The organism is Streptomyces sp. NPDC001750, assembly GCF_042892615.1.
In the GTDB taxonomy this organism is placed as follows: Bacteria; Actinomycetota; Actinomycetes; order Streptomycetales; family Streptomycetaceae; genus Streptomyces.
The window spans coordinates 55,444-102,421 of sequence record NZ_JBIAUE010000026.1 but is presented as its reverse complement, the minus strand read 5'-3'; the positions used below and the strand labels follow the sequence as shown (position 1 = coordinate 102,421).

The following is a 46,978-nucleotide window of genomic DNA, read 5'->3' as shown; positions in this document are numbered from 1 at the left end:
CCGGCCACAGCGCCTGTTGCTGACAGGCAGGAACGGCCGCAGCCGTTCCCACTCGGCATCACTCAGATCACCCCGCCCCATGCCCACATCAACGACCCAGGCGCAAGGCAGTCACATGATCGACCGGACAAGTCCTAGGTTCTCGCCGGCTCGGGCATCGTTCGATCAAGGTCACGGTGGGACCGGTGCGGCCACCTCGCGCAGGACGGCCGGGAACGCTGCCGTCAGGTGGCCGAGGCGGCCGTGGCACCGCACATGCTCACAGCAGGCCGAACGACCTCAGAACCCGGCGCTGAGGCGGTGTCGGACGAGCGGGCCAGTAGAGATAGCAGACCCCGCCCGTACCACTCCTGACCTTGCCGTTCGCGTCGTAGCGCTTGGTGCGCAGCCAGATGTTCTCCAAATGGGAGGGCGCCGTTTACCACACGGCGCTCTCCCGCACAAACATGCAGGTCAGAGGCGCGGGCCACGTAAGGCAAATCGAGCGAGAAGGCGCCGGTGCTGACCTGGTGCTGACTTCCGCTGGCGTCCGTTCCGGTCCGTTCGGGTGCGTCGTGCTGGATCGGTGCTGACTTTGTGCCCCCTCGTCGCCACGCAGACCTCCACCCGCTTGGTGCGGCCGCCATTCCTCACTACTGTCCTCGCGAGCAGCCGAAGCAAGCGTAAAGGAATGACCTGTGAGTGAACCGATGTGGGACGTCAGGACGCTTGCCACCTATCTCGGGAAGCCGGCTTCTTGGGTGTACGACAACCACATCAAGGAAGAAGTGCCGAGCTTCCGCGTTGGCCAACAGCTTCGTTTCTCTCCAGCAGAGATTCAGCGATGGCTGGAAGAGCGATGCCGAATGGTCGCATGAACGTGAAGCGCAAAGAGACCGCCTGCGGTGGTCTCGCCGTGAACATCATCGAGTGCCGAGTCGAGGCCCTGACCACGCTTTGTGCCTTTCAGTGACGCTGCCAGAGCCTCCTCTGCTTACATGGCGGAAAGCCCTTCGGATCTCCCTGGGTAGACGTGAAAGTCCCTGAAAAGCCCCGGGATGCCCAAGGGACCCGGGCGCTTGACACTTATGAGGGGTCACTCACTCGAGTGAACCAGCACGGCATTCCATTGGCGTCGGATCTGGGTCTGTAGCATGCCGATCAATCGCTCACAGCCCGCCGGCGATCGATGGACAGCCGCTCTGGGCAACGAACCGGAGACGCCCTGGGTGCCCCTCCAACCAGTAGTGGCCATTCTCTCCTGGAGGACAGGCCACTGTCGTATACCCCCACCCTGCAATGGCTTCCCGGCAGGGCCAGGCCTCGCAAGGATGTACTACGGGAGTGCGAGGCAGAGGTAGCCGAAAATGCGTGGGTACATCCCGAGAGTGCTCTGGGGCTTCCTAATTCCGGATCTGACCCGCGCGTTCCGGTGGCGTGTTCAGCTCGACTGCGGATGCATCCCAGAGGTCCTCACCCGCGGAGACGGAACCCCGCCGTACGAGGTGCAGCGGAAGGAACACGTACACGACTCACGGCTGCCTCCTGGGCAGATGATCTGCTGGCACGATGACTCCCCTCCAGCTCCATATCGCATGATCGCCGAGTGGGGCGAGCGGAAGGAGGCGACGCTTCCAGGCGACCCACTGGAACCACCGGATGGCGTTGATCCGAAGGTGTGGGCACTCATCTGGCACGATGAGCCGCACACTTCTGCCTTCTGGAAGGTCGCCCTGACTTGCGGCCACGCGGATGAGGTCGTCGCCCCGAGCCTCGATTGGACCCCTGTCTCGGGGCTCCACCGAGCACCGCCGCACAGAGTGCTGCAGATGTCCGCCGAGTTCGAGGAGGCCTGGCGCACGAACCCGGAACTTCAGACTGAGCGGGAGCGAGAACACACGCAACGGATGCTTGCAGACGGCTGGCCGACGCCGCAGCCGGAGCGGCTGTGCTACTCCTGCCCTCAAGTACGAGTGATCACCGCCTACGAGCGCGTCGGATGGCTTGTCCCCGGCAGAAGAAGGCTGAGAAGTCAGAGGGGAGCACGCCTCCACCGTCGCGGTCCGCCTTGGAGCGAAGGTTGCAACGAGCCGAAGCCACGGCCAAACGGCTCCGCGCTGAGCTGGATCAAATTGAGTAGGTAAACCCAACCTGGGCCCCGTTGCGGTTCGGGAGGCGGTCGCCTTATCCCGAGCCGCCAAAGGGCCCGTCGCATGTGGGACTGCGGTTCGGTGTGTAGGTTGTTCAGCTTTCTTCGAAGCCGCTGTCCTCGAACTTCAACTGGACAGCATTCTCGCGGACGGTTCGTACCTGCTGCTCGGTGAAACCGTCGGCGGTGGTTGCGGTGATCTCGATGCGAACCTCCAGCTGGACGCCGTCGGCCGCTTCAAGGTGTGCCAGGACTTCCTGCTGAATGCTGGCGAAGTCGGCCGCAGGTCGGTTGGGGTTGAGGGTCTTGACGCCCCAGAACCTCTGCGGGACGTTCTTGGCCGTCGGCGTCGAAGGCTGTGAGCTGGCGCCCGGCAGAGGAGTGATGACGCTGGGCTGCGGGGTGCGTTCTTCGCTATTGCTGGTGTCTTCCGCCGGGATCTCCGGGGCACTCGGCGGGGTGGCGACGACCCGCGCACGCTGGGCGACCGCTCGTGCCGGCTGGACGAGAAGCATGTCGTCGCTGACGAACCCGGGCTCGGGCTTGTCACCGTGAATCCACAGGTTTTGGTAGTCGCCGGTGGCCTCGTCGTAGCTATCGGCGAGCGCGAAGGCGTCCTGCTGCCACAGGAGAACGTCCGCAGCGCTGAGCACAGCCTGCTCAAGCACCTGTCGGTTGGGCAGACGCTTCAGGTACGGGTACTGGGTGTACCAGGACCACAGGTCGCCGAACCGCACGTGCCCCTTGCTCCAGGCGTTGGCCAGCGAGCTTTCGAGAGCCATACGTACGAGCGTGGCGCCGAGCACAGGGGTGATCCACCCCTTAGCCTTGAGCGCCGCGGTGACGCGCTCGGCCAGGGAGCCCCCGTCCTTGGCAACACGGGTGAAGGAGATGGTCGGCTTCTGGCCGGGCAGCTCGGTCGGGATCAGCGCGGCGGTGAAGGCGGCACGGACACGGTCGTTGACGGCCGCGTCCAACTGGCGCGCGCGGGTGATGGACTGTTTGCGCTGCTGGGCGCTGAGCTCGAGTTCGTCAGCCTCGTCGGCAATCGACTGCCAGGCCCGGTACTCGCGTACCACTCCGTCGAGTTCAGGGTAGGTTTCACGATCGGCGGCGACCATGACCAGCATGTTGCGCCGCTGCCGCTGCCCGTTGCCGGCCTCCCGCAGGAGACGCTCGGCGAAGTCAGCGGCGGTGGACGCGTCCTTGCCCCAGGTGAACTTCGGGTGCATCACTACGAGCTTAAGAACCTCGGAATCAGGGATGTCCCCCGTGTCGAGAGGCGCAGCGTACGCAGCGCCGAAGGAAGCCTTGGGCCCCTTCGCCACGATCTTGAGACGTTCGACGATCGTGGCGTGCACGTCAGCCTCGCTGTAGCCAGCAGCCCGGTCGGCTGCCACCCGGGAGACGGAAGCAGCAAGGTCGTACCAGGAGCGATCGCCGTCTTCGTAGAAGTACGTGGCACGCTGTCCCAGCAATGCGCGGGCGTCACCGATGTGGTTGATGACGTCGCCGGGTACTGCGGCGCCCAGGCGGAGCTGCTGGATGTCCACGCCCTTGTGCGCCGAGCGCAGCGTCGGAACTGTCGCAATGAAGACCGACCGGGCGACACGCCTGGTGAGTGCTCGCTGGCCGAACGATGGACGCTCGCGGTCGATCTGAACCGGAGTAGCACCCTCGCCGTCGACGTCCTTGTCGACGACCGGCTTCCAGTTGTCATCCAGGTACTTGGTGATCTCACTGAAGACCTGAGTGTCATGCACAGGCACCGCACCGGGCGTAATGAGTGGAGTGGTGTCACCCTCGGCCCACAACGAGTTGATGACCACACTCATCAGACGCAGCACACCGCGGGTGCGCTGGAACTTCGGCAGCGTCGACCAGTCCTCGTAGAGCCGGTCAAACAACTCGGGATGGATCGGGTAGGCCGCCCGGATCCGCTGCTCGTACTCGCCTGTGGTCGTCTCGCGCGGGAAGAACCCGGTGTTCTCCTGGTAGTACTTCACGTATTGCTTGGCGACCGCGGAGATGTCAGCCAATGCCACGGCATCGGGTTCTTCGAACAGGCGCCGGCGCACGATCTCGAAGGACTCAATGTTGTTGGCCGGCCGCCAGTCGTCGGCATTGCGGCCGATGGTGTGCTGCAGGGTCTCCAAAGCGACGTGCCCGTTGGGGCCACCCACCTCCAGCGCCGAGCCGCCGCCTCCGTTGTCCAGGGAGTCGGAAGCCGGGATGGAGACCACGAGCATGACGCCCGGGATGGACTTGGCCATCTCGGTCAGGTGCTGGGCGAAGGTGTGCTGCGTGGCGAACGATCCGCCGGGAAGGTCGTCGCGGCCCACGAGCTGGCGGGCATAGGCCACCCACTCGTCGATCAAGATCAGCACGCTCTTGCCGCCGGCAACGACGTCACGCACGACGGCGTCAAGGGCGTCACCCGGATCGGTCCCAGTCGTATCAGCCATCGCGACACGGTCGTACGCCGCGCGGCCTCCGAGCTGCCAGGCCAGCTCCCCCCAGATCGTGCGCACCTGCGTGCCGTCGTCCTTGACGATCGGCTGGCTCGGAGAGAGTTTCGTACCCACCAACGTGACCCGCTGAACGTGCAGCGCCCTCAGAGGGTCGCCCTCAGCCGCGGGCAGGGAGGCATGCACGACATCCTGTACGGCCTGAGGCAGCGCGTTTGTGGCCAGTCCCTCGGAGAACAGGTGATACAGAGCGAGCATCGAGTGCGTCTTACCGCCACCGAACTGGGTCTGCAGATTTATCACCGGGCTCGCCCCGGCGTCCCCGGAGAGGCGCTTGAGCGCACGGGTCAGCAAGTCAGACAGACCGCTGGTGAGATAGGTACGAGAGAAGAATTCAGCAGGGTTCAGATACTCCGGGGCAGCGGTGTGCCCATGGGCCACGGCGTACAGATCGGCAGCGAACTCTGCGGCGGAGAACTGCCCACGGATCACGTCGGCGTGCGGCCGGATGACCTCACGCCACGGCTTGATCGCAGTACCAGCCTGCATTCCGGCTACCTTGACCGCCTGCGCCTCGCGCATCAGCCGGTTGCGGGTCTGCTTCTCGAAGACCTCCCGCTGGTGCTCCATGCGCATCTTCGCGACCGCATCAGCCTCGTCCCCGGCACCGATCACGGTAAGCAGACGCTCGATCGTGTCCAGTGCGCGGTAGGTGTCGTCCGAGGAAAACTTCTGCCCGTGGTGAGCCGCGTTCGCGGTCTCCCGCAGCTCAGAGGCCAACGCGGACTGCGGGCGCGAAAGGTCCTTCTCGAAGACCTTCCACCTCTCCGTGACAATGCGCAGCAGGAACCGCACATCGTCCCGCGAGTATGCCTTGGCCGTGCCGAACTTAGCCACGTCCTCAGCGGCAATCAGCTCGACCCAGTCCTTGCCGGCCGGAGCCTGTGCGGACATACGCATGTCGACCCACGGCCGCATGCCCTCCAGTAGCTGGTCGAAGCTGCGCAGTACCTTCTCATTGTTCGTCAGCGCCATCAGATCTCCTCCCCAAAGAGCATCTCGGCCACAGCGGCCGGGCGAATCGTGGTCGACGTGGCCGAGACATCGGCCCACGCGCCGCCGAGCCCATTGAACAGGCCGGCGGTCGACGAGTCCTGAGACTCCATCAGCTCGTACAGGCGCGTGGCCAGGCGGTTGACCTCATCCAGCTCCACCCTGCCCTTGACCTCGGCCATCAGCCTGGCGGCCTCTTCACGCCCCTCGGTCGCGTACGCACGTGCCAGGTGGCAGGTGACCTCCCACAGCGACAGCCGGTCGTCATGGGCCGGATGCCACCGGGAGTCGAGGTCCTGCGGCTTGATCAGGGCGACCTTGCCAGCGCCGGAGGTGAGGGTTCCGCCTCGGGCGATCCCGTCAACAGACAAGCCCAACGGCACGGCCAGCGACTCGGCGTCACCGTAGGGGCGCGTGTCCCAGCCGTATGAACGGAACCAGTCCAGGCAGAACCGAGTGCCGGCGTCGAGCTCGGCGTCGTGCTCGTTCTGGAGGGAGTCGAAGGTCTGATTGATCAGTGCTAGCGCGGTCTTCACGGACATCGCGGAACCGTCGTCTTCCAGCACGCGGGAGAAGCGAGAGAACACCGCCATCCCCGGCCCCAGGATCGTCTGCCGTAGGTCCGCCGGAGCGATCGCACCCTCGCGAATCTTAGGAAGGGCAGCTTCCAATTCATCATGTAGAGCGACAAGGAAACCGGTGCGATCGGTCGCAGACGCCCCCTTCTCTCGGGGCCTCAAAGCCAGCACAATAGATGAAGCAAGTGCATTCATACCGACGGACATCATGCGGTTTGGAAGTTCGGATCTCACGGGCCAAGTTGCAGTGATGGTCCAACCAGAGCGAATCATGCCATCAAGGAACGTAGACCACCCTGTGCTCGCGACCCCCTCCTTTTCTAGCTCCGCCTGCTTAAACGCATAGAAGACGGAGATGGGGTATTCATGAGATGCCGACTGGCGCGCACGCGAGAAGACGTGTTCAAACCCCTTCTCGAAAAAGGCCTCCGCTTCCTCCTTCCCGCCATGACGGTATGGATTGGCTACGAGCTCCTCCGCCTTAGGGACGAGCATTGTCCCGAAGAGGTTCGAATGAACACTCCGGAGAGACCTCCGAAGCCAGACGTAGAAGAAGTCGGAAAGATCCGAGTATCCAATGTTATCGTAATACGGGGGGTCCGTTGAGATAAGGAGGTTGTCGTATGTGCGACTAGCGGCATCCGCCTGCCCCGCGGCACCGACGACTCGCGCGGCAGACATGCCGTCAAGGACCTCAGCTTCGGAGGCGAGTACTGCAGTAAATCCGCCGCCGTATTCTTCAAGTGGCGGCGCTTCGGCGAAATCCCAAGTCATCGGGATCGCCTGCCGCTGGAACGACCCACGAAGCCGATTCATCCGAGCTTCCCAAGTGCACATGGTGTTATTACGCGCAGCAAGCTTACTGAGGGCGAAAGCAAGATACGTGGCTACCGCATCCGCATAGGCTTCAACACCTGTGCCACCATCGCTAAGCGGAACCCCACGACTACCCCCAGCCGCAACACCGTCGGAGATAACGCGCTCTCGAGCTTCACCAATGAGATCGCCAAATGTGGTCAGCGCGACAAGTTGCCGATTGGTGAAGAGGTCTGCGAAATCCGTCATCCCATAGATCGGGGCTTTAATGTCGCGGGGATAATGCCCCAGCTCCCCATGCGGAATCTCTTCTGGGCGTTCCACGCTTGCCGCATCAACATGAACAGCATCAGGCTGAACATAGATGCGACGCCGGTCCTTTTCTGCGACTACAGCAACCAGTTGCTGACCAATGCGTTTTGCGCGCCCCTCGGCTCGAATGTACTTGAGTTCGACAGCACTGCCGCACCCTACGCAGTGTGCGCCCTTGCGGCCGACCGTCCCGCTATCCGTATTGTCGGGGGCAATCGCAGGGTCGTGTTCGATCCGGAAATCAACACGTCGACCTCCGGGTGAGGCGTAATCATCGGTCAAGACAGGAACGGCATAGGCCTCCATTCCCTTCTTCTTACCGAGCCACCATGATCCCATCAAGGGCATCCGAATACCGCACGCAGGGTTCGGGCAAATGACGGTACGCGCCCACACCCATGCGATTGCGGTAGCCTTTACCGATCTCCCCGTTGGTTGCCTGTCCGGCCCGATGACGGGAACGGTTGCCTGCGGGTAAAGGTGGCCAATGCGCTCCTGAGCGCGGTCACGCATCCACGCACCGTACCGACGAACGTCCTCCGCCAGGCCTGTGGCACGGGGCCAAGGCCCCAACCGACTCTCGGCAGCCCCCGGGAAGACGGGTGGCCGCCCCGCAAACTTCGGCGGGATCTCGATGAGGGCCTTGTTGATCAGTACAGGTACCGGGTTGAGGTCGCTGGCATGAGCCTCCAAGCCCAGGCGCTGGGCCTCCAGTGGGATCGTTCCGCCGCCCGCGAACGGGTCCAGGATTGCCGGCGGATTCCCTCCCGTGCTCTTGAGGATTTCCTCGCGGGCTTCTCGATACAGGCCCTCGTCGTTGACGTTCTCCCAGGCCACCAGCCGTCGGATGATCCCATGCAGACGCTCGCGCTCCTTCTTCTGCTCCTCCTCTGTGGGGAACAGCTCCGGGTGCGAGGACGGGTCATCGACAAGTTGGGCGAACAACACAGCCCGGGCCGCAGCCAGGGGCCGGCGGGCCCACCACAAGTGCAGCGTGGAGGGATGCCCATGTCGGATCGACTTCTCACGGGCCGACTCGGCGTTGATGTCCTCCAACGGGAGGGAGACCTCGATGAGCTTGCGTCGAGGGACAGAGCCTGTGGGCATTCCGGGCTGCACTACGGTGTTCACCTGCTCACTTTAGATTCCGAGACGCTCGAACTGTGCCTCGGGTGGTGTTCGAGCGGAAGAAACGTGTGGATCTTGTGTGTCAGAGGGGATCGACCCCACGGTCCCACTCCGCTTTCCACTTGCGGCGCAGGTCGTCGACGTACTTGTCCAGGACGAGGTCCGCGAAGGGGTTGAGCACGTAGCGAACCTGGTCGTTCGACCCGTCGGGGGTGTCGGGGTCGACAGCGACGAGAGCGAGCCGATAGTCGGGCTCCGCGTTCTTGGCGTAGCCGACTTCACTAGTGGTGACGGTGAAGTTGTCGGCGCCCAGTACCCGTCCCTTGACCTCGATGAAGATCAGGTGGCCGTCAGACTTAAGGGATCGGATGTCGAACCCCTTGTTGGAGTGCGCCATCTCCTCGGGCTCCCGGCCCAGCCGACGCTCGGCGGCCAGAACCGCGTCCACGGCCCGACGCTCGGTGACGGTGGTGTCCAGGGCGAAGCTGCCGGGTGTGTTCTGTTCGCTGGCGGCTCCTGGGATGACCGTGGCCGGCAGGACGAGCGCAACGCTGATGATCTGTGGCGGACGCACATTGATCTGAGCTTCGAGGTCGAGCTCGGCCTGGCGGCGCTCGAGCCGGGCTTCCAGCGATCGAGCACGGTCACGTGCGGTGGCCGGCGAGATCCGGATCTTCTTGCCCGATGCCTGCGCCTCAGCAAGCTTGATGGACTCGCCGTCCCAATAGTTCATCTGAGCCAGCAGCCGCTGACGTACGAGCTTTCGAGTGCGCTCGACGGCCGGGACGACGCGAGCAACGATCTCGGCTCGGTGCTCGGGTAGGCCGTGCTGGATCGCCCAGTTCTGGGCGATCTTCTCCACGCCATCGGCGAGCCAGACCGAGGACAGCTCAGAGTGGATGGCGAGAGCCAGCGCGGTGCGCTGTTCAAGGTTTAGTTCTGTCGGCAGGGACAGGTCAAGGTACGGGGCCGGACCTGCGGGATGTGCGGTTCCGTCGGACAGCACCGACACATACTCGAACCTCTTGCTAACCGCAGTGCCGCGCCCGTCCGAGAGCTCCTCCAGCAGGGCGAAGACAAGCTGCGGAGTAGTGACGGTCCGGTCCAGGAAAGTGGCTCCGCGGGTGAGGGCTTCGCCGTACCTGTTCAGGATCTCGGTGGTGACCGCGTCCATTAGCGGATGACCCGGGGCTATGAGCTCTGCGTCCGGGCGGCCTGGTACCACGACGGCCGAGGGTTCGAAGGTGATGCGTGCGTAACGCGGGCTGATGGTACGCCGCCCTTCGCGCAGTGCTGCCGGCACCTGGGTGAGCTCGAACCGGTCCTTCTCCCGCTTGGACGCCCGGCCGCCCAAGGCACGCAGGGACTCCATGACGAATGCCTGCACAAAGTGGGGCTGCAGCCGCCGGGCGCGGGCTTCGTCCATCTGGCGCCGCAGCTCGGCGAGCTCTTCCACCCCTATCTCCGGGGTGGCCAAGGCACGTTCCCTGATCAACTCCTGCAGGCCATCCGCTACGGACCTGTCGATGACTTGGTCCAGGTAGGCCCGGACCTCGGGCTGCTCGCCGTAGCGGATGGCTCGCATGAGCAGCTCGCGCAGCGGCTCGTCTGCGAAGGCGTTCTCCCCCAGGACGTCGAAGACCTTGCCACCGTAGGCGCGGCGCTGCTGTTCGATCTTGGTCAGCAGGCGCTGGAAGACCTGGCCCTCCCTGGTCTCTGAGGCCACCAGATTCCACAGCCGACAGACCTCGCGCTGGCCGATTCGGTGGATACGCCCGAAGCGCTGCTCGATCCGATTGGGGTTCCAGGGAAGGTCATAGTTGACCATCAGATGCGCGGCCTGAAGGTTCAGTCCTTCCCCGGCGGCGTCCGTCGCGATCAGGACATGACAGCGCGGGTCGTTGGTGAATTTGGTGCGGATCTCCCGACGTGCTTGTCGCGCGGTGCCACCGTGGATGGTGCGAACAGCATCCTCATCGCCACCGAGGAGGGTAGTGATGCGGCCTGCGAGGTAGTCGAGGGTGTCGCGGTGCTCGGTGAAAACAATGATCTTGCGCGGGGCGTGCTGGGCACCGCTCAGGCCATCTTCACGGGCCTTGAGGACGAGGGAGCGCAGTTCCTGCCATTTGCGGTCCTCACCCGAGGCACGCACCTCCTGGGCGATCTCCTCCAGACGGGCCAGGACTGCGAGCTCGGCGTCCAGCTCGGCTGCGGAGCGCGCGGCAGTAGCGGCGTCCAGGACCTCGTTCTCCAGCTGCTCCAGTTCGGCAGCGCCCAGCTCGTCGGAGTCGAAGTCGTCCGGGTCGAACGACAGCGTCTCGGGCGGCGGAATGAACGGGCCCGTCAAGATCTGCGCACGGTGAGTGCGCAGGCGGGCGACTCGGCGACGAATCGACTGGTAGATCGCTTCAGGGCTGGAAGCGAGGCGTCGCTGCATGACTGTGAGCGCGAAGCCGACCGTGCGCCGCTTGCCGTCGGCCTGCTCGGCCCTGTTCATCTCTGTGCGTACGTACTCAGTGACCTCTTCATACAGGAGCATCTCCTGCGGGGAGAGGGTGTACTCGACCGTCTCAGCCACCCGCTCAGGGAAGAGGGGCTTACCCTCGAAGGTGAGCAGGTCCTCCTTGATCATCCGGCGCATCAGTCCGGTGGTATCTGTGGAGTGCACACCCTGGCGGTACTGGCCGTCGTATCGGTCGGGGTCCAGCAAGGCAAGGAACGTCTGAAAGTTGGCCTCCGACCCGGAATGCGGGGTCGCGGTCATGAGCAGGAAGTGTCGGGTGATCTTGCCGAGCAGCTGGCCCAGTTCGTAGCGACGGGTGCGTTTGAGTTCGTTGCCGAACCAGGACGCGCTCATGCGGTGAGCCTCGTCCACGACGATGAGGTCCCATTCCGACTGCGCGAGCATGGCCTGCCACTCTTCGTTGCGAGCCAGTTGATCCATGCGCGCGATCAGCATCGGGTTGTGGCGGAACGGGTCGCCGTCGCGGTCGGCTTCCGCAAGGTCTCGTGTCAAGATCGCCATCTCGATCCCGAACTTCTCCGCGAGTTCGGTCTGCCACTGCTCGACCAGCCCACCAGGGGCGACGATCAGGCAACGCTGCACGTCACCGCGCAGCAGCAGTTCCTTGAGATACAGGCCAGCCATGATTGTCTTCCCGGCACCCGGATCGTCCGCGAGCAGGAAGCGCAGGGAGCCGGCCTGGGCCAGCATGGAGCCATAAACGGCACGGATTTGGTGAGGCAGCGGGTCGATGTCGCTTGTTTCCACCGCCAGCATCGGGTCCGACAGGCCCGCGTGCTGCATGCGCAGCGCCTCGGCGGCCAGCCGGAACTGTCCGGGGTCGGCGTCGAACGACCACCGCGATTTCGGCGCCTCTGATTGCAGCGACGCGATGTCGCTAGGGAAGAGCACCTGATCGGACAGCTGCCCGAGGTCGTCCCGGATCGTCACTTGCAGGGCGGGGCCGATCTCTGTGACAGCCACGACAGTGACCGTCCCTGAGGACAGCCCGGTCAGGCGAACGCCCGGCTTGACGTCATCGGCGCGCATGGGCCCCTTCTCCATGACCAGGTGCCGAGCGGCCTCGGCGGATCAATCGTAACCAGGGAGGATGCGCTCACACCCCGCAATCCGATCATGACCGTCTCGTCGTTGAACAGACATCGAATTTGAGCCGCATCCTGGCAGCGACAAGGCGCAGAGGCCCCGAGGCCTAGTTTGGCCATGCTGAGACCATCGAGCGTGGTCTGACAACATGAGGCGGAGTAGGCGAGGGGGCACACGCGCCGCTTCGCGGAAGAGGCGACGGAGCTACTCGTCCTCGCCGCTCATCTCGCCGTCGAGGTCCTCGGGCGCGATGGTGCGCCGGTACTGCGGGTGGTCCTTGTCCATCTGGAGGGCCGCGTGGAGGGGGATCGGGTAGCGGGTGCGGTGTTTCCAGGCGAGGGCCTGGTGGCAGAGCCTGGCGGTCACCATCATCAGTTCTCGGCGGTGGTCAGTGTTCACGGTGATCGGGAAGATCTCGGTCGCGGTCATGGCGTAGTAGTTCGCCTTGATCTCGTTCTTACCCTTGTTCCACGGCAGTGCGCCGTAACGGGTCTTCTTCGAGCCCTGCCTGCCGGCACCGTTGCCGTCGAACTGGTGGGTGGTGTTGACCAGCAGCCAGGTGCACTGCTCGCCGAGGTCGGGGTCGATCCGGAAGACCTGTGTGGTGCGTTCCTTCGTCTTGATCTCGCTGTCGTCCTCGTCGGTGATGGTCACCTGCACCGGACGGGGGACCTCCTCGTCGGTGGTGTTGAGGCGAATCACGGCGATCGGCCGGTACCTGGGGGCGATGGTGGAACCCGGGAGCCAGGTGGTGTTGGGCTCGGGCGGCTGGCCCTGGGTCCTGTTGTTCAGGCCCTTCCACAGCCGCCGGCAGGCGACGCCGTCCACAGTCACCGTGTACGGGGTGCTGCCCAGGTAGTCGGCGAGGTCTTCCAGCGCCTGGTCGATGACCTTGGCGGTGCTGGAGTAGCCGGCGAAGTTGTCCATGAATTCCGTCATCTTCCCAGCCGGGTAATCGGCGGCGTGGAAGGCGGCTTCGGCCAGGTGGTACGGCCTCCAAGTGCGGTCGGTGTAGGACCACCCGTGGAGCGTCCACGCACCATCCGGCACGGTAGGTGGCTTGAGGACACTCGCGGAGACAGAGATCCTGGCGTCCCTCTCGCCCGGCCTGCGTGACTGCCTGCGGACATGAACGCCACAGTGCGCTACCCCGTCGGCGGGCAGCTCGCCGACGGGCTTGATCAGAACGCGGGAGATCCGCCGGTCGATGAACCCGAGATTGCGGTAGAGATCCATGAGGCAGGACAGACTCTGGTGGTCCATGCCGGTGGACTTGTCGATGCCGGTCTGGACAGCACTGTCGATGTACTGGACCACCAGACCCATCTTGGCGAGGATCCGGTGTGTCTGGTGCTTCGCGTCTTCGCTGTCCTTCGGCCTCGGCGGAGAGCCCTTCTTCCCGTCGCCGTACTCGGTTTCCGCCCAGACACCGACGATCTCTCCTGACGCCGCCTTCAAGGAGACCAGGTCGGCCGTGTGCGCGGTCCTGCCGGCCGCGGATCCGTGCTGGAGGAAGTCGGGAACGTGGTGGAATACGACGCTGACCCGGGCGCCGTGCAGCGTGACGCTCTTGCCTTCGGCGGGGTTGAGGCTGGCCGGATCGAGTCCGTAGGCGCGAGCGAGTGCGTTGATCATCCGCTGACGGATTTCATCGGTCGCCCACAGGCAGACGATGCGCAGGTGCTCGAGGCCCATGGCGTCCAGGGAGCGGGTGACGTCAAGCGGCTCCATGAGGACTTCGTCCTTCTTGGCCTGCTTGAAGTTGCCGCCCTCAAAGAAGCCATACAAGGGTTGGCAGTTGTCGCCGAGGGTGGTCTGGATGTGGTCGTACAGCCCCCGGTAGTAGTCCATCCCGACACCCGAGCCGACGGGGAAGTAGAAATTCTTGGCCATGATGGGCCGCACTGTGCCCAGTGGCCGCGGGGCAGACCTCTCCTCACCGTTCTCCTGGGCTTGCCGGCGGGCCAGCCTGTCGGCCTGAATCTGCCGGTCGACCTCGTGGAGGACGGAGCGGCCCATGCCGAGTCGGGAGAGAGCTTGCAGGGCGAGCCGGTTGACGTTGCGCAGGCGTCCCCGGCCGTCGAGTTCGACCTCGACCAGGGGCCGGTCCGCGCGGTCTTGCTCGGCAAGGACGGTGCGGGCGAATTCCATGGAACTGCTGATACGGGTCGCCGAGGCGGAGACGAGGATCAGGGGGTCCTTCACGTTGGGCCCGGTCTTCATCCGCAGCCGGACCCGCGGCAGGGAGAACCTGGTTCCGGTCTCATCCGGCCATGGATCGTCCCATGCGACGAGGCTGCCCGCCGTGTCAGGACGAAGCCGGACAGACAGGCCGTCGATCGCCCAGGGTTCGGCCGCGATCCGGCGGGCGAGATCCCAGGCGACTGTCTCGTAGACCCAGCCGGGGGCGTCGGGCTGCCCACTCGGCGAGTGCAGCAGGTAGTCAGCGAGCGCGCGCTGTTCCTGGGGGGTTGAGGCGAACTTCTCCGCGATGCTGACCGGCTGGTTCAGGTCGATGTCATCGACGTCTTCGCCCGTCGCCAGCCCGTACAGCAGGGTGAAAACGTCGCGGATCGTGTCGTCGTCGATGGGGTCGCGGCTGGCCAGGACGGCTCGTTTGGCATCGAGCCAGACGTACCCGCCGGTGAGTGCGCGAAGGGCCGTCGTCGCGACGGAGTGCGGGGCCTGGACCTCGTCCCGCCCGGCCCGTCGGCGGTAGGCATTGTCGAAGACACCCCACAGCTTGACGCCGGCCGGACCGCAGTCGCGGATGTGGACGGTGGTGTCCTTGAGAAGGCTGGGCGTGGCCCGGACGGCGAGGAGGTCGAGACGCTGGGTCGCCTTGGGCGGTCGGGAGGACATGGGGACGAGTTCTCCTTCGGAGGTCATGCGGCGGGGTCGATTCCGGCGTAGGCGAGGAAGGCGGCGAGGGCTTCGCGGTAGATGTCGTTCATACGGCGACGTTCGTCCTCGTCCCAGTTGGTGTGCATCCGCTGGAGGATGCTGGCGAGGTCGGCCTGCCACGAGTCGCGATGGAAGGCGTAGTCCACGAGGTGCAGGGTCATGTCCGTTCCGCCGCGCCGTGCTCGTCCGGCGAGCTGGATCATGTCCACGACCATGCCTGCGACGATCTCCTCCTGAAGGACCTTGTGGGTTGACCCGAAACCGGGCGCGGAGCGCATGATCAGGCTGAGGCGTCTCCATGCCTCGGTGCGTGCTGCTGTGAGAGCGGCGACGGGGTCGTCACTGGGCTCCTTCGGCAGGCTGTTAAGGCCGGCGGCGTTGACCGAGGCGTACATCTCCGGAGGATCGCTCAAGAGCGCCAGCGGGCGGGTACACAGGTAGACGGGGGTGATCGCTGACTTAGTGCCGATGACGATGTTGAGGCCGCGGGCGATACGTGCCATGGGGACGATGAGGATCTTCCCCTTGCTGGGGAAGGTCTCGAACTCCTCGGGCGTCAGCTCGACGATGCCGGCGGGCAGCGGCGGCAGGTCGCTGCGGCGTTCCTTGTCTGGTGGGACGGCGACGCACAGGCCGCCGGTGTAGTTTCCGGAGTTGTAGATGCCCAGGGCGATGTAGCGGCAGTGCAGGTAGGAGTTGACGACCACGGCGGCGTGGGCGCGGTCCTTGTCCTCCTTCTCCAAGCGTTCGAGCTCGGGGTGGATGCGGGTGTCGTACAGGCTCTCGCCGAGCGCTTTGAGGGCGGCGGCCTTGAGGTTCTGGGGGAGCCCGGAGATCTGGATGGGGTTGTTGAGGGAGTCGGTGATGGTGTGCTTCTTCGCACGGATGCTGTCCGGCGCGGCGTCGGTCATCCACCACTTCACCGTGCTGTGGATGTGCTCACGGACGGCCTGCGGGAAGTACGCGGTCGCTGACAGGCCCATGACGGGCCGCTCCACGCCGGCGAGAGCGAGGGAGACGATGCTGCCCAACTGGGCGGTGTAGGTGTGCGGGTCTCCGGTGATGCTCTGGGAGGTGAGCTCGCCGGTCTTGGCCGGGTCGTCCAGGCCGGTGACGCGGTAGCCGAAGAGTGCGCGGCCGAGCATGCCGAACGGGAGGATGTTGGCTCCGATGCCTCGTTCGAGGCGTTCGGCGAGGGCGCGGGCCGAGGCCAGGCCGCTGGAGCGAAGCTGGGCCGTCTTGCCCGTGAGGTCGTTGAGGGTGTCGTCGAGCTCGGACAGCCAAGTGCGGACGATGAGCAGTTCGACGGCTTCGGCGCGGTCGTGCTCGTTCTTGACGATGTCGCTGAGGAGTTCGTCAAGGCGGTGCTGAGCGTGGGTGAGCAGATCGGTACCGCGGTGGCCGAGAAGCTCGCCGAGGACACCGCGGACTTCCTGGTAGTGGTCTTCCAGCTCCACGGTGCTGAGCGGGTCGGCGAGCGGGTCCTGGCCGGGCTTGGGCGGCCTGAGCGCGTTGAGCTTGTCGAACAGTTCCTGCGGGATCTCGTGTTCGCTGGTGATGCCTGATTCGGGGAACAGCAGGTGGATCAGGCGGCGGTCCCGGCCTCCCGAGATGTGCCATCCGGTGCTGTTCATACCCGCCCGGTCACCGACGGGGCCACCGTCGCCCTCGTAGTGCCGCAGGTGAAGCTGGCCTTCGCAGACGGCGGCCAGCAGAAACTCGGTGAGGTAGCGGGCGTAGGTGACTGGCGGGACGAGTTCCTTGACTGTGGCGGGCGGCTGTTTACCCAGCTCGTCGTGGAGCTGCTGGAGCGGGATCTTCTTGTCGAGGCGGGAGTCCAGGACCAGCTCGCTGGAGCACTTCCCGATGGCCGTGGACTGGAACTGATCGATCTCGTCGATGAGGGTGGCATGGCAGCGGCGCAGGAGGAACTCGGCAACGCTCACGCCGTCGGTGGGCCGATCGTCGAGGGTGATGCCGATGGGCATCCGGCCCATCATGAAGTTGTGGTGGTTGGTCACCACCACGGAGGCGGTGCACGCGTTGTGGTGCTGTTGGTACTTCCCGCACACCGGCACGAACGGGCAGCGTCGGGTTCCCTTGGCCGGGGGCAGAGGGTAGAGGCTCATGCACGATTCCGAGCCGGCCGGGTAGGGGTGTGTGGACTCGGTGAAGCGGTTCAGCGAGCAGCCGTAGGAGAGCTGGCTGATCTTCCACCGGATCTTGGCCGACTGCTCGGCGATCGAGCCCTCGATGCGGGAGGCGACCTTCATCGCTCGCTCGTGCAGTCCGTAGGGAGACATCAGGGGCGTACACGTCTCGGGGTGGCCAAGGAATGCGAGGTCCTGGCTGATGTCCCACGCTGTCGCGAGTGTCGCCTCGACGGTGGGCAGGACGATCGCGAGGGTCAGCCTGTTGATGGCGAACCACGAGGCCATGACGCGGACGAGGACGCTCTTCCCGGTACCGGTGGGGGCGTTGAAGATCTCGGTGGCACCGGCGCAGAGGCGGATCATCTCCTTGGGAGAGATCGTGTCCGTGGTGTTGAGCTGGCCAAAGAGCGCCTTGAGGACCTGGTGCAGGTGCCGGCCTTCGGGCTTGAGCCGCTGATCCAGCTGCCTGGCGAGGTCGAGAAGGTCGCTGGTAGCGATCTCGACGTTCGGTGTGTGGGCGGCGGTGTACACCTGCGGCGGGCTCTGGCGCGGGTCGGTTTCGGAGCTGCCCGCGAACGTGGGAAGAACAGCACGGCCCTGGATCTCTCCGATGCCCCCGGCGTAGAGCTTGCGGGTCATCCACACTCCTGCTGAGGCGGGCTGCGCAGGCTTGGGGCGCGGGTGGTCTCTGTGGACCCGTTTCAGGGTGCGGTCCACAAAGCCCAGGAGATCGTCTCCGACCCGGAGTGAGGCAGCTTCCGCCACGGCAAGTTCACCGACTGGGACGAACTGGGGGGCCTGCCCGGCAGGAAGGGTGGCCAGGCGTTTACGGGCGGCCGCCCCGAAGGCCGGAGCGCTGGCGAACTCGCCCGGAGCGTTGACGAGAACGTCGGCGATGCGTTGCTTTTCCTCGTGCGGGAGGCTTGCCCAGGCCGACCATTTGTCGTACTGGCCGGACAGGAGGAACGCGGCGTACCTGAACCTGGCGGTGGGCTGCCCGTGCTCGTCGGGCGGACCGGGGAAGTAGTGGGCGGCGAGCGCCAGCGCACAGAAGACCGCCGCGTCGTCTTTGCGGAGCTTGCTTGTCAGGCCCATCGGACTCCCGCCCTCCTGCAGATCTTCTCGCCCATGTCACCCGCGGTGGACACGTTCAGGCGGAACTCCTCGCACACCCCGCGCAGCAGAGGAAGAGAGGCTTCGCGGTGGTCCGGGACGACAATCCACTCCGCTCCCCCCGCGTCGCCGCCATCAGCCTGGATCTTCTTCGCCAGCAGCTTCTCCGAGGTGAAGTCCTTGATGTCAAGCAGGAAGGACTCCGTCTCGCTGTTGTGGTGCCACACATCCACGTGCAGGTCATAGGCATCCTGGTAGGGCCACACGGTGACGGCGCCGGGACATTCGCCCCCGACACCCAGGTCGGCGGGGCTCATGTAGGGCTCTGGGGCAGCGGCAAAGCCGCGTGAGCGTAGCGCGTCGTACAAGGCGATCTCGACAAGGCCAGGGACGGTGGTGTAACGCCACGGCCCGCGCGTCAGCGCGAGATACCCGGCAGCTGGCAGTGGCTGCGGCACGGGCCCTCGCAGGTCGGGGGCGAGGACGGACGCCGCTCCGGTGGGGGCCGGGGGTGGGGCGCCGGGGATCAGCGACGGCGGCTTCCCAGCATCGGGGATCTTGAAGGTGTAGGAGGCTCCCATCAGTTCCGCGTGCGGCCGGTAAAAGCAGCGGACCCTGCCGGTGACCGACTTGCGGGAACGGTGCTGGGTGACCTTCATCGGCCAGCGGCACACGGGGCAGGCGAACCACCACTGCTCGTAGAGTGCGGCGAAACTGATGGGCCGGTAGAACTGGCCGACGACGCTGGGCAGGTTCAGCCGCCGCACCTCCGTCTCGGTCCCGGCCGGCATCCGAGACAGGTCGGAACGACCCTTGGTGTACGCCTCTTGGGTCCCGCGCTTCCGCAGCCCCGAGTAGACAGTGACCTGGTCCATCTCCTGTTCAAGTTCCGCCAGGGATGTGGACCTGCCATCACGGGTGGCCTTGTGGACGGCTCGCGCGACCTCCCGCTGTTCTTGGTCCAGGTCGTACAGGTCCTCTTCGAACAGGCCGTCGTCATTGATGAGGTGAACACCGGTCATCTCCTCCGGCGGAACCCCGTCGGGGAGGAGACGGGCGAGGTCGCCAGTCAGCATCTGCAGGAAGGCGTCGAAGGGGAGCGGCTGGCCGGGACCACGGGCGGCAAGGACCTCCCCGTGGCCCTCCATCAGAGTGCGCAGACAGCCTTCGGGGGACTGGTCGGTGCTTGTGAGGGCCTTGGCTGACATGGCCGCCGCCCGCATCACCATCTGCCGGATTACGTCATGGCCGATCGACTCGGACATCGAGATGGGCATCACGCGCAGCACGATAGACCTGGGGTACGACAGTCGGGCGGCGATCTGGGGAGTTACAGTGGATCTGGAGCGTTGATCTGGACATCGGGGTACACGGTCTGATAATCGGCACGATATGCGTTGATGTGCTGTCTTCCGGCTTCGGTGATCCGCCACCGGTACTCGAGAACGAATGTCCCGCGCCCTTTCTCGGTGCGAATGGCGAAACAGTCGATGTAGCCCCGGCTCGGTTTACCGTTGGGGCGATAGCCGGTACCGAGGTAGTACTTGGCCTTACCTCCCATCACGTCCTCAGGTAGCCCGTCGGGACCGGCGGCGGCGACCCTTGCTAGATTCCCCCACAGCCACTCCGACAGCAGATGCTTGGGACGGCGCGGCACAGGGGGAATACCGAGCCCGGCACGGGCGCATGCCCGACCTTCACGGGTCAGCTCCACCAGGACGCGGGCGACGAGACCGACCTCCGGAACGTCGATGCGATCTTCAGTGATCCTCAGAAGTCCTCTGCGGGCGAGAGCATGCAGGGTGGCCCCGGCTCCGCCGTCGAGGCGGCCGTCCTCGCGGAGGCGTCTCTGAATCGCGGTGTACTCAGCAAACGGAAGCTCGGCCTTGATCGAAAACGGCAACTTGCGCCATGCGGACGCTGGCCCTGGGCCCTGATAGGTGGACCGGGCCGCCTTGGCACGGCGCTCCGCTTCCTGGTCCTCACGAAAGCAGGCAAGCAAGTAGCTGCGCTGACGGCTATTCAGACCATCCCACATCGCCTCGGCCTTCTTCCGCAGGGTGAATCACACGCAGGTCCATCGTCCGGCGACGATGCCAGTGGCTGGCAGCGCCCAGACGATGTTCCTACGCCTCAGAGCCATGCCGAAATGTGCCGCCTCCGCGACTGCCGTTCGGGCCGCGCGAGGCTGGCGTTAGTGGCACGCCAGCCAGGCTACGGCAGCCCAGTGACAACCCTCGGACAACACGACCTGGCTCTCCGACCGGGGCTCAGCCCGCCGCGGTCGCCTCCTTGCCCGCTCGTCAGTCGTTCCCGTCGGCGTGCGACAGCGCCTTCCATTCTCGGGATGGGAACGTAGCCGCCGTCGGCTGGAATCTTCGCGATGATCTTCCCGAGTTCGGCCAGGGGGTCCTTGCCGAGCAGCGCAGGGTTCGCCTCGAGCATCAACGCGACGTATTCCCCAATGCGCTGAGGCGTGAGCTCGTCCGTCGCCCTCAGCTCCACCGGACCGTCCTCCCCCTCATCCACGACCCGGGCGTTGCGCACCAGCCGTAGCTGCTCATCGCTGTAAAGCCTGGCCAACACAGCCTCAGCGAGCCGCTTCCGCGTCTCCGCGGCGCTCATGGTCGTCCGCTGATCGCCTGAAACAACGACAACTTCCTGCAGGTCCTCCACGACCTCAGCCCGGCGGTCACTCGTGCGGCTTCGTACCACGCTGCCCCACTTCGCTTTCACGGACGGGAGCGCCTGGTCGGTCCACTTTGCCTTCACTGCCGGAAGCGCTTGTTCGTTCCACCACTTCCTGACGTGCGGCGCGGCCTTCTCCGCCAATCTGAGGCCGATCTGGACGAGCACCTCGGCGAGGAACTCTGCGTTCTCTCGACGCTCCTGCGCTCGGACCTCTGACTCGTGCCGGTCAGAGTCGAGCCAACCCTGCGGGTACGTCGCCACCGGATCCGGCTCGTTCTCTTTCAAGAAGATCTCGGCTTGACCCACCTGATTGGTGTCGGGGTCACGTGTCATGCCGCGATGAGCGCCCTCGGTCTTCCTCGACTGCGTGAAACGCGCGCCCTTCCGGACTCTGACAATGGCCTCGTACTCGTCGTACTCGCTGCTGTCCATGCCCCACCTTCGACCTGCGGGATGCCCTGCGTCCGCCGCCCGCCCCTCGGGGAGCGACGCCCCTCGACACTGTACGTCCGGCCGCCGACCGTCCAGCGGATCGCCAAATGTGGCCCGATGAACCGGGTTCGTAGCAGCCGCTGGGTCTGCCGAGGTGATGCGGGCATCCTGCAGCTGGCCGATTCAATCGGTCGAGCTGGAGAGCCCCGAACGTTCAGGGAGGAGCCAGGAGACAACGAACGTTGGCGCGAGCGTACTGGCCCGGAGATCGAGCCGAGCCGCCCTCCCTCTGCTCAAGCGGAATAGCCAGCGCCTCCCGTTGATTGGTCTTCTTGCGGAGATCACGGAGGGGGACGCTGGTGGCCGAGCTGATGTTGTTCCGGCAGGACGCGGACGGGCGGGATGTCGAGCTGTCCGGTTCGACGGTGGCGCTGGAGGTGGAGCTGCAGCGGCGGGTCGAGGCCGGGCTGGAGCAGATGCTCGGTATCCGGTTCGTAGCGTCGGAGTATGCGACCGGTCCGTGGCATCGGGGGCGGATCGACACGCTGGGGCTGGATGAGAACGGCACCCCGGTGGTGATCGAGTTCAAGAGGGGCTCCGACAGCGGGGTGCTGTCGCAGGCCGTCTCGTACCTGTCCTGGCTGCGCTCGGCGCAGCACGAGTTCGAGGCGCTGGTCCGGAAGGTGCTGGGCGCGGAGGCCGCCGAGTCGATCGACTGGCGTCGTCCGCGGATGGTCTGCATCGCGGCCGGCTTCTCCCACCACGACCGGGTGGCCGTGCAGTGGCTGCCCGAGCGGATCGACCTGGTGCGCTACCGGGTCTTCGAGGGTGGTCTGCTGAGTCTGCTGCTCGTCGACTCCTCGCCCGGCTCAGCGAGCGCCGCTTCGTCTCGGCGGAGCCGGGAGCGGGACGCGGTGGTCGACAGCGCGCCGGCGGTCCCGACGACTCCTTCGCCGACGGGTGCCAGCCTCGTGCCCGAGTCCTTGCGGGACCTGTACGCGGAGCTGGACGAGGCGCTCACGGCGTGGGGCGAGGTCGAGGTGGCGCCGCTGCGGCACTACATCGCCTACCGGCGCCTGGTGAACGTGGCGTCGGTGATCTTCCGTCCGAAGCACGAGGCGATCCTGGTCTATCTCAGACTCGACCCGGACTCGGTCGTGCCGGAGGAGGGCTTCACCCGGGACATGCGCGGCATCGGGCATCTCGGGACCGGGGACCTGGAGGTGCGTCTCGCTTCGGCAGCGGATCTGGAGAAGGCAGTGCCGTTGATCCGGCGGGCGTTCGAGGCGGCGTGACGCAACGAGAAGGGCGGCTGGTACATCGGTCATTCGATGCACCAGCCGCCCTTCGGCGTCTGCGGCCCGCCGGCCCCGGGCTCTCTCTGCTCTCATGATCAGGCCTCCGGTCCGGCCAAGTCGAAGTCGTCCTTGGTCAGCTCGGCGCGGAGCCGCTGCTCGGCCACGTCGGCGTAGTGCGAGGACAGCTCGACGCCCACGAAACGACGTCCCTCGCGAAGGGCCGCGACGCCCGTGGAGCCGCTGCCGGTGAACGGGTCGAGGACGGTGCCGCCCTCGGGGCAGACCTGTACGAGCTGTTGCATGATCTCGACGGGCTTCTGGGTGATGTGGACCCGGTCCTTGCGGGGCTGGGAGGCGATGTAGTGGCCGGGCAGGTAGAGGTCGGGGGTGTTGTCGAGGGATCCCTTGACACCCCAGATGATGAACTCGGAGTCCTGCTTCGGCCCGCCCTTGCGGGGCCGGCTGGCGGGCTTGATCCACGGGATGGTGCCGCTCCAGGTCCACCCGGCCATCTGCAGGGCGTCGGACGTTGTCGGTTCCTGGCGCCAGTCTGAGAAGACCATGGCCACCGCGTGCTCGGTCGAGGCCCGGTACGCCTCGGTGAGCAGTTCGGTCAGCCAGGAGCGGTAGGAGCGCTGGTCGCGGTTCTCGCCGGGGAAGTTGGCGAGGTCGTGGGCGCTGTTGCTGGTGACGTACTTGGCGCGCGCGGTACGTCCGGTGCGTTCCGAGCTCGTACGGCCGCCGGAGTTGTACGGCGGGTCGGTGATCACGGCGTTGACGCTTTCGTCCTGAAGGGACTTCAGGACGGTCAGGGCGTCGCCTCGGTGCAGCGTGTAACTCATGGGAAGGGCCTCTCTCGGGGCATGGCGGGGCTGGGGCCCGCGCCGGGCAGCGCTCAACGGCGTTCTTCCGGGGCGGGCTTGTGCTGGAGGTTAGTGGCGATCTCCGGCCGTACCCAACGAGGCGGGCCGTGCTGCGGAACCCGGTCCGGGAGTCGTTTGGTGCGGCCGAAATCCCGGTCTACTGTCTCGCCGTGTCACCGGGCAGGAGCCTCGCTCCACCACCGCTGACCTGTGCTTATCCGTGCTGTCTCGTCCAGTCGAGCGGTATCAGAGGCACGTTGCTCTCCTTCTTCCCGCACACCGTCAGGAGCCCCGGTGTACTGCCTGAGATTACGAGCGCGGCTGGCTGCCGCGCGTGACCTGAGACCGGCGTCCGGGAGCTACCAACTCCCCTGACCCGGGCCCGCCCGAGCGGCGGATGCACATCGGCGCGGTACCGGCGGCTTTGCACGAGAAGCCGGCACCGCGCCTCCTACGAACACCGAGGAGCCGCTGCGATGCAGCATGCCCTGATACATCCGCGCCCCGACCCGACGCCGTCACCCGGCCGGCACCGCCGCCTCGATGAACGGCGGCGGCGATGAAGAAGACCACCAAGGGGCGTCGTCGGCCTCTGCGCCACCGCTCCACTGCTGCTGGCCGTTCCGATTCTCGCCATCGGGGCCGGGACCGCCTCGGCCGCCTGCTCGACCGGCGGGGCACAGGATGTGGATACCGCCGCCGTCGCCGCCCAGGTGAAGGCCATCCTGGACGGCGGCGACAAGGGCTCAGTCTCCGTGCCGGGCCTGGACGACCCGGCCGAGCAGGTGCCCAACGCCAAGACGATCCAGGCCACCGGCGTCGCGATGAACATCCCGGCCCGCGGGCAGGTCGTGGCCCTGGCGACCGCCCTGCAGGAGAGCGGCCTTCGGAACCTGACCTACGGCGACCGCGACTCGCTGGGGCTTTTCCAGCAGCGGCCGTCGATGGGCTGGGGCACCGCGAACGAGATCCTCGACCCGGTGCACGCCTCGACCAAGTTCTACCAGGGGCTCAAGAACGTCTCGGGCTGGCAGTCCCTGTCCGTCACGCAGGCCGCCCAGGCCGTGCAGCGGTCAGGCTTCCCGGAGGCGTACGCCAAGTGGGAGCCCCTGGCCACCGCTCTGCAGAAGGCGATCGAGCCGCTGCTACCGAAAGCCGGTGGCACGTCACCGGACCCTTCGCCGTCCGGCTCGGCCGGCAGTCCTTCGCCCGCTATCGCGGGCGGTTGCAGTGCCGAGGGGGACGGGACCGACTTCGGCACCATCCCACCCGGCGCGCTGCCGGCCGAGTACAAGATCCCCGCCGACGCTCCGCGAGAAGTCCAGACGGCGATCCGGTGGGCGCTCGGGCAGCTCGGCACGCCGTACCAGTGGGGCGGGACCTGCACGAACTCCCACGGCAAGGACGCCATGGGCCGGTGCGACTGCTCCTCCCTGATGCAGCAGGCGTACAAGGCCGCCGGGGTCACCCTGACGCGCACGACGTACACGCAGGTCAAGGAGGGCAAGGCGGTGTCGGCCGACACCCTCCGGCCGGGTGACCTGCTCTTCACCGAGGGGACGGCCTCCGTACCCGAGCACGTCGGGATGGCCATCGGGCAGGGCCTGATCGTGCACGCCCCGCGCACCGGCGACGTGGTCCGCATCACGACCCTCGCCTCCTGGAAGCCGCGGATTCTCGCGGCCCGCCGAGTCGTCTGACCGGCGCTTTTCCCCCTCTCCCCTTTCCTCGCACCGCCGCTTCGCCCCAGCGGGCTTTGGCGTGCGCACAATCGAACTGGAGTTCTCCATGTATCTCGCCGACCAGGTCATTCAGCTCGCCTACGACCCCGGGATCAAGCCGAACGAGGGCGGCCTGCCGGGCCTGTCCGTCCTCAAGCAGGTGATGGGGTCCATCAACCTCTTCGGGCTCATCGCCGTGGTCGGCGCCCTCGCCGTCAGCGCGGGCGTGTGGGCCTGGGGCCACCACTCCGGCGGTCACCAGGCGGAGGCCAACGGCAAGAAGGGCGTGCTGGTGAGCGCCGGCGCGGCCCTTCTGCTCGGCGCGGCGAACGGCGTGGTGGCCTTCTTCAGCACGCTGGGGACGCAGGTCCACTGATGGCACAGCACTCCACCCACCCCGGCGGCGCATCTCGCGTGCGCCGCCAGGCGCTGCTCGGCACCGTCGTCCTGGTGGTGCTCGTCGCCCTCGCCGGCCTGGCCGCGTACCTCACCCGCGACGGCAGGAGCCCCGCCGAAACTCCTGCTCCACCACCGAGTTCACCCACGGTCTCCTCCTCACCTGCGTCGCCACCCGGGCCGCTCACGCCGCACACCCGTCCCCGCACTCTTCCGGTCCCGCCGAAGACCCACGACCCGATCGCGTACGGGAAGGCAGCCGCAGCAGCGCTGTGGTCCTACGACACCCGTGCGTACTCGCAGCCCGCGCTGCGGAAGGCTCTGCACGGGTGGCTGACCTCGGAGGCGAAGTACGCCGACCCGGCCTCGGTCGACAAGGTCGTTCCCTCGGCGGTGCTGTGGAAGGAGATGGCCGCCAACGGCCAGTTCGCCACCGCCAAGGTGTACGAGGGCCACTTCCCGAACGCGTTCACCCGGGCCCTTCAGGAAGACCCGGGGGCGATCACCCAGGCGTACGTCTACGCCGTCACGGTCTCCGGCAAGCAGTCGATCGCCTGGAAGGGCTCACCCACCGGCGGCGCGGAGAGCCGTGCCACCACCCTCGCGGTCCAGTGCCGGCCCGACCGTCCCTGCGCACTGGTCGGCGTCATGCCGTCCGTCGCGCCCTAATCCCCGTTCAGGAAAGGAGGTATCGCCATGGGAGTCTGCGACTTCCCGCTGATGGACAAGGTGTGCGGCGCCGTCGACTTCGCCACCAACCCCGCCGGAACCGTCACCGACGGCATCGGCGCGTGGATCGCAAAGTCGATGGGCGAACTGGCGGCCAGCGCGGCCGATCTCGCCGCCAAGGCCGTCAACGAGACGACTGCCATCGACCTCAACGCCGGATGGTTCCGGGACAACTACGAACTCCTGCTGCCCATCGGGCTCGCCCTGACCGTCGGCATCTTCTGCATCCAGCTCATGACCGCCGCCTGGCGACGCGACGAACGCGCCCTTGCTCAGGCCGCGTTCGGCACCATGACCGGCGTCCTCTTCAGCTTCTCCGCCATCGCCTTCACCACCGTCGCCATCACCGTGGTCGACGTCCTCTCCGACGGACTGTTCCAAGCGGCCAACACCTCCGTCGACGACGCGATCCGGCGCGTGGTGAAGGTCAACCAGTTGGGGGCGATGTACGGCCTCGGCTGGGGCGTCCCAGCCCTGGTCGCCCTCGGGTGCGCGATCGGCGCCTTCCTCTACTGGGGCGTCATGGTCGCCCGCAAGGTCGGCGTCCTGATCATGGTCTCGCTCGCCGTGTTCGCCGGTGCCGGCGGCGGCTGGGAGGTGGCCAAGCGGTGGCGGCGCGGCTGGATCGAGGCCACCGCCACCCTTGTCGTCTCCAAGCTCCTGATGACCGTGGTCTTCCTGATCGGCGTCTCCGCCATGGGCAAGAGCGACGCCAGCGACGGCATGTCGGCCCTGTCCGACGCGATGGCGGGCATCGTCGTGATGGTCCTCGTGCTGCTCTGCCCGTACGCGACGTACAAGTTCGTCCACTGGGCCAGCGACGGCGGCGGCCACGACGACCTGCACCGCACCGGCGTCGCCGGCATGACGGTCGCCGCCGGGGCGGCGAAGACCGCGGCCACCCTGGCGATGCAGGCCGGCACCGGTGCTCCTGCTCCTCAGGGCCCGAACCAGGTCCCCGGTGCGGGCGCCGATGGCGTCGCCTCCGGCATCAATCCCGCCGGCGGCAACCTCAGCAAGGAGGGTATCGACGCCGGTCCGCCCAAGCAGCAGACCCGCTTCCGGTACGGCGAGGACCCGAACGCGACCGGCGACAAGGGCCAGGCCCTGATCCAGCGGCCCGGGATCCCACCGCTGATCACGCGTCCCAGCGCGGACGAAGCGGAAGGGTCCGAGGTGGTCGTCCACGGCGTCACCGGCAGTTCCGACTATCTCGTCGGCGCATCAGCACCGGGCGGCAGCATGACCTCCCTGCCGCCTGTCGGCCCCGCGACTGCGCCGCCGCCCCCTGCCGGACCGTCGGCCACCGGTTCTCCGACGCCGACGAACTGGGTGTTCCCCACCCAGCCGCCGTCGGGTTCCTGACCCATCACGCCCGGGGCGGGCCGTACACCACGGCCCGCCCCACGCTGACCGACCAGCAGAGGAGTCCCCCCATGACCTCCAGAAGAGCGCCGCGCGCCCCGTCCCCCGCCCGATCCCACCCTCTGGAATCACCATGTCCGGCAAGCACCAGGCCCCTACAGCCACCGTGAAGTTCCCCCACCGCAGCAGGCGCGGCATCCTGCTCGGCCTTACCGCCCCGCAGCTGATCGTCGCCGGCCTCACCGGCCTTCTCCTTCTCGCCGTCGTCCTCACCCGCGGCGTGGTCGGCGCCCTCCAGCTCATCCCGCTGTGGGCCGTCATCGCCCTCTTCGTCTTCGTCCGCCACCGTGGCCGCGCCCTCGCGGACTGGGCTCCGATCGTCACCCGGTACGTCCTGCGCCGAATGCGCGGCCAGCTCGTCTGGCTCACCCGGCCCTCCCGTCGGCCGACCCGCGAAGGACTCCTCCACCTTCCCGGCACAGCCGCCAGCCTGCGCGTGGTCACCGCCCCCGACGGTAGGTACGGTGCGGTCCACGATCCCCACAGCGGCACGCTGACCGCCGTGGTCAAGGTCTCCTCCCGCGCCTACGCGCTGCTCGACCCAGGCACCCAGCAGGCCAACGTCAACGGCTGGGGACGCGCACTGGCCGCGCTGGCCCGCACCGGGCAGATCGCCCGCATCCAGGTCATCGAGCGCACCGTCCCGGACTCCGGCGACGCACTTCGCCGCTACTGGGAAGAGCACGGCCGACCCCACGCCCCCATGGCCGGCGCGATCTACAGCGAGCTGATCCAGAGCGCGGGCCCGGCAGCGGCACCCCACGAGGCGTACGTCGCGGTGGCGCTGGACACCAAGGCCGCGCGACGGCTGGTCAACCAGGCCGGCGGTGGCCTGACCGGGTCCTTCAGCGTCCTGGCGCAGCTGACCTCCACCTTCGACCAGGCCGCGCGGACTGCCGGGCTCAACCCCACCGGCTGGCTCACCGCCCGCGAGATCGCGGCCGTCGTGCGCACCGCCTACGACCCCAAGGCCCTCACGGCGCTGGACCGGTGGTCCACCGCCGGCCGTCCCGAGGCCGAGCCCGCAGCCGCCGGACCCGTCGTGGTCGTCGAGAAGGCAGACCATATCGCGACCGACTCGGCCGTTCACGCCACGTACTGGGTGGAAAACTGGCCGAGGACCGAAACGTCGGCCGGCTTCCTGCACCAGCTCCTGTTCACCGGCGGCGTCCGGCGCACGCTGTCGCTCTTCTACGAGCCGAAGGGACTGGACGCCGCCCTGCGCGACGTCCAGCGCAAGAAGGCCAGCGTGATCGCCGATGCCGCCGAGCGGGCCCGGCGCGGCCAGGTCGACTCCGAGGCGGACTCGATCGAGTACCAGGACATCAAATCCCGCGAGCGCCAGCTCATCGCGGGCCACGCCGATGTCGCCCTGACCGGGCTGCTGACCGTCTCGGCCGACTCCGAGGACGAACTCCGCTCCGCCTGCGCGGTCGTGGAGACCGCCGCCGTCGGCGCCCAGCTCGACGTCCGGCCGCTGACCTGGCAGCAGGCCGAAGCATTCACCGCTGCCGCTCTGCCGCTCGCGCTCTCCGCCTGACGCCGGCCCTTCCCCCCTTCGAAAGAGCACTCCCATGTCCCGCACCCCCAGCCGCACCGCGCAGGACTTCGTGCCCTTCGCCACCGCCGCGCTCGACTTCCACCGCGCGCTCAACCTCCCCGGCGGCCCGCTCGTCACCAGCCGGGCCGAGCTGGACGCTCTGCACGCGCATCTCGTCTCGGTGCACGGGCTGCTCGACGCCCATGCCGCCCGTACCGGTCAGCTCGTGCCGATCGAGGGCGACCAGCTTCGTACGGCCCGCACCCGGATCTGGCAGGCCGCCGACCACGTCCACGCCGCCTACCACGCGGCGCCCCGGCCGGACTCCGGCGAGGTGCCTGAACCCGAGGCGTGCCAGGCCGGCCTGCCCGAAGGGGCACCTGAGCTGACCATCTGCCAGCGCCCCCAACGCGCCGCACACCTCGTCCGCCGCCGTACCACCCCGGCCGACCTGCACACGCCGTTCACCGGCCTCGTCCGCCGCTGACCCCATCACCTGCCTGGAGAACCGTTCATGCCCCGTACCCGCGCCAGCGCCTCTCCCCTGTACGTGCCGCGCAAGGCTCCGCGGGCCCAGCAGAGGGCCGCCCGAGCCGGATTCGCCGAGGCCCGCCGCCAGGCCCGCCTCGCCGGAACACCGCCCAAGCACCACGCCGAGGAAACCCTCGACCCGGAGCTGCGGCCGACCTACCCGCCCACCGGTCGTCCCGGTCCAGCCTCGGCCCGCGGCGGCAAGCTCAGCCTGCCCGCCCACCGGATGACCACCGCCACCGCTTCGGGGGCCTACCCCTTCGTGGCCGAGGGCGGCCTGGGGGCGGAGGGCATCTTCATCGGCCGCGACGTCCACGCCGAAGCCGCCTTCTGCTTCGACCCGTTCTCGCTGTACAGCAGCGGCCGGATAGAGGGCTTCACGAACCCCAACGCGGTCCTCGCCGGCATCATCGGCATGGGCAAGTCCGCGCTGGCGAAGTCCATCGCCACCCGGTCGATCGCCCACGGCTACCGGATCTACATCCCCTGTGACCCGAAGGGCGAGTGGACCGGCGTCGCACAGGCCCTCGGCGGCTACAGCATCGCCCTGGGCCCCGGCCTCCCGGGCCGGCTGAACCCACTGGACGCCCCGGCCCGGCCCGCCTCCATCAGCGAGGACGACTGGGCGACCGAGGTCCGAAAGCGCCGCCTGCTGCTCCTGGCCGGCCTGGCGCGCACCGTCCTCAAGCGCGACCTGCTGCCGATGGAGCACACCGCCCTCGACCTCGCCCTCGACCTGGTCGTCGCCGAGGCCGCCGCACGTGGCACGGTGCCGCTGCTCGGAGAGATCGCGCACGCCCTCGGCTCGCCCGAACGCCTCGACCGGGCCCTCGGCCACCAGGCCGGACACCTCGGGTCGGCCGCCCAGGACCTCGCGCACGCCCTGCGCCGCCTGGTGCACGGTGACCTCAGCGGCATGTTCGATGCCCCCTCAACGGTGGCCTTCGATCCGACCGCGCCGATGCTGTCCATCGACCTCTCCCGCCTCGGCGGCTCCGGAGACGACACCGCCCTGGTCCTTGCGATGACCTGCGCGAGCGCGTGGATGGAGTCCGCCCTCGCCGACCCCGCCGGCGGCCGGCGCTGGGTGATCTACGACGAGGCGTGGCGGCTGATGAGGCACGTCGGCCTACTCGAACGGATGCAGAGTCAGTGGAAGCTCTCCCGTGGTCCCGGCATCGCGAACCTCATGGTCATCCATCGGCTCAGCGACCTGCTCTCGGCGGGCGATGCCGGTTCACGCGGCCGGGTCCTGGCCGAGGGCCTCCTGGCCGACTGCTCCACCCGCATCATCTACCGTCAGGAGCCCGACCAACTCGCCGCCGCCGCGTCGCTACTCGGCCTGACCGGCGTCGAGACCCAGGCGGTATCCGTCCTGACCAAAGGCCGGGGCCTGTGGAAGGTCGCCGGCCGTTCCTTCATCACGCAACACATCCTGCACCCGGCCGAGCGCGAACTGTTCGACACGGACGCCCGAATGCATACCTGAGCCGTCCGCTCCCGTTCACGCCAGCCCCGGGGGAGCCGGCCCGCGCCGCCCCGGCTCCCCCTCCTCCTCGTCACAACACGCCCTCCGTACAGAAAGACGCCCACCATGCATCTGAAGCGCACGATCCGTCGCGGCCTGCGCCGCCTCGTCCAGCTCTACGCCGACGCCGCCCGCGCCCACACCGCACACGGCCGCACCTTTGTGGTCAGCAGCCCGCCCGATCCTGTGGACGCGGCGCGACGAGGAACAGACCGCCGCCCTGCCGCGTACGACGAGGGCGGGACTCGCCGTGGCTGAGCTGGCCTGGATCACGCTGGGCAAGCACCGGCAGCTCGGACTCACCGCCTCCACCATCCACGACGACTTCGGCTCCGCGCACCAGCTGTTGCTCGATGCCGGTTTCACCAGCGGGCATCCCGACTTCGCCTATGTCCTCGGCGACAACCACCCGAACGAGGTCCGGGCCACGCTTCAGCAGCTCTACAACACCGTGGCCAGCCACTACGTCGCCATCGACGACGCCTCGCTCGACGAAGCTGTACCGACGAACCCGGCGCCGCCCCGTGGTGCAGAGTACGCGGACCAGTCGGCCCCCTCACGACGCCGGCCGGACACGCGGGCCGATCTCGCGGAGTTCGCCGAGCAGTTGTCGGCCCGGCTCCCCGGCTCATGGACTGTCGCCCTCCAAGAGCATGGGGTGGACGAAGGCCAGATTCCGCTCAGCGAGCGGGTCTGGGATTACGGACACGTGAGTTGGGCCCTCGCCAAATTCACCACGCGTCGAAGTGCGGTGCTCACCAGTGACTCGGGCATCGAGCTGCTGGTCACCGACCGTCCGCTGCGCAAGGACGAGTTCCTTGTCGCCGCGTTCGAGCCACGAGGCACTGGATCCGCCACGACCACCAAGACACGCAACGGCATCGTCGTGAGCAACGACCCGGTGCGAGCGGCCTCCCGAGTGACAACCCGCCTGCTGCCCCGGTACCAGCAGGCCGTCCGTGAGTCACAACTCAGTCAGGTCGCCAAGTCGGTGGCTGCCGGCCAGCGCGTTCTGGCCGAATGGGACGCGGTCTCGGACAGCCTGTGCGACGCCGATCACTGGCCGCTCGACGAGCGGTACGGCCTGCGCCAACAGGTCCGGGACGCGGATATGTGGACGCAGTTCGCTCCCTTTCTCCAGCACGGTCCCGCCCTGGTCGCGCACGCCGAACAGAGCCTTCCGCGCCTCGACCCCGCCGAGCATGCAGCCGGGCACTGGACGTACCGGCTTCGGAACCTACGCGAAGCGCTGGTGGGCGGCGCGCGCGTACAAGCGGAATTCCGGGTGGTCGCCGAAGCGCTGCTGCCCGACCACCCTCGCTCCAAGGCCGTCTTCACGGACGCCGTAGCCATGCGCAACGCCGAAGGCTGGCACTACGCCCTGACCTGGATGGACAACGCCGGCGTCCTCGTCGACATGGCACGGGTCGAAAAGGCCCTGCCCACGCCACCGCCTCGACCGCTCTGTGAGGAACGGATCCGGTCGGTACGGGCCGAGGCCGCCCGTGCCCGGTCACCACATACCGCTCGCCAGATCACTGCGGCGATCGAGGCGAACGCCGGCCCACTGGCCATCCGCTGCTTCAACTCCACCAGGCCGCCACGCTCACGCTGAGGGCCCATAGCCGGGGTTGTCTGCATGCACGTTCCCTCGGGGATTGCCCAACAGTCCGAGCGCGGTCAATACCGTGATGCACAGGGTCATCCAAGCGATGAACGCACCGCCGCCGCACAGCACGGCGCCCGCAACCTGCGCTCCTGCCGCATGGGACAGAACACCCGCCAGTACAGCGATGAGCAGTGACGACATGAACGACACGATCACAAGAAGCACCTGAACGGGGAATGTCAGCCGCACCAGTCGATCCCTTCACATGAGGGTGGTCGACCAGTCGGCAGGCAGCCTCAGCTCGACCACCGCTTTCGATGGCCTGCTGAGACTCCGCGACGATTAGAGACTCATCCGCGATCTGCTCCTGATCGAGGCTGGAACACCGTCCCCCAGTCGGACACGTCGCCGGTACTCCATATAGCTCTCGACAGATCAACACAGAGCCTAGCGGCGGCTGCTCATGGTGGCCATCGCTTCGGGCGCATTGGGCCGATCAAACCATCCAGCGGACTCGCCCTAACCCCAATACCGGTGATTTAGGTGTTTTTCTGGTGCTTGCTGGTTGGTTTGGTGGGTGGGACGAGTGTGATTGCCCTGGTGGGTGGTCGGGGCGGGTTGCGGTGGTGGGTGTGTTTGAGGTGCCAGTTGGCCATCTTGCGTTTGGTGACGCGGGGGTTGGAGCGTTGCCTGCGGGGTGGCAGGAGCCGTTCCAGCAGCTCACGGATGGTGTGGGTCAGGGCTCGGCTGAGTCGTGAGGGGGGAAAGTGCCGCCTGGTCGGTGACGTGGCGGCGGGCGATGCGAAGAGTGCGGGTGAAGGACAGCCGGTCGGGGTCGAGGCCGGCCTGGTGAGCGGTGTGGTGCATGACGTCCCGAAGTGCGTGGTGGACGAGGAGGAAGCCGTAGATTTCCTGCTCGACGCCATCGGGGTATTGCGATCTCAGGACCAGCTGACGGCCACCTTGGTGGGTCTTGATCTCGTCCAGGGTGTTCTCGATCTCCCAGCGCTGATGGTAGAGGCCCGCCAGGTCGGCAGCAGAGGCCTCCTGCGGGTTGCAGACGGTCGTGATCAGCCGGTATACCGTGCCGTCGTCCTCACGGCCGAGGGAGTACTCGATGACGCGGACCCGGACCGGATCTTGGCGCTTGCGGTCGCCTGCCGCGACGATCTCGGACAGGTAGGAGCCGTCCTCGAAGGCTTCGAGGAACGGGAGCACGATGTTCTTGCGGACGCGCCACAACAGGTCCGCACCCGTGCCCGAAGCGGCCTTCCACAGCTCGAAGCCGGTGATGCCGCGGTCGGCCATCAGCAGCATTCCCGGCCCGAGCCGGCCCAGCAGGCCGGGAATCAAATGCTGTTCATGAACCGACAGCGGGCCGGTTGCCGCGGCGAACACCGCGTGTGTCCCGCACTCCACCAGCGCAGCGACCCTCACCTGCGGGTAGGCACTGCGCTGCTGTCCCCGGCCAGAACCGGGACGGCCGAAGTACGTGCTGTTCGCCCCGGTGTCCGGGACGTCGAAGACGGTGCCGTCCACGGCGACCAGCCGCCACCCGCGATACCAGGCGCCGGCCGTGTCCGGGGCGGCCACCGGTCGGCAAACCCGCGCGAACAGTGCCTTCAGCGGCTCCGGCCCCAGCCGTCTGCGGGCTCTGCCGATCGCACCCGTCGTCGGCACGTGCCATGGCTTCTCCCACTGCCGCACCCGTTCCAGGCCCTGCGTCAGCAGCCGGGCGACTTCCTCATAGCCCTGCCCGGAGAACAGGCACATCGCGAGCACGAAATACACCACCACCCGGGCCGGCAGCAGCCGGGAACGCTGTTCCCGGCGCCCGCACTCCGCGATCACCTCATCCACCACCCCGGGCGGAAACACCCGCGTCAACACCCCCAGAGCGATCCGGTCCGACAACCGCTCACCCGACAACTTCACCTGCCCAGGCCTTGGCACAACACATCCAACGACCAACACGGCTCAAAGTCACCGGTATTGCTCCTAGGCCGATTGATCAGATGCGTTAACCATCCCCAGCCTGTTGCGCGGCGCAATCCACCCCTTCGAGTGCTCTCCCGGACATCTGTCGCGGCGGCCAGGAACGCCTGGCTGGTCCAGCTCCGCCGCACCTAAGGAGAACGGTTTCCCTAGCAGCGTTCTCCGGCCCGGCCAAATCGCTGATTCTGCGGATTCTTTCTCTGTCGACCCGAGCACTGGGGTCCATTCCGCTATTCCAGTACGAGGTACACACCGTGATCGCCTACCTGCAGCGCGCCAGCGACACCGCCGGCCTGCTCTCGTACCTGTACGGGCCGGGTGAACGCGGCAACCACACCAGCCCCCGGTTGATCGCGGGCGACGGTCACGGAGCGCCGATCGAGCTGCTTGCCGAGCCGGGTTCGCTGCCCTACTTGGCCCACGCTCTCGACGCGCCCGTCGCGCGTCTCGGGGCCCGCGCCCCCACCCTGCCGACCTGGGTCTGTTCGGTCCGCTCCGACCCGCGTCGGCCCGGCCTCACCGACTCGCAGTGGGCCACCGTCGCCCGCCGCCTGGTGTCCGCCGTCGGGCTCGCCCCGGACGGCGATCCCGACGCCTGCCGATGGATCGCCCTGCGCAACCAGCCCCGGCAGGTGCACATCGTGGCCACCCTCGCCCGTGAGGACGGCAGTCTCCACAACAGCTACCGCGACGCCTTCCACCTGCAGGCCGAGTGCGGCCGGATCGCGGGCGAGCTGGGACACCTGCCCACCGTCTCTCATCCGACTTCCCGTGCCCAGGAGACCTCTGTGCCCGCTCCTCTGATCACCATCTCCTCCGAGTTCAGCGGCAGCGTCGTGGCGAAGGGCGCCAACGACGACCTTTCCGCCATGATCCTCAAGCACGCCGGCTTCCAGCAGATCGACGACTGGCACGGCCGGCACCATCGCCTGCCCACCACCACCCCGGTCGCCGACCAGGTCGCCATCGCCACGCACGCGGCCGAGATGCTCCGCGCCGCCCGCTATGGTGTCGACCTCGCGCCCTCCCTGGACGTAGCCCGGATGAGCACTCCGATACCTGCCCTCGGGCCCTATGCCGCCGGAGCGGAACTCTTCCAGATCACCGACCGGATCCGATCAGCCGAGAACGAGGCGGACCTTCAGCGGGCGGTCGACCCTCTCCTTCACCCCGAGCACGGCGCTCTGGAGCGTGTCCGCGAAGCGTTGGAGGCAGCGGGCGAGCACATCAACGACCTCGACGACGAGGCGTACGCGCTCGCCGACCGGTTCGGCTTCGCTGCGGAGTTCGTCAGCTCGGCGCAGTCCGAACTCGTCGATTCCCAGGCCGAGCTGCGCCGCGTCGGCAACACGCAACAGCCCCAAACCAAGACGCGGACGCGCTCCCCGAAACTGCCCGATCACCGGGACGCCGCTCTGGCCACTTCGCCAGCCGTGGCCAAGGCCAAGGTCTCCCCGTCCCTCGGCGTCGAGGCGACGGACTCCGCTGTGGCCGTGCGTCCGTCGCACGCCCCTGGTCCGCGGCGGTGACTCTGATGATCTCGTCGTACGCGCCCGCCGTCCTGGCTCCCGCCTACCTCACGCGGGCGGTCGATGCCCTTGCCGACAACCGAACCCCGTCGGTCGGACCAACACCGGCACCAGCGCCCCGCCGTCCACCGCGCCGCCCCGTCCGCGGCACACCCCCCGCTCCCGATGAAGCGTTCCGTTCGATCCGCAAGGAGTAGGACCGTGAGCTGTACGAGAGCCGAGCGCGCCCCGCCCCGCCCGCTCGCACCCCAAGGAACCGCCCGTGCCTTCCCCGCGCACCACCGCGCCGTCGACCACCACCGGCTCCGACGCGCTCCTCTATCTCCTGTTCGGCGCCCTCGGCGCCGCCATGACTTTCGGCTCCCTCGCCTGGCTGACCGGCAACCTCACCAACTCCCTCGTCGGCAGCGGCCCGTGGGCCCCGCTCCGCGCCACCGACGCTCTGCTGCACCCCGAGGTGCTGTGGCCGACCCTGAGTACTACCGCGCTGCTCGTCGGCGTCCGCGTCGTCCCCGGCCTGCTCACCCTGGCCCTGCTCACCACCGGCCTGGTGCTGTGGCTGCGCTGGCGCTCCGGTACCAAGACCGGTCTCGCCCGCAAGAGCGACCTGGCACCGCTGCTGGACAAGGAGATCACCGCCAAGGCGAAGAGCCTGCGGCCGTCCCTGAGCGGCCGGGAGTGTAAAAGAGGTCGCTCCCGCCGACCGCGGCATCCTGCTCGGCACCCTCGACCCGGGTCGGGCCGATGTCCGCGCCTCCTGGGAGGACGTGATCGTCGCGATCATGGCACCACGAAGCGGGAAGACGTCCGGGTTGGCGATCCCCGCGATCCTCGCGACTCCCGGTCCGGTGCTGCTCACCTCCAACAAGGCGGCTAACGACGCGTTCACCGCGACGGTGGACGCCCGTGCCGAGGTCGGCACGGTCTGGACGCTCGACCCGCAGCAGATCGCCCACTATCCGCGCGAGATGTGGTGGGACATCCTGGCCGACGCCCGCGACCTGGCCGGGGCGAAGCGGCTGGCCGGGCACTTCGTCGCGGCGAGCGTGGACGAGTCGAGCGGCTCCGACTTCTGGTCCACCGCCGCGTCCAACACGCTCGGCGCCCTGTTCCTGGCCGCCGCGAGCCACCGGCGGCCGATCACCGACGTGCTGGCCTGGCTCGCCTCCCCCGCCGACCGAACCCCGGTCGACCTGCTCACCGACGCCGGCCACGACGCGGTCGCCGCCCAGCTCCAGGGCACCGTCTCCGGCGCGACCGAGACCCGCGACGGCATCTATGAGACGGCGAGGCAGTACGCGAGCTGCCTGCTCGACCCTGAGGTCGCCGCCTGGGTCACCCCGTGCGAGGGCGTCCCCGAGTTCAAGCCCCTCGCCTTCGCCACCTCCCGCGACACGCTGTACCTGCTGAGCAAGGACGGCGGAGGCAGCGCGTCCGCGATCATCGCGGCGGCGGCCGACGCCGTGATGCGCGCGGCCGTGATCGTCGCCGAGCGCTCCGGCGGACGGCTCGACCCGCCCGCCCTGTGCGTCCTCGACGAGGCCGCGAACGTCTGCCGGATCTCGGACCTCCCAGACCTGTACTCCCACCTGGGCAGCCGGGGTGTCATCCCGATGACGATCCTGCAGAGCTATCGGCAGGGCCAGCGCTGCTGGGGCGAGGCTGGCATGGACGCTCTCTGGTCGGCCGCCACCGTCAAGATCGTCGGATCGGGCATCGACGACGCCGACTTCGCCGACCGCCTCAGCCGACAGGTCGGCGACCACGACGTCCAGACCGTCTCGGTGTCGACGAGCGAGGGCGGCAAGTCCACCTCGGTGAGCATGCGCACCGAGCGGATCCTGCCGCCCGACGCGATCCGCGCTCTGCCCAAGGGCAAGGTGCTGCTGCTGGCCACTGGTCTGAGGATCGCCATGCTCTCCATCCGCCCTTGGTACAAGGAGCCCTCCGCCAAGGTGGTCGGGCCGGCCTCCGCCCGCGCCACGAAGGCGATCACCGAGCGGGCCCTGGCGAAGTCCGTCGGGCACGACGACTTCAGGCTGTCGGCATGAGCGCGTTTACGCCGCGTTCCGCGAGGCTGGCGCAGTCGCCGGTCGTCCTACACGAGGGCCGGTGGTGGCTGGTCGCCGATGCCGGGGCGGTTCCCGTCGCCGATCCCTCCTTCGCCACCGTGCTGGACGACTTCGCTGAGGCGGTGGCCGCTGCCGACCGTGCGGTCGCCGATCTGCGTGCCCGGCCGAGTGAGCCGTCCGCTTCCAGCTCACGAGGTCGTCGATGAACCCGCTGCTGAAGGCCGAGCAGGCGGTCCTCGGCGCGGTGCTGCTCGACCCGGGCCAGCTCTCGCACCTGGAGTGGCTCGCGCCGGATCACTTCTACCGGCCGGTCCACCAGGCGCTGTTCGCCGCGTTGCGCAAGCTCCGGGACGACGGCCACCCTGCGGTGGAGGGCGAGGGACCGGTGCCGCTGTCGTGGGTGACCGACGCGGTCGACGAGGCCAGCCTCCATGTCAGGGGGCTTACTGCCTCGTACGCCCACCTCCTGGTCTCGGCCTGTCCGCGTCCGGCGCACGCTCCGGTGTACAGCCGCATGGTGCTGGAGGGGGCGATCCACCGCACCGTCACCCAGCACGCGATCCGTCTTCACCAGGAGGCTCGCACGGGCTCCCTGCGAGGCGAGGTCGAGGGAGCGCTGCATTACGCGGACGTCCTGACGGGGGTGCTCACCGATCTCGCACGGCGGTGGGGCACCGAACCGCGCCCTGTCGCGCCCGCGACATCGCAGGCCCCCGACCCGTCTGCCCCTCCGCCAGCTCAGCCCGATCGGGCTGCCGAGGACGAGGAGTTCCTTCTGGCCGTACTCGTCGAGCGGCCGGGGGCCATGGGCGAGGTGGTGGACTGGCTACGGCCCGGGGATTTCGCCGACCCGGTCCACAGGCAGCCCTACCGGTGCCTGGGGGCGCTGCACCACCGGGGCGAGCCCATCGACCGGATCACCTTGCTCTGGGAGGCCCAGCGGCGCGGCCTGCTGGCCGACGGCACGCTGTCAGGCGACCGGTTCGCCACCATCTGCGACGGCATGGGGGCCGGTGACGCCGAGTGGCTCGGCAAGCAGGTGATGCGTTCCTCCCTCACGCGCACCGCCGCCGCCTCTGCCCGCACCGTCCGCGCCCTTGCCGAGGACGAGGTCCTGGCCCCCGGGCGGCTCATCAACCACGCCCTGCACGCGCTCGGCCCACTCGAAGAGGTCCGCGCCCGCTGGCAGACCGCGAACGGCCGGCCGGCTTCATGGGCGCCAGCCATCACTACTTCCCAAAACGGGCCGCCGGCGGCGCGGGTGCGCGCGGCCCTCACCCGCAGTACGCCGCGCCCCGCTCCGTCTCCACCGGGCCGACTCGGCCCCGGGCCCACCCCGACCGCCGCACGCCCGCCCTCGCGCAACCACAGCTGACACCCCTTTCCACCTCCTCCTCACGTACAGGAATTCATCGTGACCACGAACCCTCTCGCCGACGCCCTGGCCATACGTGCCACGGCCTCGGCCTTCGACGCCCAGCGCGGCAAGCTCCCGGTCCCCGGCGACCCTCACCGCTTCCCCAGCAGCGTCGCCGTCGCCCAGCAGATCTCCGAACTCGGCAAACTGATCACCGAGCTGGGCGACGAGGTCCTCTTCCGCACCGTCAACAGGGAACACGGCTCTCACACTTCCCTGGCCGTGTCCAGCTTCTCCGCCGCCGTGCGGCCCGCTGGTGAGGCGGCAGTCGCCCTCGGGGAAGTGGCCCAGCGGCTCGCGTTCCTGGAACAGACCGAGCACCTGCACGACCGGCCCGACATCCGGGATGCCAGGGAGGCGGCGGGGCGGGTGATCGACGAGGCGCTCGGGACAGCGGACATGGCCCTGCGGGAGGCGGCCGACTCCCTGCACGCCGCCTCGGCAGTGGTCTCGCCGCCGTCCTCGCGGCTCCGGGCAGCCCTCACCCGGACCACCACCCCCGTGTACGAGGCCGTACCGGCTACCCCCGCAGCGTCGACGTCGGCTGTCGCGCCCCGGACCGTACGGGGCCGGTGACATGCCCGCCATCGTCTCCCGCCCTCCGCTGATCGGGTCCCTCTGCTCCGGGTACGGCGGCCTCGACCTGGGGGTGCAGTCCGCTCTCGGCGGCACGCTGGCGTGGCACGCGGAGGTCGATCCGAACGCATCGCGCATCCTGGCCCGCCACTGGCCCGGCGTCCCCAACCTGGGCGACATCACGACTGTCGACTGGTCCACCGTCCCCCGCGTGTGCGTCCTGACGGCCAGCTTCCCCTGTCAAAGACGTCTCGGTCGCCGGCCGACGAGCCGGACTCAACTCCCAGACCCGATCGGGGCTGTGGCTGCACGTCGCCCGTGCGGTCGAGGCCCTCCGACCCTGCTTGGTAGTGATCGAGAATGTGCGCGGCCTCCTCACCTCCCCCGCCGGTTCCCCTGGCGACGTGGAACCCTGCCCGTGGTGTCTGGGAGACACCGCAGGTCAGCCTCCTCTGCGGGCACTCGGTGCCGTACTCGGATCCCTGGCCGACCTCCGGTACGACGCGAAGTGGCTCGTGCTTCGCGCCTCTGACGTCGGAGCCCCGCACCGGCGCGAACGGACCTTCCTCACGGCCTGGCCCGCCGGAGACCCTGCTCAAGACGCCGACCAGCAACATCGGCAAGAACGGCGGCTCCCAGCACCCGGCCAAGAGGAAAAGCGGGGGCCACGGTCCGAACCTGGCCGACGAGGTCGAGTGGCTCCTCCTGCCGACCCCGAAGGCGTCGGACGGGATCAAGGGATCTCCCAACCAGCGGCACGGCAATGGGGACATGACCCTGCCCAGTGCGGCGGCGTCGCTGCTGCCCACACCCCGGGCCAGCGACACGGGCACCCCGGGCCGCCGCCCCGGCAAGGGGTGGCGCCCTCCCCTGTCGGTGGTGGTCCTGCCGCTGTGGGCGGAACCGTCCCCAGAAGCCAAGGAGTCGAGCGGCGATGGGGACCGTACGCAGCCGCCATCACCCGATGGGAGACGCTCACCCGCCCCGCGCCGACGCCCACGGACGCGGCCGGTCGGCTCCGCGCCGACTTCGTCGAGTGGATGCAGGGCCTCGACGCCAGCTGGGTCACCGCCACCCCGGGACTCGGACGCCCGGCGCAGCTCACCGCGCTCGGCAACGGCGTCGTCCCCCAACAGGCCACTCGAGCTCTGCAGTTGCTGGCACCACCGTTCCCGCGCTGTCCGCGCTGCGCGGCCGGATAGCGGCTCCCTAGCGGGTTTTCCCGGCCGGGCCAAACCACGGATTCTCCGCATCCTCTCGGGCATGTCGCCGTCTCACAGATGGAGCACGCTCTCATGTCCGACACCAGCCCGACCGCCCCCGCCCCCGGCCCTGAGCCGTTCCGGGTCTCCGACGAGAACCTCGACGACCTCGCCAGCGCCCTCGCCAAGACCATCGCGGAGGTCAGGCGTCAGGGCGTCATCCTCGACCGCCTCGGCTCCGAGCCCGATCCCGTACCCCCTGCTGATCAGCAGACGGACGGCGCTGCGGAAGCCGGGGCGGCCGGCCCCGAGAAGACCAACGGCCCCACCTCGGTGTTCATCCTCGCCCTGGGCGGCGAGGCGTACGCCGTCGAACTCGCTGCCCTCAGCAACTGGGTGAACCACCTCCTCCTGCCGGTGTACGGCCGGGAGATCAGCACGACTCGCCCCTGGTGCGCGCAGTGGCACGAGCACCCGGAGGCCGTCGCCCGGCTGCACGCACTCTGGCTCGCGTGGCAGCAGTTCACCGATACGGAGGCCGGCCTGTCCGGTCCTTCGGCCTGGCACCGCGACCACCTGGACCAGGCGCTGGTGCACCTGCGCGCCCCCGACGGTCCGTTCGCCGCGTGTACGACGAGCGCGAACCGCCCCAACCACCGCGTGCTGGCCACCCCGGCGCCCGAGCAGTCGGGATGACGGCGTGAACGACGGCCTCGACTTCGCCTTCGATTTTGGCCTCGGCAAACTCGCGCCCGCCGATGCCGCGTCCGAGGAGGCAGCGGAGAGGTTCTGGTCCGGTGACCTGACGGCGCTGTCCCAGCACCACACCACGCCCAACGGCTCCCACAGCTTCGTCGTCGCCCACGACCAGTCGGCCACGTGGGGAGTGCCTGGCGCGCCCCAGGTCATAGCGATCGCCGTCGCCCGGGATCTCACCTGGTTCACTTTCACCTTGGAGACGAGCTACCACGCCACGGCGTCCTTCGCCCAGGCGTGGCTGGTCGAACGCGGTTGTCCGCCCGAGAAGATCGCCAAGATCCGCGACGGCGTAATGAAGCCCGCCGACGACCTCACGGTGTGGGTCGAGCGGCAGATCCGCGAGTCGGGCACCCGGTACGAGGTCCTCGACAACCACACCTCGGACTCCGATCCGTGCGAGACGTGGACGCTGGCCCGCGACTCCAGTGCCGGTCAGGCACCGGTTCGTGTCTTCCACGAAGAGTGGAACCACGACGCTGGCACGTACACGCTGCGCGAGGGCGCCTTCGCCGACGTCGGCGCCGCCCGCGCCTGGCTGGACGACCGCAGCGGCCCGCTGCCGGAACCGCCGGAGTACAGCGATCACAACGGTGCCGTCGTCCGGGCCCGCATCGCCCGTATCGCCCTCGCCCGGTCGGCCGGTGCCTCCGCAACGTCGAAGGCCAGCCTGGACGCCCCCCGCACGACCCCGGCGGGAGCGGCCCAGCGTCCGGTACAGGGGAAGCTGCTGTGAGCCGCGCCCGCTTCGCCTTCGCCGCACACCCTGACGCCATCTCGGACCTCCGGGAACTTCCCGACAGCATCCGCGATTTGGTGCTGCTGGAACTGCAGAACCTTGTCCACGGAAGTGACGACTGCCTGCCGTTGAAGGGCCGCCTCGCTGGCTTCCACAAGGTCTACGTCGACCCCTCCGTCGCCTACCGGATGGTCATCCAGTTCCGCCCCGCTCCACCGGCCTCAGCCCACAAGCGCGAGATCTACCTCGTCGCCGCCGGGAGCCGGAAGGACTACGCGGTCTACCGCTCGGCCCACCTGCGTACCCGCCCGCGGCAGGACGCCGAGACGGCCTCCGCCGACGAGGCCCGCGTACGCGCCGCCCAGTCTCGGTCGTCGCTCACCGTCGACCGGCCGACGGCAGGTCCGGCAACTCCGCCAGCAGCCCCGGCCCTGGCCCCCGCGCCCCGAAAGGTTCCCCAGCAATGACCACCCACCGCGCTCCGCTGACCCGCCCCGATCTGGCCGGCCTTCTCACCGAGGCCGCGCAGAGCGTCTCCGGCATCCTCGCCGCCGAGTACCCGACGGTCGCCAGCCGCTCCTACCTGCACCCCGTACTGGGCGCGCTGTCCGCCGGCCCGCGCGTGGTGGACGAACTGACCAACCGGCTCGAAGAGCTCTTGGCCTCCGAGCCGCGTCCCGCCACGCCGGCGGGTCTGTTCGCCTTGGCCTCCTACGCCTCTGCGCTGGGCTGGCTCACCGAGTCCCTCGCCGAGTTGACCACCGCCGTCGACCAGATCTGCACGCGCGTGGGCATCCCCACGAAACCTCGGGACCTGGCCTTCGCCGCGACCGAGGACACCGAGGAGGAAGACGGGTTCGACTTCGCGTTCAACGCGCTGGAGTTGGCGGCGATCCGCACCGCAGCCGAGGCCGCCGGCCTCGCGCCGGACGACTACGTCGAGGTCCTCTCCGAGTCTCTGCTCGCCGCCTCCCGGATCGCCGACGCCTGCTTGGAGATCTCCAGCGGCCTGCTCGAAGACGCCGCATACGTCCTCGATGAGGCAACCGACCACGTCTGGCTCGGCGACGGACCTGGCAGCCTGCCCACCCTGGTCCGTTCACTGCTCGCCCGGATGGAGGCGGCCGAATGAACCCGTGCGATACGCCCGAACAGCCCTCCACCTTTCCCATCGGTTCGTTCGATGCCCAGCGCATCGAGGACGCGCTCTCCCTGATGGGGCCGAAGCGGACCGTCTGGGCGGCGATGACCTCGGCCCAGGAGGGCCGGTCCCATGCGTGTACGGGACGTCGCCGCCAGGCTCCCCTTCGTCAGCGAGCAGTTCGTCGGCAAGCGGCTGGCCGCCATGCACACTGACGGGTTGGTCGTCCGAACCGACGAGCGCTACGGGGCTCCGTACCGACTCAGCGTGCTCGGCGAGTCCCTGGCGCCCGTGCACCGCATCTTGGCTGACTGGTCCCGCGCCTACTTGTCGCCCGACAGGATGGCCGAAGCCGAACACGTCGAGGACGCCGTACAGCGTCTGCGGCTGCGGCACTCCACCGCCGTGATCCAGGTCCTCGACGCGGGCGGCCCGATGCGGTTCGTCCACATCGCCGAAGACATCGGCCTGGACGTCGCCCTCACCCGGCAGCGTCTTCTCTGGCTTCAGGCCGACGGTCTGGTCACCCGCACGAGGCCACGTCACGGCGACCCCTACGTGCTGACGGATGCCGGCCAGACGCTCGGTCCCGTCTACGCGACCGTCGAGCACTGGAGCGCTCCCCTTGGCCACGCAGCGGGTCCTGTCGCCGCCCGCTTCCGTCACAGTGCCCCAGCGGACCCACCCTGGCGTCCCGTTGGGGTCGGACGGCGCCCGGACCGCAGCAGCCCTGCGCCGGAGCGCTGCCGTACCGAGCGCCCTGTTCAGCCATGCTCCCCAGCCTCAACCGCGGGTGCCGACGGCCGTAACCGCCCAGTCGACCTGGGGACGGGTCACGTGATCCGGGTGGCGCCCAGAACCAGAGGCACCCCGCCGTCGCCACAGCGTCCGCGTGCGCTCCAGCCCTTCACCACGCTGCGCACGCGGGCGCGTTCCCCTCCTCCCACACGCGCCTGGAGCTTCCACCATGTCCGCCCTTCCCGACCCGTCCCGCCACGAAGAGGTGCTGGTCAGCCCCATGTATCTCGCCGGCTCCAACGGGACCGGAAACGCCGGCTTCGCCCCCGTGGCCCACTGGCCGCACCACTACCTCGACGACGGCCCCTGCCAGCTCCTCGTCACCTCTCCCGACCAGCGCATCAGGGTCGGCTGGTTCGGCGACGACTTCGAGCTGTGGAGGATCACCGCGGCCGAGGAGGCCATCGCCACGCCCCGCTGGACGGCAACCTTCAACCACGTCACCCCGGCCGAGATCGTTGCCGGCCTCACCACCGCCCTGGCCCGCGACTACGCCGAATCCGACCCGTACGAGAACAACGGACGCTTCCTGGCGGACCCGTCGTTGTACTGGGCTGATGCCGTCCAGCCGCTGCTCGATGCCGGCTGGCGCCGAGGGACAGCCAAGTACGGAACCGTCGAGATCACCGCTCCCGACGGGCTGGCAGGTGTCGAGATCGATACCCTTCGCGGCGGACGGGACGCCGAAACCGTCATGCTGTGGGCTGGTCCCCGAGGCTGGGGTACGCGGGCGGAGGCGGTGTTCACGGCCCGCACTCCGTCCCATCTGATCGCTGCGACGGCGGCCGTCATGGCCGGTTCGGCCCCGGTGATCCGTGAACGGCACATGATCCACCGCGAGGTGGAACCGCTGGTCACGCTGACGCCGGTCGGCCCGGCTGCCGATCCCCGGGTCTCTCGCTCTCCGACTCCGCTCGACGTACGCCGCACCGCCGTTACCGAGGCCGTACGCCGTGCCGCGCGCGTTCCGCGGACAGCAGCCGACCTCCGCGTGATGGCGGCCCAGAGCCGCACCACGTCCTCGGCGCAGAAGCGATCGAGCACCCTCGCGCCCGCAGCCGCAGCCCGGCCGCCGGCCGCTTCGTCGGCTCCCCGGCACAGCCGCTGACCCCCGCCCGGACCTTCCCGGACGCCCCCTCCGCCCCTCCGGACAACAGGAGTTCCTCCATGCCCGACACCGCCGCGCTCGACCAGGCCACTTCCATGATCGAGAAAGCCTGGGGTCAGCCCATCGAGGTCCTGGAAGTCCTCGCGGTCCGTCGCCCCTGCGACGACCCGCTCCTGCGCTCGGCCATGCACATCCGTACGGCCCTGGCCATCACCGACAACGCGGTGTCCGTTCACCAGGATCGTCTGCACGCCATGGCCCGGCCCGGGTATGTGCCGGCCTTCTACGAGCTGGACCGGCTCGTCAGCTCGGCGGCCGACCTTCGCGTCGCGCTCGCCGAGAGCAGTGCGTACGTGCAGGCGATCCGGCGTGTGGTCGAGGCACGCGAAGCCTCTTCGACGACGGACCGGGGCCCGGCGGCGAATCTGTCCCGGGCCGCTGTCGCCCGCTCGGGGCTCGCTTCGCATGCCCCGGGCCAGGTGCCCGACCAGCCTTCCTGCGGCCGTCGTCGGGTCGCCGGCGCCCGCCCCGAGGCCGCGCCGCTGAACGGTCAGGCAAGGTCTTCGTCGTGATGGGCGTCCTCGGTGCGGGCGCCCACCACGCGGGCCAGCTCCTCCAC

The 46,978-nt window shown here is 68.2% G+C and carries 34 protein-coding genes and 5 pseudogenes (1 of these 39 cut by a window edge); 26 read left to right on the top strand and 13 right to left on the bottom strand.

Annotated features, from left to right (window positions below; translation table 11 throughout):
* Positions 1-259: 259 nt before the first annotated feature.
* A pseudogene (locus ACFYY6_RS30900) lies at positions 260-400 on the bottom strand (peptidase C39 family protein); the annotation flags it as partial.
* 277 nt (positions 401-677) lie between these two features.
* Here ACFYY6_RS30900 and ACFYY6_RS30895 point away from each other — a divergent pair.
* Complete coding sequence (locus tag ACFYY6_RS30895) at positions 678-857, top strand: helix-turn-helix domain-containing protein (protein ID WP_389196743.1); 180 nt, start codon at positions 678-680, stop codon at positions 855-857.
* A gap of 1,366 nt (positions 858-2,223) precedes the next feature.
* Here ACFYY6_RS30895 and ACFYY6_RS30890 read toward each other — a convergent pair.
* The 8 genes from ACFYY6_RS30890 to ACFYY6_RS30855 all read right to left on the bottom strand — a co-directional run bounded on the left by ACFYY6_RS30890 (position 2,224) and on the right by ACFYY6_RS30855 (position 21,386).
* Entirely contained in the window at positions 2,224-5,631 is a 3,408-nt protein-coding gene (locus ACFYY6_RS30890) for a Swt1 family HEPN domain-containing protein (protein WP_389196741.1), read from the bottom strand.
* Positions 5,631-8,486, bottom strand: a complete 2,856-nt coding sequence (locus ACFYY6_RS30885) for a DUF1156 domain-containing protein (RefSeq protein WP_389196739.1) — start codon at positions 8,484-8,486, stop codon at positions 5,631-5,633. The genes ACFYY6_RS30890 and ACFYY6_RS30885 overlap by 1 nt, the downstream gene beginning before the upstream one ends.
* Positions 8,487-8,565: 79 nt before the next feature.
* Positions 8,566-12,036 (bottom strand): helicase-related protein, encoded by a 3,471-nt coding sequence (locus ACFYY6_RS30880; RefSeq protein ID WP_389196737.1) that lies wholly within the window; start codon positions 12,034-12,036, stop codon positions 8,566-8,568.
* A 261-nt stretch (positions 12,037-12,297) separates the two neighbouring features.
* The gene (locus ACFYY6_RS30875; protein ID WP_389196735.1) at positions 12,298-14,955 is read right to left on the bottom strand and encodes an RNaseH domain-containing protein; all 2,658 of its coding nucleotides are present in this window, start codon (positions 14,953-14,955) and stop codon (positions 12,298-12,300) included.
* A gap of 23 nt (positions 14,956-14,978) precedes the next feature.
* Complete coding sequence (locus ACFYY6_RS30870) at positions 14,979-18,245, bottom strand: hypothetical protein (protein ID WP_389196733.1); 3,267 nt, start codon at positions 18,243-18,245, stop codon at positions 14,979-14,981.
* Complete coding sequence (locus tag ACFYY6_RS30865; protein ID WP_389196749.1) at positions 18,236-19,540, bottom strand: hypothetical protein; 1,305 nt, start codon at positions 19,538-19,540, stop codon at positions 18,236-18,238. Before ACFYY6_RS30865 ends, ACFYY6_RS30870 begins: the two co-directional genes overlap by 10 nt.
* A 53-nt stretch (positions 19,541-19,593) precedes the next feature.
* Positions 19,594-20,301, bottom strand: coding sequence for a hypothetical protein (locus ACFYY6_RS30860; RefSeq protein WP_389196731.1), 708 nt, complete (start codon positions 20,299-20,301; stop codon positions 19,594-19,596).
* Between the two features lie 176 nt (positions 20,302-20,477).
* The gene (locus ACFYY6_RS30855) at positions 20,478-21,386 is read right to left on the bottom strand and encodes a hypothetical protein (RefSeq protein ID WP_389196729.1); all 909 of its coding nucleotides are present in this window, start codon (positions 21,384-21,386) and stop codon (positions 20,478-20,480) included.
* 359 nt (positions 21,387-21,745) lie between these two features.
* On the opposite strand from ACFYY6_RS30855, the gene ACFYY6_RS30850 reads away from it, so the two are divergent.
* A complete protein-coding gene (locus ACFYY6_RS30850) occupies positions 21,746-22,681 on the top strand; it encodes a DUF5655 domain-containing protein (RefSeq protein WP_389196727.1) in 936 nt (311 codons plus the stop codon).
* Positions 22,682-22,779: 98 nt separating this feature from the next.
* Here the strand turns inward: ACFYY6_RS30850 and ACFYY6_RS30845 are convergent, their stop codons facing one another.
* Positions 22,780-23,526 (bottom strand): DNA-methyltransferase, encoded by a 747-nt coding sequence (locus tag ACFYY6_RS30845; RefSeq protein WP_389196725.1) that lies wholly within the window; start codon positions 23,524-23,526, stop codon positions 22,780-22,782.
* 629 nt (positions 23,527-24,155) lie between these two features.
* Here ACFYY6_RS30845 and ACFYY6_RS30840 point away from each other — a divergent pair.
* The 9 genes from ACFYY6_RS30840 (at position 24,156) to ACFYY6_RS30800 (ending at position 33,032) form a co-directional block, all read left to right on the top strand.
* Positions 24,156-25,247 carry a C40 family peptidase gene (locus ACFYY6_RS30840; RefSeq protein ID WP_389196747.1) on the top strand — a complete coding sequence of 364 codons (1,092 nt, stop codon included), beginning with the start codon at positions 24,156-24,158 and terminating at the stop codon, positions 25,245-25,247.
* Between the two features lie 88 nt (positions 25,248-25,335).
* Positions 25,336-25,644 carry a DUF6112 family protein gene (locus tag ACFYY6_RS30835; RefSeq protein WP_030195549.1) on the top strand — a complete coding sequence of 103 codons (309 nt, stop codon included), beginning with the start codon at positions 25,336-25,338 and terminating at the stop codon, positions 25,642-25,644.
* A complete protein-coding gene (locus ACFYY6_RS30830) occupies positions 25,644-26,333 on the top strand; it encodes a hypothetical protein (RefSeq protein WP_389196723.1) in 690 nt (229 codons plus the stop codon). Before ACFYY6_RS30835 ends, ACFYY6_RS30830 begins: the two co-directional genes overlap by 1 nt.
* Before the next feature lie 27 nt (positions 26,334-26,360).
* Entirely contained in the window at positions 26,361-27,758 is a 1,398-nt protein-coding gene (locus tag ACFYY6_RS30825) for an ATP-binding protein (RefSeq protein ID WP_389196721.1), read from the top strand.
* A gap of 133 nt (positions 27,759-27,891) precedes the next feature.
* Positions 27,892-29,358 (top strand): SCO6880 family protein, encoded by a 1,467-nt coding sequence (locus ACFYY6_RS30820; protein WP_389196719.1) that lies wholly within the window; start codon positions 27,892-27,894, stop codon positions 29,356-29,358.
* Between the two features lie 34 nt (positions 29,359-29,392).
* Complete coding sequence (locus ACFYY6_RS30815; RefSeq protein ID WP_389196717.1) at positions 29,393-29,845, top strand: DUF6238 family protein; 453 nt, start codon at positions 29,393-29,395, stop codon at positions 29,843-29,845.
* Positions 29,846-29,872: 27 nt separating this feature from the next.
* Complete coding sequence (locus ACFYY6_RS30810; RefSeq protein WP_389196715.1) at positions 29,873-31,378, top strand: ATP-binding protein; 1,506 nt, start codon at positions 29,873-29,875, stop codon at positions 31,376-31,378.
* Positions 31,379-31,483: 105 nt separating this feature from the next.
* Complete coding sequence (locus ACFYY6_RS30805; protein WP_383712873.1) at positions 31,484-31,675, top strand: hypothetical protein; 192 nt, start codon at positions 31,484-31,486, stop codon at positions 31,673-31,675.
* Complete coding sequence (locus ACFYY6_RS30800; protein WP_389196713.1) at positions 31,668-33,032, top strand: hypothetical protein; 1,365 nt, start codon at positions 31,668-31,670, stop codon at positions 33,030-33,032. Before ACFYY6_RS30805 ends, ACFYY6_RS30800 begins: the two co-directional genes overlap by 8 nt.
* Here ACFYY6_RS30800 and ACFYY6_RS30795 read toward each other — a convergent pair.
* Both ACFYY6_RS30795 and ACFYY6_RS30790 read right to left on the bottom strand, forming a co-directional pair.
* Entirely contained in the window at positions 33,024-33,275 is a 252-nt protein-coding gene (locus ACFYY6_RS30795; RefSeq protein ID WP_389196711.1) for a hypothetical protein, read from the bottom strand. The two genes, ACFYY6_RS30800 and ACFYY6_RS30795, sit on opposite strands and share 9 nt — an antisense overlap.
* A gap of 471 nt (positions 33,276-33,746) precedes the next feature.
* A complete protein-coding gene (locus ACFYY6_RS30790; RefSeq protein ID WP_389196745.1) occupies positions 33,747-34,979 on the bottom strand; it encodes an IS4 family transposase in 1,233 nt (410 codons plus the stop codon).
* A 296-nt stretch (positions 34,980-35,275) separates the two neighbouring features.
* Between ACFYY6_RS30790 and ACFYY6_RS30785 the strand changes: the two genes are divergently transcribed.
* The 15 genes and pseudogenes from ACFYY6_RS30785 to ACFYY6_RS30715 all read left to right on the top strand — a co-directional run bounded on the left by ACFYY6_RS30785 (position 35,276) and on the right by ACFYY6_RS30715 (position 46,931).
* Entirely contained in the window at positions 35,276-36,550 is a 1,275-nt protein-coding gene (locus ACFYY6_RS30785; protein ID WP_389196709.1) for a hypothetical protein, read from the top strand.
* Positions 36,551-36,812: 262 nt separating this feature from the next.
* Positions 36,813-38,601, top strand: a pseudogene (locus ACFYY6_RS30780) (type IV secretory system conjugative DNA transfer family protein).
* Entirely contained in the window at positions 38,598-38,828 is a 231-nt protein-coding gene (locus ACFYY6_RS30775; protein WP_389196707.1) for a hypothetical protein, read from the top strand. Before ACFYY6_RS30780 ends, ACFYY6_RS30775 begins: the two are co-directional and overlap by 4 nt.
* Positions 38,825-39,997, top strand: coding sequence for a DnaB-like helicase N-terminal domain-containing protein (locus tag ACFYY6_RS30770; RefSeq protein ID WP_389196705.1), 1,173 nt, complete (start codon positions 38,825-38,827; stop codon positions 39,995-39,997). Before ACFYY6_RS30775 ends, ACFYY6_RS30770 begins: the two co-directional genes overlap by 4 nt.
* 39 nt (positions 39,998-40,036) lie before the next feature.
* Entirely contained in the window at positions 40,037-40,615 is a 579-nt protein-coding gene (locus ACFYY6_RS30765; RefSeq protein WP_389196703.1) for a hypothetical protein, read from the top strand.
* 1 nt (position 40,616) lies between these two features.
* Positions 40,617-40,799 (top strand): annotated as a pseudogene (locus ACFYY6_RS30760) (DNA cytosine methyltransferase); the annotation flags it as partial.
* Positions 40,800-40,914: 115 nt separating this feature from the next.
* Positions 40,915-41,178: pseudogene (locus tag ACFYY6_RS30755) on the top strand (DNA cytosine methyltransferase); the annotation flags it as partial.
* A gap of 330 nt (positions 41,179-41,508) precedes the next feature.
* The gene (locus ACFYY6_RS30750; protein ID WP_389196701.1) at positions 41,509-41,817 is read left to right on the top strand and encodes a hypothetical protein; all 309 of its coding nucleotides are present in this window, start codon (positions 41,509-41,511) and stop codon (positions 41,815-41,817) included.
* 93 nt (positions 41,818-41,910) lie between these two features.
* Positions 41,911-42,513 carry a DUF4913 domain-containing protein gene (locus tag ACFYY6_RS30745; RefSeq protein ID WP_389196699.1) on the top strand — a complete coding sequence of 201 codons (603 nt, stop codon included), beginning with the start codon at positions 41,911-41,913 and terminating at the stop codon, positions 42,511-42,513.
* 4 nt (positions 42,514-42,517) lie between these two features.
* Positions 42,518-43,309 carry a glycosyl hydrolase gene (locus ACFYY6_RS30740; RefSeq protein ID WP_389196697.1) on the top strand — a complete coding sequence of 264 codons (792 nt, stop codon included), beginning with the start codon at positions 42,518-42,520 and terminating at the stop codon, positions 43,307-43,309.
* Positions 43,306-43,779, top strand: coding sequence for a hypothetical protein (locus ACFYY6_RS30735; protein ID WP_389196695.1), 474 nt, complete (start codon positions 43,306-43,308; stop codon positions 43,777-43,779). The genes ACFYY6_RS30740 and ACFYY6_RS30735 overlap by 4 nt, the downstream gene beginning before the upstream one ends.
* Positions 43,776-44,444, top strand: coding sequence for a hypothetical protein (locus ACFYY6_RS30730; protein ID WP_389196693.1), 669 nt, complete (start codon positions 43,776-43,778; stop codon positions 44,442-44,444). Before ACFYY6_RS30735 ends, ACFYY6_RS30730 begins: the two co-directional genes overlap by 4 nt.
* Positions 44,445-44,585: 141 nt before the next feature.
* Positions 44,586-44,729 (top strand): annotated as a pseudogene (locus ACFYY6_RS30725) (hypothetical protein); the annotation flags it as partial.
* 691 nt (positions 44,730-45,420) lie between these two features.
* On the top strand, positions 45,421-46,359 hold the full coding sequence (locus tag ACFYY6_RS30720) for a DUF317 domain-containing protein (protein ID WP_389196691.1): 939 nt from the start codon (positions 45,421-45,423) through the stop codon (positions 46,357-46,359).
* A 59-nt stretch (positions 46,360-46,418) separates the two neighbouring features.
* A complete protein-coding gene (locus ACFYY6_RS30715; RefSeq protein WP_389196689.1) occupies positions 46,419-46,931 on the top strand; it encodes a hypothetical protein in 513 nt (170 codons plus the stop codon).
* On the opposite strand, the gene ACFYY6_RS30710 is transcribed toward ACFYY6_RS30715, so the two are convergent.
* Positions 46,910-46,978 carry the final stretch of a hypothetical protein gene (locus ACFYY6_RS30710; protein ID WP_389196687.1) on the bottom strand. 198 nt of this gene lie beyond the right edge of the window, so only the last 69 of its 267 coding nucleotides appear in the window; its start codon lies beyond the right edge, outside the window; the stop codon is at positions 46,910-46,912. The genes ACFYY6_RS30715 and ACFYY6_RS30710 overlap by 22 nt on opposite strands.

Coding starts and splice junctions, on each gene's coding strand:
- ACFYY6_RS30820 (WP_389196719.1), top strand. CDS start 27,892: ATGTCCGGCAAGCACCAGGCCCCTACAGCCACCGTGAAGTTCCCCCAC.
- ACFYY6_RS30865 (WP_389196749.1), bottom strand. CDS start 19,540: ATGCCCATCTCGATGTCCGAGTCGATCGGCCATGACGTAATCCGGCAG.
- ACFYY6_RS30770 (WP_389196705.1), top strand. CDS start 38,825: ATGAACCCGCTGCTGAAGGCCGAGCAGGCGGTCCTCGGCGCGGTGCTG.
- ACFYY6_RS30745 (WP_389196699.1), top strand. CDS start 41,911: ATGTCCGACACCAGCCCGACCGCCCCCGCCCCCGGCCCTGAGCCGTTC.
- ACFYY6_RS30715 (WP_389196689.1), top strand. CDS start 46,419: ATGCCCGACACCGCCGCGCTCGACCAGGCCACTTCCATGATCGAGAAA.
- ACFYY6_RS30720 (WP_389196691.1), top strand. CDS start 45,421: ATGTCCGCCCTTCCCGACCCGTCCCGCCACGAAGAGGTGCTGGTCAGC.
- ACFYY6_RS30775 (WP_389196707.1), top strand. CDS start 38,598: ATGAGCGCGTTTACGCCGCGTTCCGCGAGGCTGGCGCAGTCGCCGGTC.
- ACFYY6_RS30805 (WP_383712873.1), top strand. CDS start 31,484: ATGCATCTGAAGCGCACGATCCGTCGCGGCCTGCGCCGCCTCGTCCAG.
- ACFYY6_RS30835 (WP_030195549.1), top strand. CDS start 25,336: ATGTATCTCGCCGACCAGGTCATTCAGCTCGCCTACGACCCCGGGATC.
- ACFYY6_RS30845 (WP_389196725.1), bottom strand. CDS start 23,526: ATGAGTTACACGCTGCACCGAGGCGACGCCCTGACCGTCCTGAAGTCC.
- ACFYY6_RS30730 (WP_389196693.1), top strand. CDS start 43,776: ATGACCACCCACCGCGCTCCGCTGACCCGCCCCGATCTGGCCGGCCTT.
- ACFYY6_RS30815 (WP_389196717.1), top strand. CDS start 29,393: ATGTCCCGCACCCCCAGCCGCACCGCGCAGGACTTCGTGCCCTTCGCC.
- ACFYY6_RS30875 (WP_389196735.1), bottom strand. CDS start 14,955: ATGTCCTCCCGACCGCCCAAGGCGACCCAGCGTCTCGACCTCCTCGCC.
- ACFYY6_RS30860 (WP_389196731.1), bottom strand. CDS start 20,301: ATGTGGGATGGTCTGAATAGCCGTCAGCGCAGCTACTTGCTTGCCTGC.
- ACFYY6_RS30830 (WP_389196723.1), top strand. CDS start 25,644: ATGGCACAGCACTCCACCCACCCCGGCGGCGCATCTCGCGTGCGCCGC.
- ACFYY6_RS30855 (WP_389196729.1), bottom strand. CDS start 21,386: ATGGACAGCAGCGAGTACGACGAGTACGAGGCCATTGTCAGAGTCCGG.
- ACFYY6_RS30810 (WP_389196715.1), top strand. CDS start 29,873: ATGCCCCGTACCCGCGCCAGCGCCTCTCCCCTGTACGTGCCGCGCAAG.
- ACFYY6_RS30825 (WP_389196721.1), top strand. CDS start 26,361: ATGGGAGTCTGCGACTTCCCGCTGATGGACAAGGTGTGCGGCGCCGTC.
- ACFYY6_RS30880 (WP_389196737.1), bottom strand. CDS start 12,036: ATGCGCGCCGATGACGTCAAGCCGGGCGTTCGCCTGACCGGGCTGTCC.
- ACFYY6_RS30890 (WP_389196741.1), bottom strand. CDS start 5,631: ATGGCGCTGACGAACAATGAGAAGGTACTGCGCAGCTTCGACCAGCTA.
- ACFYY6_RS30870 (WP_389196733.1), bottom strand. CDS start 18,245: ATGGGCCTGACAAGCAAGCTCCGCAAAGACGACGCGGCGGTCTTCTGT.